General features: G+C 71.5%; 47 protein-coding genes (1 of these 47 running past the window's edge). 22 read left to right on the top strand and 25 right to left on the bottom strand.

Annotated features, from left to right (window positions below; translation table 11 throughout):
- From trxB to ACFWEJ_RS01170, 5 genes are all read right to left on the bottom strand, one after another.
- Positions 1-917, bottom strand: partial view of a thioredoxin-disulfide reductase gene (gene trxB / locus ACFWEJ_RS01190; protein WP_377227370.1) — the 5' portion only. It extends 79 nt beyond the left edge of the window; the window shows 917 of its 996 coding nt (coding positions 1-917); the start codon lies at positions 915-917; the stop codon falls past the left edge of the window.
- 239 nt (positions 918-1,156) lie between these two features.
- Positions 1,157-3,049, bottom strand: coding sequence for a hypothetical protein (locus ACFWEJ_RS01185; protein WP_377227369.1), 1,893 nt, complete (start codon positions 3,047-3,049; stop codon positions 1,157-1,159).
- Positions 3,050-3,218: 169 nt separating this feature from the next.
- A complete protein-coding gene (gene murJ, locus ACFWEJ_RS01180; protein WP_377227368.1) occupies positions 3,219-4,967 on the bottom strand; it encodes a murein biosynthesis integral membrane protein MurJ in 1,749 nt (582 codons plus the stop codon).
- Between the two features lie 85 nt (positions 4,968-5,052).
- A complete protein-coding gene (locus ACFWEJ_RS01175; RefSeq protein WP_377227367.1) occupies positions 5,053-7,299 on the bottom strand; it encodes a DUF6049 family protein in 2,247 nt (748 codons plus the stop codon).
- Positions 7,296-7,931, bottom strand: a complete 636-nt coding sequence (locus ACFWEJ_RS01170; protein ID WP_377227366.1) for an NUDIX hydrolase — start codon at positions 7,929-7,931, stop codon at positions 7,296-7,298. Before ACFWEJ_RS01170 ends, ACFWEJ_RS01175 begins: the two co-directional genes overlap by 4 nt.
- Positions 7,932-8,143: 212 nt before the next feature.
- Between ACFWEJ_RS01170 and ACFWEJ_RS01165 the strand changes: the two genes are divergently transcribed.
- A complete protein-coding gene (locus ACFWEJ_RS01165; RefSeq protein ID WP_377227365.1) occupies positions 8,144-9,583 on the top strand; it encodes a CCA tRNA nucleotidyltransferase in 1,440 nt (479 codons plus the stop codon).
- Here the strand turns inward: ACFWEJ_RS01165 and ACFWEJ_RS01160 are convergent.
- A complete protein-coding gene (locus tag ACFWEJ_RS01160; RefSeq protein ID WP_377227364.1) occupies positions 9,580-10,530 on the bottom strand; it encodes a ribose-phosphate diphosphokinase in 951 nt (316 codons plus the stop codon). The genes ACFWEJ_RS01165 and ACFWEJ_RS01160 overlap by 4 nt on opposite strands.
- A 59-nt stretch (positions 10,531-10,589) precedes the next feature.
- Between ACFWEJ_RS01160 and ACFWEJ_RS01155 the strand changes: the two genes are divergently transcribed.
- Positions 10,590-11,924 carry an SMI1/KNR4 family protein gene (locus tag ACFWEJ_RS01155; RefSeq protein ID WP_377227363.1) on the top strand — a complete coding sequence of 445 codons (1,335 nt, stop codon included), beginning with the start codon at positions 10,590-10,592 and terminating at the stop codon, positions 11,922-11,924.
- Between the two features lie 199 nt (positions 11,925-12,123).
- Here the strand turns inward: ACFWEJ_RS01155 and ACFWEJ_RS01150 are convergent, their stop codons facing one another.
- The 9 genes from ACFWEJ_RS01150 to ACFWEJ_RS01110 form a co-directional block, all read right to left on the bottom strand.
- On the bottom strand, positions 12,124-13,656 hold the full coding sequence (locus tag ACFWEJ_RS01150; RefSeq protein WP_377227362.1) for an MDR family MFS transporter: 1,533 nt from the start codon (positions 13,654-13,656) through the stop codon (positions 12,124-12,126).
- 151 nt (positions 13,657-13,807) lie between these two features.
- Positions 13,808-15,100, bottom strand: a complete 1,293-nt coding sequence (locus tag ACFWEJ_RS01145) for a M23 family metallopeptidase (protein WP_377227361.1) — start codon at positions 15,098-15,100, stop codon at positions 13,808-13,810.
- Positions 15,097-15,723 carry a hypothetical protein gene (locus ACFWEJ_RS01140; RefSeq protein WP_377227360.1) on the bottom strand — a complete coding sequence of 209 codons (627 nt, stop codon included), beginning with the start codon at positions 15,721-15,723 and terminating at the stop codon, positions 15,097-15,099. The genes ACFWEJ_RS01145 and ACFWEJ_RS01140 overlap by 4 nt, the downstream gene beginning before the upstream one ends.
- On the bottom strand, positions 15,723-17,720 hold the full coding sequence (locus tag ACFWEJ_RS01135) for a hypothetical protein (RefSeq protein ID WP_377227359.1): 1,998 nt from the start codon (positions 17,718-17,720) through the stop codon (positions 15,723-15,725). Before ACFWEJ_RS01135 ends, ACFWEJ_RS01140 begins: the two co-directional genes overlap by 1 nt.
- Positions 17,717-20,248: an ATP-binding protein gene (locus ACFWEJ_RS01130; RefSeq protein WP_377227358.1), complete on the bottom strand. Its 2,532-nt coding sequence runs from the start codon at positions 20,246-20,248 to the stop codon at positions 17,717-17,719. Before ACFWEJ_RS01130 ends, ACFWEJ_RS01135 begins: the two co-directional genes overlap by 4 nt.
- A 6-nt stretch (positions 20,249-20,254) precedes the next feature.
- Positions 20,255-21,025 (bottom strand): hypothetical protein, encoded by a 771-nt coding sequence (locus ACFWEJ_RS01125; protein WP_377227357.1) that lies wholly within the window; start codon positions 21,023-21,025, stop codon positions 20,255-20,257.
- 115 nt (positions 21,026-21,140) lie between these two features.
- Positions 21,141-21,425 carry a hypothetical protein gene (locus tag ACFWEJ_RS01120; protein ID WP_377227356.1) on the bottom strand — a complete coding sequence of 95 codons (285 nt, stop codon included), beginning with the start codon at positions 21,423-21,425 and terminating at the stop codon, positions 21,141-21,143.
- A 14-nt stretch (positions 21,426-21,439) separates the two neighbouring features.
- A complete protein-coding gene (locus ACFWEJ_RS01115) occupies positions 21,440-22,585 on the bottom strand; it encodes a hypothetical protein (protein ID WP_377227355.1) in 1,146 nt (381 codons plus the stop codon).
- On the bottom strand, positions 22,582-22,911 hold the full coding sequence (locus ACFWEJ_RS01110; RefSeq protein WP_377227354.1) for a hypothetical protein: 330 nt from the start codon (positions 22,909-22,911) through the stop codon (positions 22,582-22,584). The genes ACFWEJ_RS01115 and ACFWEJ_RS01110 overlap by 4 nt, the downstream gene beginning before the upstream one ends.
- A gap of 229 nt (positions 22,912-23,140) precedes the next feature.
- Here ACFWEJ_RS01110 and ACFWEJ_RS01105 point away from each other — a divergent pair, with 229 nt between their 5' ends.
- The 11 genes from ACFWEJ_RS01105 to ACFWEJ_RS01055 all read left to right on the top strand — a co-directional run bounded on the left by ACFWEJ_RS01105 (position 23,141) and on the right by ACFWEJ_RS01055 (position 35,829).
- Positions 23,141-23,998 carry a hypothetical protein gene (locus ACFWEJ_RS01105; RefSeq protein WP_377227353.1) on the top strand — a complete coding sequence of 286 codons (858 nt, stop codon included), beginning with the start codon at positions 23,141-23,143 and terminating at the stop codon, positions 23,996-23,998.
- A 448-nt stretch (positions 23,999-24,446) separates the two neighbouring features.
- Complete coding sequence (locus tag ACFWEJ_RS01100) at positions 24,447-25,148, top strand: SAF domain-containing protein (RefSeq protein ID WP_377227352.1); 702 nt, start codon at positions 24,447-24,449, stop codon at positions 25,146-25,148.
- 4 nt (positions 25,149-25,152) lie between these two features.
- Positions 25,153-26,070: a hypothetical protein gene (locus ACFWEJ_RS01095; protein ID WP_285100533.1), complete on the top strand. Its 918-nt coding sequence runs from the start codon at positions 25,153-25,155 to the stop codon at positions 26,068-26,070.
- Complete coding sequence (locus ACFWEJ_RS01090; protein ID WP_377227351.1) at positions 26,067-27,722, top strand: CpaF family protein; 1,656 nt, start codon at positions 26,067-26,069, stop codon at positions 27,720-27,722. The genes ACFWEJ_RS01095 and ACFWEJ_RS01090 overlap by 4 nt, the downstream gene beginning before the upstream one ends.
- The gene (locus ACFWEJ_RS01085; protein ID WP_377227350.1) at positions 27,719-28,597 is read left to right on the top strand and encodes a type II secretion system F family protein; all 879 of its coding nucleotides are present in this window, start codon (positions 27,719-27,721) and stop codon (positions 28,595-28,597) included. The genes ACFWEJ_RS01090 and ACFWEJ_RS01085 overlap by 4 nt, the downstream gene beginning before the upstream one ends.
- A 1-nt stretch (position 28,598) precedes the next feature.
- Positions 28,599-29,519 carry a hypothetical protein gene (locus ACFWEJ_RS01080; protein ID WP_377227349.1) on the top strand — a complete coding sequence of 307 codons (921 nt, stop codon included), beginning with the start codon at positions 28,599-28,601 and terminating at the stop codon, positions 29,517-29,519.
- An 86-nt stretch (positions 29,520-29,605) separates the two neighbouring features.
- Entirely contained in the window at positions 29,606-29,893 is a 288-nt protein-coding gene (locus tag ACFWEJ_RS01075; RefSeq protein WP_377227348.1) for a hypothetical protein, read from the top strand.
- 11 nt (positions 29,894-29,904) lie between these two features.
- Positions 29,905-30,282 carry a TadE family protein gene (locus ACFWEJ_RS01070; protein WP_377227347.1) on the top strand — a complete coding sequence of 126 codons (378 nt, stop codon included), beginning with the start codon at positions 29,905-29,907 and terminating at the stop codon, positions 30,280-30,282.
- Complete coding sequence (locus tag ACFWEJ_RS01065; RefSeq protein ID WP_377227346.1) at positions 30,282-30,719, top strand: TadE/TadG family type IV pilus assembly protein; 438 nt, start codon at positions 30,282-30,284, stop codon at positions 30,717-30,719. The genes ACFWEJ_RS01070 and ACFWEJ_RS01065 overlap by 1 nt, the downstream gene beginning before the upstream one ends.
- Before the next feature lie 68 nt (positions 30,720-30,787).
- The gene (locus ACFWEJ_RS01060; protein WP_377227345.1) at positions 30,788-31,198 is read left to right on the top strand and encodes a pilus assembly protein TadG-related protein; all 411 of its coding nucleotides are present in this window, start codon (positions 30,788-30,790) and stop codon (positions 31,196-31,198) included.
- On the top strand, positions 31,198-35,829 hold the full coding sequence (locus ACFWEJ_RS01055) for a LysM peptidoglycan-binding domain-containing protein (protein ID WP_377227344.1): 4,632 nt from the start codon (positions 31,198-31,200) through the stop codon (positions 35,827-35,829). Before ACFWEJ_RS01060 ends, ACFWEJ_RS01055 begins: the two co-directional genes overlap by 1 nt.
- 73 nt (positions 35,830-35,902) lie before the next feature.
- On the opposite strand, the gene ACFWEJ_RS01050 is transcribed toward ACFWEJ_RS01055, so the two are convergent.
- Complete coding sequence (locus tag ACFWEJ_RS01050; protein ID WP_377227343.1) at positions 35,903-36,109, bottom strand: hypothetical protein; 207 nt, start codon at positions 36,107-36,109, stop codon at positions 35,903-35,905.
- A gap of 286 nt (positions 36,110-36,395) precedes the next feature.
- Here ACFWEJ_RS01050 and ACFWEJ_RS01045 point away from each other — a divergent pair, with 286 nt between their 5' ends.
- A complete protein-coding gene (locus ACFWEJ_RS01045) occupies positions 36,396-36,986 on the top strand; it encodes a DUF6318 family protein (protein ID WP_377227342.1) in 591 nt (196 codons plus the stop codon).
- A 257-nt stretch (positions 36,987-37,243) separates the two neighbouring features.
- Positions 37,244-37,873 (top strand): PKD domain-containing protein, encoded by a 630-nt coding sequence (locus ACFWEJ_RS01040; protein ID WP_377227341.1) that lies wholly within the window; start codon positions 37,244-37,246, stop codon positions 37,871-37,873.
- 21 nt (positions 37,874-37,894) lie between these two features.
- Here ACFWEJ_RS01040 and ACFWEJ_RS01035 read toward each other — a convergent pair whose 3' ends face one another.
- Entirely contained in the window at positions 37,895-38,419 is a 525-nt protein-coding gene (locus ACFWEJ_RS01035; protein WP_377227340.1) for a PDDEXK nuclease domain-containing protein, read from the bottom strand.
- 287 nt (positions 38,420-38,706) lie between these two features.
- Between ACFWEJ_RS01035 and ACFWEJ_RS01030 the strand changes: the two genes are divergently transcribed.
- Both ACFWEJ_RS01030 and ACFWEJ_RS01025 read left to right on the top strand, forming a co-directional pair.
- Complete coding sequence (locus ACFWEJ_RS01030; RefSeq protein WP_377227339.1) at positions 38,707-39,372, top strand: hypothetical protein; 666 nt, start codon at positions 38,707-38,709, stop codon at positions 39,370-39,372.
- Between the two features lie 512 nt (positions 39,373-39,884).
- Entirely contained in the window at positions 39,885-40,355 is a 471-nt protein-coding gene (locus ACFWEJ_RS01025; RefSeq protein WP_377227338.1) for a hypothetical protein, read from the top strand.
- Between the two features lie 68 nt (positions 40,356-40,423).
- On the opposite strand, the gene ACFWEJ_RS01020 is transcribed toward ACFWEJ_RS01025, so the two are convergent.
- A complete protein-coding gene (locus ACFWEJ_RS01020) occupies positions 40,424-41,326 on the bottom strand; it encodes an HNH endonuclease (RefSeq protein ID WP_377227337.1) in 903 nt (300 codons plus the stop codon).
- A gap of 151 nt (positions 41,327-41,477) precedes the next feature.
- Here ACFWEJ_RS01020 and ACFWEJ_RS01015 point away from each other — a divergent pair, with 151 nt between their 5' ends.
- Complete coding sequence (locus tag ACFWEJ_RS01015) at positions 41,478-41,894, top strand: hypothetical protein (RefSeq protein WP_377227336.1); 417 nt, start codon at positions 41,478-41,480, stop codon at positions 41,892-41,894.
- A 17-nt stretch (positions 41,895-41,911) separates the two neighbouring features.
- Here ACFWEJ_RS01015 and ACFWEJ_RS01010 read toward each other — a convergent pair whose 3' ends face one another.
- Together ACFWEJ_RS01010 and ACFWEJ_RS01005 are read right to left on the bottom strand one after the other, a co-directional pair.
- Positions 41,912-42,634, bottom strand: coding sequence for a response regulator (locus ACFWEJ_RS01010; protein ID WP_377227335.1), 723 nt, complete (start codon positions 42,632-42,634; stop codon positions 41,912-41,914).
- A 50-nt stretch (positions 42,635-42,684) separates the two neighbouring features.
- Positions 42,685-45,957 carry an SNF2-related protein gene (locus ACFWEJ_RS01005; protein WP_377227334.1) on the bottom strand — a complete coding sequence of 1,091 codons (3,273 nt, stop codon included), beginning with the start codon at positions 45,955-45,957 and terminating at the stop codon, positions 42,685-42,687.
- A 95-nt stretch (positions 45,958-46,052) separates the two neighbouring features.
- On the opposite strand from ACFWEJ_RS01005, the gene ACFWEJ_RS01000 reads away from it, so the two are divergent.
- Entirely contained in the window at positions 46,053-46,862 is an 810-nt protein-coding gene (locus tag ACFWEJ_RS01000) for a hypothetical protein (RefSeq protein ID WP_377227333.1), read from the top strand.
- A gap of 8 nt (positions 46,863-46,870) precedes the next feature.
- Here the strand turns inward: ACFWEJ_RS01000 and ACFWEJ_RS00995 are convergent, their stop codons facing one another.
- On the bottom strand, positions 46,871-47,206 hold the full coding sequence (locus ACFWEJ_RS00995; protein WP_377227332.1) for a hypothetical protein: 336 nt from the start codon (positions 47,204-47,206) through the stop codon (positions 46,871-46,873).
- A 174-nt stretch (positions 47,207-47,380) separates the two neighbouring features.
- Positions 47,381-48,682: an MFS transporter gene (locus ACFWEJ_RS00990; RefSeq protein WP_377227331.1), complete on the bottom strand. Its 1,302-nt coding sequence runs from the start codon at positions 48,680-48,682 to the stop codon at positions 47,381-47,383.
- 126 nt (positions 48,683-48,808) lie between these two features.
- Between ACFWEJ_RS00990 and ACFWEJ_RS00985 the strand changes: the two genes are divergently transcribed.
- On the top strand, positions 48,809-51,295 hold the full coding sequence (locus tag ACFWEJ_RS00985) for an esterase-like activity of phytase family protein (RefSeq protein WP_377227330.1): 2,487 nt from the start codon (positions 48,809-48,811) through the stop codon (positions 51,293-51,295).
- A gap of 99 nt (positions 51,296-51,394) precedes the next feature.
- Here the strand turns inward: ACFWEJ_RS00985 and ACFWEJ_RS00980 are convergent, their stop codons facing one another.
- Together ACFWEJ_RS00980 and ACFWEJ_RS00975 are read right to left on the bottom strand one after the other, a co-directional pair.
- Positions 51,395-52,834, bottom strand: coding sequence for an alpha-amylase family protein (locus ACFWEJ_RS00980; protein ID WP_377227329.1), 1,440 nt, complete (start codon positions 52,832-52,834; stop codon positions 51,395-51,397).
- Between the two features lie 154 nt (positions 52,835-52,988).
- Positions 52,989-53,177, bottom strand: coding sequence for a PspC domain-containing protein (locus tag ACFWEJ_RS00975; RefSeq protein ID WP_285100509.1), 189 nt, complete (start codon positions 53,175-53,177; stop codon positions 52,989-52,991).
- Positions 53,178-53,348: 171 nt separating this feature from the next.
- Between ACFWEJ_RS00975 and ACFWEJ_RS00970 the strand changes: the two genes are divergently transcribed.
- Positions 53,349-54,854 (top strand): hypothetical protein, encoded by a 1,506-nt coding sequence (locus ACFWEJ_RS00970; RefSeq protein WP_377227328.1) that lies wholly within the window; start codon positions 53,349-53,351, stop codon positions 54,852-54,854.
- A gap of 12 nt (positions 54,855-54,866) precedes the next feature.
- On the opposite strand, the gene ACFWEJ_RS00965 is transcribed toward ACFWEJ_RS00970, so the two are convergent.
- Positions 54,867-55,064 (bottom strand): PspC domain-containing protein, encoded by a 198-nt coding sequence (locus tag ACFWEJ_RS00965; RefSeq protein WP_377227327.1) that lies wholly within the window; start codon positions 55,062-55,064, stop codon positions 54,867-54,869.
- Between the two features lie 204 nt (positions 55,065-55,268).
- Between ACFWEJ_RS00965 and ACFWEJ_RS00960 the strand changes: the two genes are divergently transcribed.
- Complete coding sequence (locus ACFWEJ_RS00960; RefSeq protein ID WP_377227326.1) at positions 55,269-57,632, top strand: hypothetical protein; 2,364 nt, start codon at positions 55,269-55,271, stop codon at positions 57,630-57,632.
- Positions 57,633-57,671 lie beyond the last annotated feature (39 nt).

Raw genomic sequence — 57,671 nt, 5'->3', positions numbered from 1 at the left:
CGGTAGGTGTGGTCGACGGCGTCGCCGCAGGCGAAGACGCCGGGAAGGTTGGTGCGGGTGCTCCGGCCCTCCACGAGGATGTAGCCGTTCTCGTCGAGGTCGACCTGGCCCTTGACCAGGTCGGTGCGGGGCTCGTGACCGATCGCGACGAACAGGCCGGTCGCGTCCAGGTCCCGGACCTCGCCGGTGACGGTGTCACGCAGGCTGAGGCCGGAGACCTTGCTGTCACCCGTGATGCCGGCGATCTCGCTGTTCCACGCGAACTCGATCTTCGGGTCCGCGGTGGCGCGCTCCGCCATGATCTTCGAGGCGCGCAGGTCGTCGCGGCGGTGCACCACGGTCACCTTCGAGGCGAACCGGGTCAGGAACGTCGCCTCCTCCATCGCGGAGTCACCGCCGCCGACGACGGCGATGTCCTGGTCGCGGAAGAAGAAGCCGTCACAGGTGGCGCACCACGAGACACCGCGGCCGGAGAGCCGCTTCTCGTCGGGCAGCCCCAGCTCGCGATACGCCGAGCCGGTCGACAGGATCACGGAGCGGGCGCGGTAGGTGTCGCCGCCGCCCGTCACGATCGTCTTGATGTCGCCGGTCAGCTCGACCTGCTCCGCGTCGTCCCAGATGACCTTGGCGCCGAACTTCTCCGCCTGCTCCCGCATGGCGTCCATCAGGTCAGGACCCTGGATGCCGGCGGGGAAGCCGGGGAAGTTCTCGACCTCGGTGGTGTTCATGAGGGCGCCGCCCGCGGTGACCGAACCCGCGATGACCACGGGCGCGAAGCCGGCACGAGCCGCGTAGATGGCCGCGGTGTATCCCGCGGGACCGGACCCGATGACTACGACGTCGAGCACGGGGGCGTCGGTGGTGCCGGCGGCCGGAGCGGTGGTCTGTTCGGTCAAGGTGTTCTCCTCGAGTTCCATGGGCACACGCAACAACACGCGAGCGGGTCCCAGTGTTCCAGCCCTGGTCCCCTGGGGCTCGGTCGTGGACGTGAATCTCGCCACACAACATCGACATCCGTCGATGCGTTCGGTATCCGAGCCGATCCTGTCACGAAAGAACACCGGCGGGAACGAACCATCTACATGATGTGGTTCGTACCCGCCGGTGTTCCGGACTGGTCGTGAGCGCCGGCGGCCGTGAGGGCCGGCAACGACGGTCAGCTCAGCACGACCTCGCTCAGCTCGAGCCGGAAGCCGTCCGAGACCTGCGGCAGCTCGGTGACCCAGATCGTGAACGAGTCGCTCACGACGGGTTCCGGCAGCTCGAAGGTGGTGGTCTCCGCGAACGTGCCCTCGGCGAGCACCTCGCCGCCCTCGCCGCCCTTGAGGATCTGCACCTTGCCGCCAGGGGTGTTGGTGAGCAGCTCGATCTTGGAGACGGACGCCGGCTCGCGGAGCCGCAGCTCCATGCCCAGGAAGTCCTTGAACCCGCCGAACGCCGCCCGCTGGTAGGTGGTCGTGAAGTAGAACGTGGCCGGGTCGGTGTCGAAGGCACGCTCGACCGCCTCGGGGTGGTCGAGCGTGTTGCCCTCCCAGTCGAGCTCGCCCAGGAGCGTCCCGGAGTCGATCACCGGACGGGCCTCGGTCTCGGTGGGTGCCGACGGCTCGGTGCTGCCTCCGTCCGCACCGGCGGACGCGGAGGCAGTCGCAGACGGGGGCGCGTCGGCGATCACGTCCGGGGTCGGCGAGAGGACCGCGTTGATGGCCCAGATGAGGCCCGCCACGACGGCCACACCGACGAGGCCGAGCACGATCGGCGTCGGGTTGACGCCGCCGCGCTTGGGCGCGGGCTGGGTGGCGAACCCGCCGTCCTGCTCGTAGTAGCCGCCGGCGTTGGGGTCGTAGCCGCCCGGAGCGTAGGACTGCGGGGGGTACTGCTGCGGCTGCTGCTGCGCGTACTGCGCCTGGTCGTAGCCGGGCTGGGCCTGTGCGGCCGGCTGGCCGTACTGGTCGACGGGCTGGCCGTACTGGTCGTAGCCCACCGGCGGGTAGCCGGCCGGCGCCGCCTCGGGCGGCGGGGGCGGCACGGGCGCGTGCTGCCCGTAGGTCTGCGGTTCGTAGGTGTAGTCGTTCTGGGGCTCGGGATAGCCGGCGGGCACGTTGCCGCCCGCCCCCATGGCCATTGTCTCGTCGGTACGTGCGATCCGGCCGGTGACGGGGCGCCGCGCGGGCGGAGCTCCTTCGCCTCCGAAGGCGTCGGCGATGGACTGCCGCCGCGGCTCCTCCGGCTCGGGCTGCACGAATCCAGGCAGCGATGCCACTACGGAAACCTCTCCCCACGGCTGGAGAGCCGCGGTCACGTCGTCGGGGTTCTTCGGCCCATCGGTGCCGCCGGACGTGTCGAACGTCCGGGCCACCAGGCCGTCGATCTCGGTGTCCACGTGCGGGACCAAGCTGGAAAGAGGCGCCACGGCGCCGGAGTCGTCGAGCTGCGCGGGCAGCGGGATCAGGGTGTCCTTCGCGATCCAGTCGGCCTCGAGGTCCTGGCCGGGCCAGCGCGCCGTCATCGCGTAGTAGAGGAGAGCGACGAGGCCCTGGGCGTCGAGCTCCGCCGGCTTGACGTTGAGCGTGTCGCCGGAGGCGAGCCCACCGTCCAGCCCGAGGCCCGTGACGCGGACCTGGTGACCGTCGACCCGCACGGCTTCCGGGCGGAGCGCGGCGTGGTGCACGCCGCGGGCGTGCGCGACGGCGAGGGCGCCGGCCGCCTCGCCGACGATCGCGCGGGCCTGCTGCTCGTCCACGAGGCCGCTCGAGATGATCTGGGTCAGCGTGGTGCCGGTGTACGGCTCGGTGACCACGTACTTGCGGCCGTCGGCGTCGGATCCGGCGTCGAGCACGCGGACCAGACGGGGGTCCGTCACGAGTGCCGCGCGCCGGGCGGAGTCCAGGGCGTCACCGGTATAAGGCCCGGTCACGAGGGTGACGCGGACCTCACGGTCCAGGATCAGGTCGTGCGCCTCCCAGGCGGTCGCCGCAGCAAGGTCGGTGGACGCCTGCTGGCGCAGCCGGTATCTCTCGACCAGCACGGTGCCAGGTTCGACAGTGCTCACGCGGACCTCCTCGCTCGGTCGGGGGACATTAGCAGGTACGTGACCACGACCGTCACGCACCGTCGCCATGCTACGCGGAACCGCTGCCCACTCGCCGAGGCATCGTCCGTATGTACGAAAGCGCAGCCCACGCGCGCGGGCTGCGCTTCCCGTACGACGGCGGGGCGGATCAGCGCCGCAGGCGCGCGAGGACCGGACCGAGCAGCCCGTTGAGCTCCTCGACGCGCAGCAGGCGCAGGAGCAGCACGTAGACGGCGAGCATCACCAGGCCGCAGAGCGCCGTCACCCAGAGGCCGCTGAGCATCGTGAACAACCAGCCGCTGCCGAAGGAGAGGACGTCGAACCCGCCGACCAGCTGGTAGACGCCCCACCCGGCGCCTCCGGCGACCACCGCGGCGAGCACCGCCTTGGCGTGCAGCACGAAGATGCGCCCGCCGTCGAGGCGCCCGCCGAGCTTCCGCTTGAGGCCACCGGTGCGCAGGAGCACCGTGATCCAGTTCGACAGGGCGTAGGCGCCACCGGCGGCGACGACCCAGAGCTCGATCGGCAGCCAGATCTGCGCCGCGACCAGGCCGGCCACGAGGGCGACCGTCGAGGGCACGGTGATCCAGAAGACGGAGCGGCCGTCCTCGTAGGCGTAGAAGACCCACTTCATGAGGGCCATGCCGCCGAGGGGCACCAGCCCGAACGACAGCGCGACCAGCACGGGCGCGATGACCGACGTACCCGTCTCGCCCGCGGTCGGGACGATGAACGCGGTGGCCGGCCCGGCGAGCACCACGAGCGCCGCGGTGGCGAACACGGTGAAGACGCCGATGGTGCGCAGCCCCAGGGACAGGTCGGACCGGACCCGGTCGGTGTCACCCGCCTGCGCGGCCTTGCTGATGCCCGTGAACAGTGCGGTCGCGATGGAGACTGTCACGAGCGAGTGGGGCAGCAGGTAGATCAGGAGCGCCTGGGTGTAGGCACCGTTGCTGGCGACCAGGTCCGCGGAGACGCCCGCCGCGCCGGCCTCGGCCGCGGCCCCGGCGGCGGACGCGACCCGGGTCAGGTACAGCACGCCGGCCTGCTCCAGGACCACGGCCGCGAACGTCCACATGGCGACGGCCCCGGCCGAGCGGAGGCCGATGCCCCGCAGGCCCAGGCGGAGGTTCCAGCGGAAGCCGGACCGCAGCAGGGGCACGAGCAGGACGAGCGCCTGCGCCACGATGCCGAGCGTGGCCGTGCCGGCCAGCAGGATCGTGCGCGGGGTGTCCCACTCGGAGAGGTCGTTGATGCCGGTGTCCGGCGCGCCGCCGAACACGACCAGGAACACGGCGAACCCGATGACGGAGACCACGTTGTTGGCCACCGGGGCCCACATGAAGGGGCCGAACTGCTCGCGGGCGTTCAGCACCTGGCCGAGCAGCGTGTACAGGCCGTAGAAGAAGAGCTGGGGGATGCACCAGTAGGCGAAGACGGTGCCCAGGGCCAGCTGCTCGGCCGACCAGCCGTCGGTGTACAGCATCACGACCCACGCGGCGGCGCCGGTGAGGATCGCGGTGATGGCCAGGATGCCGACGGCCGCGATCGTGAGCAGCTTGTCGACGCGCTCCTGTGCGTTGTGCGCGCGGAAAGCCTTGACGATCTGCGGCACCAGGACGGCGTTCAGCATGCCGCCCGCCAGGATCGCGAACAGGACGTTGGGCAGCTTGTTCGCGACGTCGAACGCGTTCGCGACCGAGCCCACGGAGCCGATCGCGGCCACCAGCATCATGTTGCGGACCAGGCCACCGAGACGGGACGCGGCAGTGCCGGCCGCCATCACGATCGAGTTGCGTCCCAGGCTGCTGGTCGACGACGGCGGCGTCGCGGGCGAGCTCGGCCCGCCCGCGGCCTCGGCGCTGGGATCCGACGCGGGGTCGGTCGGTGCGGTCACGGCGTTCTCCTGGGTCAAGCGACTACTCCCGTGGTCTGGGCCCCTGCCCGGCGCTGTTCGACAGACGTGTGCGGCGGCCGAAACACTACTCTGCCCGGGCGGCCACGGAGTCCGCTTTCGCCGCTGCGGCCGGCTCCGGCGCCTCGGCGGCCACACCGGTCGCCTCCTCGACGTCCTTGCTGGTGGCACGGTACGGGGAACGGCCGCGACGCACGGTGCGCCAGATCCCGGACAGGAACAGCAGCGCGACGAGGCCGGCGGCGATCCAGGTGCCGAGCTCTTCCCAGCCCGCGCGGACGCGGACCTGGAACGACGAGTCGTCGCTGATCTTGGCGCCGGTCGGCGTGAGCACCTGGGCGGTCACGGCGACGTCGCCCGAGCCGATGGCCCGCACCGGCACCTGCACGTCGATCTCCTGGCCCGCGGGGATGACCTCGGTGCTGCGTGCGTCGACGGTCAGGCGCGGGTGGTCGGGGCGCAGCACCACCGTGACCGTCGCGTCCACGCCGAGCGTGTTGCGCACGCGCACCGGGATGTTGCCCTTGTCCGTGATGAAGTTGACGTCCTGGCGCGGCACCACGGACACGGACTGCTGCGTGAGCGCGTTCGACGCCTCCAGCGTCTGCTTGACGAGCGCCTCCCGGAGCCCGGTGTCGGCGCGGTGCGCGACGGCGAGCGGGGCGATCAGGCGGGTCACGCCCGGACGCCAGATCTGGGAGGAGTGGTCGACCGCGACCGACGAGAACGTGACGACGGCGTCGCGCGCCCGCTCCAGGGCTGCGACGTTCGTCGCGCCGAGCTCGGCCTTGGCCACGGTGCGCTTCGATAGGGCGGTGCGGGAGACGTCCGGGGCGTCCTGCGCGAACAGCGTGTCGACGGTCGTGACGTCGACCCAGCCCGCCTCGTCGAGCTCGTTCAGGATCTTGCTCGCGCCCTCGGCGTCGGGCGTCCAGGTCCGCGGCGCGACGATGGTCAGCGACGGCGGGTCGACCGGCGTCTGGGTGACGACGGCGGCGGTCTCGGCGAGGAGGCGCTGCGCGCCCTCGGCCGGGGTGGACGCGGTGGTGGCGGCATTCGTCGAGGCGGAGCTCTCCGTGGACGTCACGTCGTCCGCGGCCGACAGGTCGGTGGCGGCGAGGAAGGTCCGCGTGAGGTCGGTGTCGGCCACCACCGCGCGTGCCGTGCCGGACGGCGTGCGGACGTCCGCCCGGCCGGTCACGGTGCCGGCGCCCTCGTAGGCGAGCCCGCCGCTGCCGACCACGAGGTGCCCGCGCTTCGCAGCGACCCCGAGGCCGACGGTCGCGACGTCGGGCACGACGCCGTCCGCGGGCCAGGCGATGTTCTTCTGCCACGACTCCGGAACCTCCCAGTTCCCCTTGCGGGGCGCCTGGAGGAAGCTGCGCGCGCCCGTGGTGCGCACGTTCGCGTGGGCGAGCGCCGCGAGGTCGGGGTCGTGGCTGGGGAGGGCGTACGTGGCGGTGCTCGCGGCGGCCGCCGTCATGCGCTCGGACCACTCGATGAGCGCCGGGTCGTCCGACGCCGCGGCCACGCCGATGGTGTCGGGGTCGATCGCCAACGACAGCTTGGTGTTCTCCGCGACCTCCAGCACGCCGTCGAGCCGCTGGCCGGAGGCGGCCTGCTGGGCCAGCTCCAGCTCCGCGGTCGTCGGGTCGGCCGGGTCGACGGCGGGGCTCGTGACCGCGGCCAGGACGCTGACCTGCATGGGCTCGCGCTCCAGGCCGTCGGCGTCGTACACGAGGAACGTACGCGCGATGCCGAGACGACCCGTGGCGTCGCCGGCGGCGACGGCGAGCCTGCGCGCGCCGAAGCCCTTGAAGGTCTCGGCGCCCGGGTCGTAGGTGAACGAGACGTTCTTGGACCCGCCCGGCGCGAGGTCGCCGATCGTCTTCGAGATGGGCTTGCCCCGGACCTGGTCGAGCAGGTCTGCCGTGACCCACTCCTCGATCTCGGTGCGCGTGGTGATCGCCACGTAGTCGATGGTGAGCTGGGCCACCGCGTCGGACACCGCGGCGTCGCTCGTGTTGGTGACCTTCGCGCGGATGGTCACCTCGTCCCCCGGGTGCGAGACGGGGTGCGAGATGTCGGTGACCGCGACGTCGAGCGAGCCGGCGGCGGCGGAAGTCGTGGCGAGCGGCTGGGTGACGGCGGCGTCCGCGGTGGTGCGGGCCGTCGCCGGACCGGTGGCCCAGGCCGCGGGCAGCGCGGACCCGACGAGCAGCGCGCCCGCCAGGAGCACGGCGCCGAGCGCGCCGGTACGGCGGGCCGCCCGGTTGCGGGCGGGACTGCGGGAGAAGTCGGCGTGCTGCGTCATGGCAGGTCTGGGCGCTCCGTGGGGAAGGCGTCGGCGCGCAGTGCGTCCCGGAGGTTCCTCGACGAGACGAGGAGATCCAGGGCGGCCGCGGCCAGTCGCTGCTCGTTCGGGTACGACAAACGCTCGGCGAGCTCGTCGACCCTGACCCAGAGAGCGTCCTCGGCTTCGCCGTCCGGATCGTTCTCCACGGTCAGGTGACCGCCTTCCGCGCGCAAGAGGTAATGGTGCACCACCTTGTGCACCCGCCGGTCCTCACCGGTGAACCAGTAGTCGATCACGCCGAGCTCGGCCTGGATCGAGCCGCGGATCCCGGTCTCCTCGCGGATCTCGCGGATCGCGGCCTCCTGCGGCGTCTCGCGGCCCTCGAGGTGCCCCTTGGGGAGGCACCACTCCAGGCGGCCCGTGCGGTTGCGGCGCAGCAGCACCGCCGCGCTGAACTCCTCGGGCCGGTCGGACTCGGCGCGCAGGACGAGCCCGCCGGCCGACGTCTCGTCCACGATCGGCAGATGTACCGGGGCGGTCGTCGCGGCGGCACGCCGGGCAGGATTCACCCGCAGCGGCGCCCCGCCGGGCGGCGTGGGCACCTCCGGGCGACCGTCTGGACGGTCGCTCGCCGGAACAGGGGTGGACATGCCCCAACACTACCGACTGACCACCGTTGATCTGGTCAGGCGCGGTGCGCGGGCGGTTTCGGGCACCGGGTCGCCCCGGCACGTCCGCACCTTGTCCGCATGAGGACGCGGCAGGTCCGCACGCGGGCTTCGCCCGGGTCTTGCGTGGGCCTCGCGGATGCCCGTGCGCCTCGGTGAGTAAGGCCGCGCCGGGTCTGGGAGAATCTTGGGCTGTGTCTACCCCTGAACAGGATCTGTTGCGTCGTGCGCTCGGCGTGCTGACCGAGATGGCGCCCGCCGCGCTCGAGCTGGGCGAGCAGTTCCGTGCCGCCGGGCACGAGCTGTCGCTCGTGGGCGGTCCGGTCCGCGACGCCTTCCTCGGCAGGACGAGCAACGACCTCGACTTCGCGACGTCGGCCTCGCCCGACCAGACGCAGCGGATCCTCGCCCGGTGGGGCGACGCGCACTGGGACATCGGCAAGGAGTTCGGCACGATCGGCGCGCGCCGGGGCGACGTCGTGGTCGAGGTGACGACGTACCGCACCGACAAGTACGACCCGGCGTCCCGCAAGCCGCTCGTGGAGTTCGGCGACAACCTCGACGGCGACCTGTCCCGGCGCGACTTCACCGTGAACGCGATGGCCGTCCGCGTGCCCGACCTGACCTTCGTCGACCCGTACAACGGGCTGGGCGACCTCGCCGCCGGGGTGCTCCGTACCCCGATCGCGCCCGAGCGCTCGTTCGACGACGACCCGCTGCGCATGATGCGCGCCGCGCGGTTCGCGGCCCAGCTCTCGTTTCACGTGGAACCAGGGACGCTCGCCGCGCTGGTCGCGATGGCCGAGCGGATCGAGATCGTCTCGGCCGAGCGGGTCCAGGCGGAGATCACCAAGCTGATCCTCAGCGACAACCCGCGCGCTGGCCTCGAGGTGCTGGTCGACACCGGCCTCGCCGAGCAGGTGCTGCCCGAGCTGCCGGCCCTCCAGCTCGAGATCGACGAGCACCACCGGCACAAGGACGTCTACCAGCACTCGCTCACCGTGCTCGACCAGGCGATCGCGCAGGAGACCGGGGCCGACGGCGCGGTGCCCGCGCCGGACCTGGTGCTCCGCCTCGCCGCCCTGCTGCACGACATCGGCAAGCCGGCCACGCGCCGCTTCGAGTCCGGCGGCGGCGTGAGCTTCCACCACCACGAGGTGGTCGGCGCCAAGCTCACCACCAAGCGGCTCCGCGCGCTCAAGTACGAGAAGCAGGTGGTGAAGGACGTGTCGCGGCTCGTCGAGCTGCACCTGCGGTTCCACGGGTACGGCGACGGCGCGTGGACCGACTCCGCCGTCCGGCGGTACGTGACCGACGCCGGCCCGCTCCTCGAGCGGCTGCACCGCCTCACCCGTGCCGACTCGACCACGCGCAACCAGCGCAAGGCCAAGCGCCTGTCCGACGCGTACACCGACCTGGAGAACCGCATCGCGGTGCTGCGCGAGCAGGAGGAGATCGACGCGATCCGGCCGGACCTCGACGGGACCCAGATCATGGAGATCCTCGGCATCTCGCCGTCGCGCGCCGTCGGCGAGGCCTACAAGTACCTGTTGGGCCTGCGCATGGAGCGCGGGCCGCTGGGCGAGGACGTCGCGGCCGAGGAGCTCAAGAAGTGGTGGGCCGAGCGGGCCTAGACGTGGGTCGGGTCGAAGAGGGCGCTGACCGACTCGCCGCTGTGGATCCGGCGGACCGCCTCGGCGAAGGCCGGGGCGACGCTGATCACGGACAGCTTGTCGTGCGCCAGCAGCCCGGTCGACGGCACCGTGTTGGTGGTGACGATCTCGACGACGTCGGGGTCGGCCGCGATGCGGTGTGCGGCGTCGTTGGCGAAGATGCCGTGCGTGCACGCGATCCGGACGCTGCGCGCGCCGTGCTCACGGAGCAGATCGAGGATCGCCAGGATCGTGGACCCGTTGGCGATCTCGTCGTCGAGCACGATGATGTCGCGGCCGGTGACGTCGCCGATCAGGGACGTGATCTCGACCCGGTCGCCGTCGAACCGCTCCTTCGCGGCCGCCGCGACCGGGACCCCGAGCATCTTCGCGAACGCCGACGCGCTCTTCGCGTTGCCCAGGTCAGGGGAGACCACCGTCGCCTTGGACAGGTCGCTCGGCAGGAAGTGCGCCGCGAGCTCGCGGAGCGCGTTGAGCTGGTCGGTCGGCACGCGGAAGAACGCGTGCACCTGCGGTGCGTGCAGCGTCATCGTGAGGATGCGGTTCACGCCCGCCGTCTCCAGCAGGTCCGCGACGAGGCGGCCGCCGACCGAGATGCGCGGCGCGTCCTTCTTGTCCGAGCGCGCATACGCGAAGTGCGGCATGACGGCGGTGATTCGGGCGGCCGACGCGCCCTTGGCGGCGTCGATCATCAGCAGGAGCTCCATCAGGCTCTCCTGAGCGGGACGCACAACGGGCTGCACGAGATAGACGTCGCGCTCGCGGCAGTTCTCCAGGAGCTGGACCTGTAGGCAGTCGTTCGCGAAGCGCTGGATGTTGATCGGGCTCAGCGGGACGTCGAGATCGGCACACATCTCCCGAGCGAAACGCTGACCACCGGTACCGGCAAAGACCCTCACCTCGGCCATGGCTGGAGTCTACGGAACGTCGAGCCGACACGCCCAGCAGGAGCAGGCATCATGTGGTCGTGAGCCTCACCGAGTGGCAGACCTGGGAACCGTTCGTCGACGCGTTGCGCAGGACGGCACCGCCCGGGACGGACGTCAGCGAGTTCGCCGGCACGGTCGGTCGCGGCGCGTGGGACGGTTCCTACCTGGACGACGGCGACGCCGACGCCCGTCGTGCGCACTACCGCGAGGCCGCGCGGGAGGCCGCCCGGACCGGCGGGCGCGGGCCCAAGGCCGAGCTCGACGACGCTCTCCGCGCGATCGCCGGCCTGCTGCCCGACACCGAGCAGGTCGTCCGCGTCGTCGCCGGCGCCCGGCCCGGCAACGATGCGGTCGAGCTCGTCACGCTCCCGCCCGCGGTCGTTCCGGGGCCGGTCACGCCGGTGCTCGAGGTGGTTCTGGAGTCCGGTGCGCTCCCCGCGCAGTACGAGGCGACGATCGCGCCGCCGCCGGACGGCGCACCGGCGGCATCGGCCGATCCCGCCGCCGTGGCCCGGCTGGTCGCGGAACGGATGCCCGACGCCGTCGGGGCGCCGCCCGCGGAGGTCGACGCCGCCGAGGCCGCGCTTCCCGCCGGCTCGCGGCTGCCCGACGAGGTGCGGGCGCTCTACGGTGCAGCGGCGTCGGGCAACCTGGAGCTCGCGGAGGAGGAGGGCCGGTTCGCGGGGTTCGAGATCGTGCCGCTGCGCGGGAGCTTTCTCCGCGAGGCGTTCCTGCCCGCGGCCCGCTTCGACACCTGGAGCGCGGACGCCGACACGTTCGCGCCGACGGACCCGGCGGGCCGGGTGCAGGCGGCGATCGGGTCGCCGCTCTGGTTCCCCGTGGGGACCGACGGCGCCGGGAACGTCTACGCCGCCGACCTCGCGCCCGGACCGAACGGGCACGTGGGCCAGATCGTGCTGCTCGACCACGAGCAGCATGCCGGGGCGGCCTACCGGGCGGAGAGTCTCGCGGCCCTGCTCGTGGGTCAGGTGTCCGGGAACGGCGGCGCCGTCCCGGACGGCTCCGGCCGGACGGCGGACGGGCCGGACGGCGGCGAGGCAGGCCCCGGCTCGTCGTCGGACACGGAGTTCCTGAGCCTCGAACCGGACGCCTGGGCCGAGCGGCTCGACGCCGGAACCGTGCCGACCGGCCTCAAGGCCGCCGGGTTCGTGCCTGACCGCGCGAACCCGCCAGCACTGTCCGAGGCGATCGCGGTGGCGAACCGGCTGCTGGAGCTGCGGGGTCAGGCTCTGATCGAGGTCACGCGACTGACGCGCCCGGAGGGGGCCGACCGTCCGGAGCGTCCGAAGTCCCCGAAGGAAGCGGAACGCCCTCGGCGCAAGGGTCTGCTCGGCCACCTCTTCGATCGCTGACCGGATTCGCTCCGTCGGGAGGCAACCCTGGTCGAAGGGTGCCGGGAGAGATGAACCTCGGCCGACGGGTGCCGATCGGGTGCGGTCCTCGGCGGCTCGGATCCGCCGATGCCCGACACGACGAGGGCGGGAACCCGGATGGGTTCCCGCCCTCGTCATGCTTCCGACCGGCCGATCGGTTCAGTACCTTCCGTACGGGTCAGTGCCCGCCGTGGAACTCGCCGTCGGTCTCGGGCCGCTTGATCAGCGCGGCCAGCGCGATGGTCAGCGCCATCACGCCGGCGCCGATCCCGAACGCCAGGCTCGCACCGGACGTCAGCGCGTCGGCGGCGGACTCCCCGGCGGCGGTCAGCGTGTCGGAGCGGAGCGTCATGATCGCGATGAACAGCGCGATGCCCGCGGCACCCGCGACCTGCTGCACCGTGTTGATCGTGGCCGAGCCGTGCGAGTACTGGTGCGGCTTGAGCACCCCGAGCGCCGCGCTGAACAGCGGCGTGAACACCGCGGCCAGGCCCAGGCTCAGCAGGATGTGCGCGGCGAGCACGTAGAACGGCGAGATGCCGGGGTGCAGGAACGCGAGCATGCCGATGCCGAGGGTCACGAGCACCGTGCCGGGCACGAGGATCGGACGCGGCCCGACCCGGTCGTACCACCGGCCGACGACCGGCCCCAGGAGGCCCATCGCGAGCGCGCCGGGCAGCACGATCAGCCCGGACTGGAGCGGCGTCAGGCCCATGGCCTCCTGCAGCACCAGCGGCAGGACGATCAGGGTGCCGAGCATCGCGAGCATCGCGACCGCCATGATGCCGATCGCCACCCGGAAGTTGGGCTCGAGGAACGTCCGCAGGTCCAGCAGCGCCGAGTCGGTCCGCTGTCGCACGATCTGCCGCCACACGAACAGGCCGAGGAACACCAGACCCGTACCCAGCGGGATCCACGGGTTCAGCGTGCCGCTGCTCGCGTGCGCGCCCTCACCCAGCCCGGACAGGCCCCACACCAGACCGCCGAACGCGACGAGCGTGAGCAGGAGGGACAGGGGGTCGAGCGTGTGGTGCTCCTTCTCGTTGACGTCGCGGATCCAGAGCACGCCGGCGACCAGTGCCAGCACCGAGATCGGCAGGACGACGCCGAACACGCCGCGCCAGCCGAGCGGCTCCAGGATCGCGCCGGACAGCGTGGGGCCGAGCGCGGGAGCTGCCGCGATGACCAGACCGACGTTACCCATGACCCGGCCGCGCATGTGCGGGGGCACGATGGTCATGATCGTGGTCATCAGCAGCGGCATCATGATTGCCGTGCCGGTCGCCTGCACCACGCGGCCCGTCACCAGGACCCCGAACCCCGGCGCGATCATCGCCAGGGCGGTGCCCGCGGTGAACAGGGACATCGCCAGCAGGTACGCGCCGCGCGTGCCGAGCCGGTTGATGAGGAACCCGGTCGCCGGGATGACGACCGCCATCGTCAGCAGGAAGGCCGTGGTGAGCCACTGGCCGACCGTCGGGGTCACGCCCAGCTCGTCCATGATCGGCGGCAGCGCCACCGACATGGTGGTCTCGTTGAGGATCACGGTGAAGGCGCTCGCCATCAGCAGCGCGATGGCACGGAAGTGGCCGGGGGCGAGCTTGTCGGCGCGCGCCGGTGCGGGCGCGGGTGCGTCGACGCTGCCCGACGGCGGTCGGGTGGCCGGACGGTCGTCCAGCGGATCAGCGGTGTCAAGAATTTCGGTCGTCATGGGGTATGCCCTCTCGGTACGGAACGCGGGCCGAGATCGAGGGCGACATTGCACACGACCTACGTCTAACGACGCCGGATCATCGTGCGGTATTCCCGATGACGATCGCGACCTGTTTTTGTCGACGTCTGCGGTGAGCAGAAATCATCGGTCAGTTCGCCGAGGCGTCCGTGCCGTCCGACTGGTCCGACCCGTCCGGGGAGACGGGCTCGGTGACCGGCGTCGCGACGCCGAGCGTCACGCCCTGGCCCGCCATGAAGGGTTCCGGGTCCACGGCCTGGCCGTTCATCCGCACCTCGTAGTGCAGGTGGCAGCCCGACGACGTGCCGGCGCCCGCCGGGTCGATGCGCGAGTCGCCGCCCATCGACGCGATCTGCTGGCCCGCCTGCACCGTCTGGCCCACACGCACCAGGTTGGTGCCGGTGAGCAGGTGCCCATAGGTCGAGTCGAGGCCCATGCCGTGCTCGATGCGGATCGTGTTGCCGGTGCCCCAGCCGGTCGCGCCGGAGATCACCACGCGCCCGGCCGCGGCCGCGTAGACCTGGGTGCCGCAGGACGCCGCGATGTCCTGGCCCATGTGGTAGGTCGACGCCCCGGCGATACCGGTGTTGCGGGGCCCGAACCCGGACGCCTTGGACCCGACCGCAGGGTTGGCCCAGCCGCCCGCGCTGACGGCGGCCTGCCCGATGGAGCCGGACATGCAGGGCGCGGCGGCCGCGGAGCCCTGGATGGACTGCGACAGCGCGTCGAGGTCCGCCGCGTCGGCGCCGCTGACCAGCTGGATCACCTGGAGCGCCTGGTCCCAGTACTGCTGGTAGTGGTACGGGTCGGCGTTGCGCTGCGCCTTGTGGGCGGCGATCGTCGGCTCCAGGGTCTCCCAGCCGGTGACGGCGAGCAGCCGGTCGTAGAACCGGCCCGACGACTGCACGGGGTCGAGGCGCTCCTCGACCGTGCCGTACCACTTCTGCTCCTGGAACATGCCGATCGAGGAGGTCAGCGAGCCGTCGGGGTTGCGCACGCCGAACCGGTCGTCGCCGTAGTTCAGGTTGCGCATGCCGGACTCGCCGAGCGCCGTCATCACCGCGACGGCCTGCGCGCGGGCCGGGACACCGCGCTCCTGGCCCACCTGGAGGATCACCGCGGCGTTCTGCAGCTGCTCGCCCGTGAAGCCGCCGGCCGCCGGCAGCTGGCCGCCCGCGGGCACCACCGACGCCGACATGCTGCAGCCGTTCTGCGACTGGTTCTCGCTCACGGCGCCGCCCACCAGCACGACCATCGCGACCACCGCCGCGGGCACCGCCAGGACGGCCGCGACCAGGACGGCCAGCACGAGCACCGCGCGCCGGGTCCCGTCGTCCTTCTTCCTGCCGTTGCCGGACCGCGAGGCCCGGGCCGCCTGCGACACGACCCGCGTCGCGAGTCCGACGGTGTCCCGCCCGCTCACGACCCCTCCGGCGGCCTGATCTGCTCGGCAAGCCAGGGCGCCCCGCCGTCGGCCCGGGTCAGGAGCACCGTGTACGCGCCGACGTCGGTGGGCACCGCGACCTCCGCGAGCAGGGTGGACGTCTCGTCGGTGACCTCCGGGTCACCGGTCACGTCGGTGACCGGCACGAGGCGCGGGTCGACGTCCTGGTAGACGGGCTGCGCCTGCGGCGTCAGCAGCGGCTTCAGGCCGTCCCACCAGGCGTCCTCGGCCTGGTCGGTGGCGGCGAACGCGCTGACGGTCGCGACGGCGGCGTCCCGCGCGGCCTGCCGGACGGTGTCGTCCCAGGTCGCCTCGACGGGCTCGGCGGGCGCGGCCTCGTCGAACTCCGGCTCGGCCGTCACCTCGACCGCGGGATCCCCGGCCGCCGGGTCGCCGTCGACCGCCTCGGTGGCGGCCGTGTCGTCGGCGTCGTCGGACGTGCCCACGGGGTTGTCGAAGTCGTCCTGGCTCCCGGGAGCGACGGCGCCCGGGTTCACCTCCGCCGTCGGGTCGGCCGCGGGACCGCCCTCGCGAGGCCAGCCGATCCAGGTCCCGATCGCGAGGGCGACCACCGTGAGCACCACGATCACCGTGCGTTTCATCAACGGCCCAGCTCTCGCATCTGACGCCGTCCCGGGTTGTGCACGATGGCGGAGGGCTGCGGCCCGACGCCCGGCGCCGCACCGCCCTGGCGCGCGGCGTTGAGGGACTGGGCGAGCCGCGCCGCGCTCTGCGACCGCTCGCCCCGCCGGCCGAGGCCGCGCACCGCCCCCAGGACCTGCTTGGCCTGTCCCGCCTTGCGGACGACGGTGAGCGCCTTGGAGGCCCCGGCCGCCGCGGCGGACGTGCCGCCGCTCGCGACCATCGCGCCCGCCTGCAGCGCGATCGACGTCCCCGCACGGCCCGCGCTGCCCAGCCGGTCGCTGAGCCGTTCGCCGGCGGTCGGCGGCAGGTGGGGAGACGGCTCGTTCCCCGCCTTCTCGCCGACGTTCGTCGCGTCGGGCACCTGGTCGCCAGCCCCGCGTACGCCGTCGGGCGAACCGTCCTGGACGGTCCGGGCAGCGGTGCTCCAGGCGTTGCCGCCGCCGTTCCCGCTCCCCGGGCCGCCGTCCGGTCCGCCGTCGAAGCCGGAACCGTCGACCGGGATGGGCATGGTGCGGTTGTCGTCGCCGGCTGCGCGCCCCGCGACCGCTCCCGCGGCGGCTCCTGCCGCGGCACCGCCGACCGTGCCGCCGCCGGGGGTGCCGTCCATGGCGGACGGACCCGCGGCCGGGGCGTCGCCGCCGTCGACCTCCACCGCGTTGCTGTTCGGCTGCACGGGGGCCGGGCCGAGGCCGACGCCCGCCCAGGACTTGGCCTTGTTGTACCGGTCGCGCCACTTCGCGGTGCCGTCCCACGGCATCGCGGCCGGCTCGCCGATCTGGGAGGGCACGCCGGCGGCCGCGAGCTTGTCGGCCAGCGCCCGCAGGCCCTGCCGCACGCTCGCGCCCATGAGCACGTAGAACACGGCGCCCGCGACGACCAGGGTGTTGAAGAGGTACAGGCGCACGAGGAACGGCAGCCCGCTCGTCGCGTCGTAGAAGCCGAGCAGCATCTTCATCCAGGCGACGAGGAACATCGTGGCCATCGCGACGAGGATGCAGCCGAAGCCCACGCTCGCGAACGTGCGGAAGAGCTGCGCCCGCGTGCCGCTGGAGATCACGCCGACCGGTAGCTGCCAGAGCAGCTTGATGGCCGACCAGCCCAGCAGCAGCACCGCGAAGATGGTGCCGCCCACGATCACCACGGACAGCAGCAGGAACACGAACCCGGTGGTGAGCAGGCTGAGCGTCGAGACGACCGTGCCGGCGTCGACCGTGGACGCGGCCTCCTTGTAGGCGGCGTCGCACCCGCCGATCTCGTCGACGGCGGTCTCCCGGCCCACGTTCTCGGTGTAGACGTCCTCGCATCCGGTGCCGTCGATGACCGACCCGTAGTTGATGATCTGGTGCGGTGCGCGCAGCAGCGTGTCCACGAGCTGGCCCTTGAGGCCGTCCCGGATCACGGTGGAGTCCCGCTCGAACGACGCACCCTCCGTGGCGAAGCCCGTGGCGATGTCCATGCCGGCGTCGCGGGACTGCATGATGACGCCCTGCTCACCGCCGATGGTCGCCATGGGGTTCGCGAGGAACCCGGTGGCCAGGGCGGCGATGACGCAGCCGATGAGCAGCTCCATGAAACCGCCCGCGTACCGGCCCTTGAGCAGCCAGAACCCCACGACGAACGCCAGGATGATGAGCATCAGGTTGAGCAGGCCGATCTGCGCGACCATGCCCTGCACGATGATGCTCAGCCCGGCCAGCGGCGCCAGGATGTAGCCGAGCCAGTCCATGCCGAGCACCCAGTCGAGCACCCAGATCTGCACCGCGACCATGTCGCGGTACCAGACCCAGAACATGCCGGCGAGGGTCGAGAAGATCTCGGAGTCGACGTTCAGCGGGTTCCACGGCGAGCCCGTGTCCCACTGGAGCATGAACCGGTCGACGGCCACGCCGTGCGTGTCCTCCAGGTTCAGCCCACCCTGCGGGTCGGCGAACGGGAGGGGCGCCAGCCCGATCATGCCCCGATCACCGCACCGGTCGAGCTCGTCGGCGTGGTCTTGACCGTCTGGGCGCGCTTCTCCACGAGCGGCGCCATGACCTTCGCCCGGCCGTACCGGGCCTGGAAGTCGCGGATGAGGCACTCGCCGCGGCGCTCCTCGACCACGCCGACGGCGGCGTCCGTCACCGGGGCGGTGCCCTCGGTGACCAGCTTGACCAGGCCCTCGTCCACGGGGGCGTCGGTCGGCAGGCCGTGCAGCCAGCGCAAGCCTCTGCGGGCGAGGTTGGAGTCACGGTGGCGCAGCAGCACACGGAAGGGGATCAGACCGCGGACCACCTCGTTCCCGAAGTCCTCCTCGGCGTCGTGGCTGCCGAGCAGCAGCGCGGCCTTGTGCTTACGGCCGTCGCGGATGAACGTGCCGATCTCCTCGGCCGCCTCGGGCGACGACATGGTCTTGGACGCCTCGTCGGCGGCGAAGATGTCGAGCCGTGAGCGGTCCGCGAAGCAGCGGTAGCGGGCGAGGGCCGCGATGAGTGCGAACGTGGCGCGGCCGAACACCTTCTCCGCCTTGAGCTCGGCGAACAGGTGGCCGTGCTCCATGTCGGCGCGGGAGGGCAGCTGCATCTTGTGCGTGTGCAGCACGATCGCGGGCGAGCTCAGGTCGAGCGGCGGCAGCGTGTCGTCGAAGAGGGCGCGGCCGAAGTCGAGCTCGGAGAAGATACGCATCTCGTCGGCCAGCATCCGGGCACCCGGGAACTCGCAGTCCTCCTCGAGGTGCCGGGCGAGCGAGCCGAGCGACGTGATCTTGTTGCGCCACATGTACTCGGTCTGCAGCACCTTGGACAGCAGCACGTTCTGCTCGGACTTGGTCTGCACCGACAGCAGCACGGTGAGGAAGGCGCGGGCGACCCGCGGAGCCTGCGCGGGCGGCAGGATCCGCAGCGGGTCCATCGACACCGTCGCGTCCTCGGAGATCTCCACGACCTGCGAGCCGGGGATCTCCGAGACGGCGATACCCCACTCGCCCATCTCGGTGTGGTCCACCGCCATGAGCGTGGCGCCCATGTCCACGTTGTCCATGGCCACGGTCTTCATGCTCACCGACTTGCCCGAGCCCAGCTCGCCCACGAAGCCCATGGCGAGCGCGACGTCCAGCTTGTCGGTGGCGCCCGCCAGGTTGACGAACACCGGGTTGGGCCGGGCCGCGCCGTTCGAGATCTCCAGGGCGAACAGCGCGCCGGAGGTGTCGCCGAGCTCGGTCGTCGCGAAGGGCACGGCGGCGGAGAAGGCCCGCGCCGTCGTGATCTGCGAGTACTCCCGCACCGCGCGTGGCGTGGGCATGCCCGGGAGGGTGGCCTCGAAGAGGGTCGGCTGGATCGTGGGGTCCGTCCGCAGCGAGAACTGCATGGCGGCGAAGTACTTGGTCAGGTCGCGGGCGTCGTCCAGGGCCTGCTCCGGGGTGTGGCCCGAGACCGTGAACATCGTGGTGGCGTCGACCTCGACCTCGAGCTCGTCGGCGTCCATGACCGCCTGGTACTCGCCCAGCGCGCGCGCCGTCGTGTCCAGGGACGACCCGGCCCGCTCCTCCTCGGAGCGCTGGTCGAACTGGTCGTTGAGCGTCCGCACCGCGCGCCGGTTGCGGTTGGTCACCTCGTCGCGCGAGCGCACGGTCATGCGGATGGCCCAGTCGCAGGGCACGCCCGACTCGTCGACGCGACCGATCCACTCGCACCCCGGGTAGACGATCCCGCCCGACGGCGTGTCGCTCACCACGAGCGTCGTCTGGTACGACGCGAGCTCGGGGTTGGTCGGGTCGAGCACCTTCACGTACGGCCGCTTCAGGATCTGCAGCGGCCCGAGCTTCTTCTCCGAGTCCGTCTGCCCGGCCGGGTCCACGAGCGCGGACGGCAGGACCGAGGGACCCGACAGGTGCATCTCGGCGTCCAGCGACCCGTCGACCGGGACCGCCGTGTCGAGCCCGAGGCCGCGCTGCATCGCGTGGCCGAACATCCAGGCCATCTCGGCCACCGACGCCGGCTGGGGGTCGAACGCCGAGGGCATCTCCTTGCGCAGCGCCTCCGCCTGGGCGGCCCGCTCGCCGATCGCGTGCCGGCCCGGCACGGACCGCGGCATCATCAGCGTGTCCTGGAGCGTGGTCCAGCTCGCGTGCAGCGGCTCCATGAACGCCTTGGCGCCCGGGTTCGCGAGCGGCGCGGCGATCCAGTGGACGCGGCGCCCGATCGGGATCTGCTCCAGGAAGTCGAGGGTGGCCTCGCACTCGGCGGCCCAGGCCTCGCGCTCCGACAGGTCGACGCCCTCGATCATCGAGAGCACCACCGACGCCGGGTCGGTGGCCGCGGTCAGGCCGAGGTGCAGGGACTCGCCGCGCAGCGCGCGGTACAGCGCGGTGTGGTGCCGCCGCGCGGCGTGCTTCTTGTCGTCCGGCTGGAAGGCGTAGGGAACGGGTGACACGCGCCAGACCGCCCACACGGTCCCGGTGCGGGTCCACATGAGGCCGTCCGTCAGGGCCGAGATGTGGCTCAGCATGGGGGCTCAGTCCTCTCGCGGGGTGGTCGGTGCGGGGCGGTCGGTGTTCTTCGGTTTCCCGGCCAGCAGCTGGCCGACGCCGGTGAGGTCGGCGTTCCTGCGGTCCGCCGCCGCGGTCGCGGCTGCTGCCGCCCAGTCAGCGGGCGAGCGTCTGCCGGGTGGTGCGGCGGGTTGCGGGTCCGGTTGCCGTCCTGGTTGGCGGCCGGTCTGCGGGCCAGGCCCCGGGTCGAGCCGGCGGCCCTCGAACGTCGCGTCCGCGGGACCGCGGCTGGTCAGCTCCGGCAGCAGCTCGGTCGGTACCGGCTGCACGACGACGGGTCGCGTCGTCCCGACCGGCACGGCGGGTGCGACGGGGCGCGGCGTCGGCTCGGCGAGCCGCTCGCTCCGGACCGCGGCGCCCGGCACCACGACCATGACGCGGTGCGTCAGCAGGCGCGGCTTGGGCAGGGACACCTGCCCGCCCACGAGCCGGCCCGGGCTCGACGTCAGGTTCATCGCGTCCATGACGAACGCGACCGGGTTGCGCCCGGAGCTCGGCAGCTTGCCGGTGGCCCAGACCACCCCGACGACCACACCGACGGCGACCACGATGTTCATGAAACCGCCGAGCTGCGCCCACAGGGGGGCGGTCTTCCACAGGGCGAACGCCACCACGGCGCCCGCTCCCACCTGGGTGATGGTGTACGGACCACCCCAGATGCGCCCGCCGCTGGGCAGCTTCCCCACGAGCATGGGGATGCGTCGGGCCTTCGTGTAGAACTTCGCGGTCTCGGTCACCGGACACCCTCCTCACCACACGCCGGGCGCACGAATGCGCCCGTCCGACCAACCCTGTGCCTTGCCCCCAGCGCCATGCCCATGTTCCTGACCTGCTGCCCTGCTCCCGCGACCGTCAGAGGACGGTCTGCGTGTTCACGATCGCCGGAGCGGAGTCGAACTCGTCCTTGGCGAGCTCGGAGGTGACGTTGATGCCACCGTTCACGAGCCACAGGACGATCCCGCCCACGATCGCGGACATCAGGATGGCCGCGATCGACATCTTGGTCTTCACCGCGGTGATGACGACCATGAGGATGACGACCACGAAGGTCACGGACTCGATCGCGCTCTTGACCTCCTCGGACTTCACGGTGATGAGGTCGAGGAAGCCGTCGGCCATAACGATCTCGCTGATCATGGTTCTCTCCTTCGTTACTCCCCGGCGCTGCCGGGGTCGGTCGTGCCGGTTGGCGTCGTGTCGATACGGACAGCCGGCTCAACGCCGGCAACCTCCCAGCGGCCGTCCCGCGCGACGAGCGTGAGGACGTACTGGGCGGTCGTCTTGTTGCCGTCGAGCCGCGTGAGCTCGACGGTGGTCAGGGCGTGCGTCCCGTCGCCGTCGGCCGGGTTCTCCGTGACCTCGTGGGAGCCCTTGATGCCCGTCACGGCCACGGCCGTGTACGGGGCCGGGGTCACGGCCGAGACGGAGGTGCCGGGGCGCAGGTAGCGCGTGATCTCGCCGTCGCCCGCGACCATGGCCGCGAGGAACCCGGCCACGGACTGGCCCGCCGGCGACGTCGGGGAGATGGTCTCGGAGTAGCCGAGGTCCGGAGCCTCTGCGACGGCCGCCGGTCCGGGGACGGGCGACGGCAGCGCGAGGGCCGTGACCGCGAGGTCCGGTCCGGAGTACCTCGTGTCCGTGCGCTGCACGAGCACCGGCACCTGGAAGTAGCGACGCACCCACACGAGCGGGACCTCGGCCTGCTCGCCCTCCTTCGCCTGGCCGTCCGCGGGCGGAGGCGTCGAACCCGGGGCGGGCTCGGCGACGTCGACGCCGACCGTCACGGACCAGACGTCGTTCTCCGCCTCCTCGACCTGTGCCACCGACGAGTCGCGGATGGTCTGGCCCTCCTGGGGGAGAGTTCCGACCGGGGCGTTCGTCAGGGAGGCGATGAGCTGCTTGTCGTTGCTGTCGGCCCGCAGCCAGGTCTCCACGAGCTCGACCGCGCGCTCGGTCGCGGCGGCGGACTGCGCGGTGCTCGCCGCGCCGGCGACCGCGGTGACGGGGGCCGGCGCGGGCCGCAGCGCGGTCCACACCAGGGCCGCGGGACCGGCGAGCAGCGCCAGCGCGAGCAGCGCCCCCCAGGCCTTGGTGGCCAGGGCGGGGCCGTTGGACCACTCCACGACGGCGGGCGGCGGGTCGTCGTCCGCACCTCCGCCGCCCGACGACGGCGTCGCGGGCCGGTCGGGACCGCCCGCCCAGGGGGAGGCGGTGCCGGTGGCGCCGTCGGCGGGGCCGGGCAGCTCGGCCGGCTTGGCGGCCTTCTTGCCCCGACGGCGCACGAGGAGCGAGCTCATCGCGTGTGCACCTCGTTCTGCAGGTCCGCCCGGATGCGCGCGCGGGCCTCGCGTGCGCTGCGCACACGGGGGCTGTCGAGCGCCTCGGTCAGCCGGATCGTCGTGTCGTTCTCACCGAGGGGGTCCTCGGCGAGCGATGCGATGAGGTCGCGCACCACGGGCGCCACCTCACCGCGTGCGGCGTGCACCTCGGCGGTGTCCCGGAGCAGCGACCACGTGTGGTCGAAGGCCGTCGGACCGGGGTCCGCGGCCTGCAGGTCCGTACTGCTCAGGTCGGTGCTGCCGAGTCCGGCGCCGGGCGCCTGGTCGAGCTCGTCCTTGCTCATCTCGCCTCTCCCGTTGATCCGTCAGTTGCGTCTGCTCAGCACAAATGGCTGGTGATGTGTTCGTGTGACATCGGTCGAGCAGGGGTTTTGGCCGAGTGTGACGCAGGTCACAGGGGCCCGGAGGGTGCGGGCAACAGTGGCGGGCAACACCCTCCCGATGGACTCGGGGCAGACGGAGGGGGGAACCGCCATGCCTGCACGCACACCGGCGCCGGCATCAGGAACGCTGATGCGAGAGCTTGACCACGACTGGGCAGACCTGGTCCGTACGCGATCGTTCGCCACCGAGATCGACCGCTTCGTCGCACGCTTCCCCCGGCTCGCGGGACTGCGGCGGGGCGAGCCCGTGCGGCTCGCGCCCGACGAGGCGGACGAGGTGCTGTACGCGCTCATCGTCGAGCACGCGAGCGGCAGCTTCGCCGCAGGGCGCGCGGTGCTGCAGTGCATGCTGCCCGCGGTCCGCACCATCGTGCGCCGGTCGCGCCGGCACTACCCGGACGTGCAGGACCTCGAGCAGGAGGCCGCCGCCGCGATGTGGGACGCGATCACCCACTACGACCTCGAGCGCAGCAGCCGGGTCGCGATGCGGCTGCAGGGGCACACCCTGACGCGCGTCGTCGGCGACCGGGCCCCGCACGCCCGGGGCGGCCGGGCGAGCCGCGGTCCCCAGGTGGCGGAGATCCCCACCGACACGGACATGCTGACCGTCCTCGAGCGGCCGACCCTGCCCGAGCCCGGCCCCGACGCGGTCTACTCGCTCGCGAGCCTGTCCCTGGGCCCGACGGGCGAGGTCCTCGACGTCATCGCGTGGGGGCTGGACAAGGACGTCCTCACGCGGGACGAGTCAGCACTTCTGGCGCGGCTCTACGCGCCGGACCCCGATCTCCCGGAGTACGCCGAGCTCGGCTCGGGTCGCGGGAACTATCAGCGGCGGGTGGCCCACGAGCTGGGCATCTCGCACGCAGCCTTGCGCCAGCGGGCGAGTCGCGCAGTGCGACGGCTGGCGGAAGCCGTTCAGTCCGGTGGTCTGTCTGGGGGACAACCGGGCGAACGGGATGGTGAGGGACGACGACGGCCGACGGGCTGAGCACTGGGGGGTGCGTGATGCCCTGAAGTCGTCCGAAGTTCGCCTCATCGCGAGAGGGTCCCACCGCCAGCGGGGCCCTCTCGTTCTGTCCCCGACACCGGCAGAGACTCGCTATCTCATGCCTGACCTGCAGAGTCAATGCCACAACTGTGGTTCTGACGTGCCATCGAAGGATTGTCTGAGGGTCACTCAATATTCAAGCCATCTCCACACTTTTGAAGTCTCCTTGACCTAGCGAGCACCCGGAACGCTGATTAGCGTTCAACCTGCCGGGTCCGCCCGTCTGGATGAGGATTACCTGCGGTGACACGCGTGTGACACCGCAGGAGCCCTCGACAGCACGGGCGGGAGCACGGTGGAGACAGGCGCAGGCATGGGATCCTCGACGGGTTCCGCTCCGGGAAGACCCCTGGCGGACTTTGTCGATGGGCTCGGAGGAGACGGCACGGTGAGCAGTGGAACGAAGGTCGCGAACCAGGAACAGCAGGCCCGGTCCGCGACAAGACCCCAGCGACCCGCACCCCCCGGGCCGCTCAAACCCACGCGCGCCCGACGCCGGCCCGCCCTCATCGCCCTAGGTCTCGCGCTCGTGGCACTGAGCGTGCTGGCGAGTCTCTATGTGACCACCTCGCAGGGTGCGACGCACCAGGCCTTGGCCGTCAACAAAGAGATCACGCGCGGCACGAAGGTCACCGCGGCCGATATCACCGTTGTCGACCTGCCCAACGGGCCGACCCTGCTCGAGTCGATCCCGGCCGAACAGCTCGAGCAGGTGGCCGACGTCAAGTTCGCCGCGGCCGACCTCAAGAAGGGGCAGCTGCTGACGCCCGACAGCGTCGTGACAGACCTCGCGCCCCCGTCGGGCCAGTCCATCGTGGGCATCGCGCTGACGCCCAGCCAGATGCCGACCAGCCAGCTGCACGCCGGCGACTCCGTGCGCGTCGTCGAGACGCCCGCGACCGGCGGCGAGCCGCCGGTGGAGGCGCCGTTCGCCATCGCCGCCACGGTGATCGGGGTCTCGGGCGACGCCGCGCTCGGCGACCAGACGGTCGTCGACGTGCAGGTGGCCTCGGGCAACGCGGCGGCTCTCGCGGCCCGCGCCGCGACGGGCCGGGTCGCCATCGTCATCGACGCCGTCGGGGCCGGGTGATCCGGTGGCTCTCATCGCCCTGGCCAACGCGAAGGGTTCGCCGGGCACGACGACGGCGGCCCTCGTGCTGGCGCTCCAGTGGCCCCGCCCGGTGCTGCTCGTCGAGGCCGACCTCGCCGGGTCGTCGATCCTGGCCGGCTACTTCCGCGGCCAGCTCCCGCACGACCGTGGCCTGCAACCCCTCGCGATCGCGCACTCCCACGGAGATCTCGAGGCAGCGTTCTGGGAGCAGACGATTCCCCTCGTTCGAAACGATCCGGACAAGAAGCTGCTCCCCGGCATCGTCAGCCCGCACACCGCACCCGCCGTCGCGAACCTCTGGGGGCCGCTGGCCAACCAGCTCGTGGCGCTGGAGCGCGGGGGCATCGACGTGCTGGTCGACCTCGGCCGGCTCGGCACCGGCGGTGCCGTGCGCGAGGACCGCGAGCCGATCGTCCGGCTCGCGGACCAGGTGCTGATCACCACCGGGTCGCGCCTGCCCGATATCGCGGTGACGCGCGAGCTCGTCAAGTCCCGCACGTCCGTCGTCGACGCCGCGGCGCGCGACCTCACCAACCTCACGGCCCTGACCATCGGTCCCGGCCGGCCCTACGACGCGAACGAGATCGCGCGGACGCTCGGCCTGGGCACCGTCGGCTCGCTCGCCTGGGACCCGGTGAACGCCGAGGTGCTGTCGGTGGGCTCGCCCGCCGGACGGCGGTACTCGACGTCCCCGCTCGTCCGCTCCGCCGCCCCGGTCATCTCCCGCCTCCAGGACCGCACGGAGAAGCGGCGCGCCCGGTTCTCCACCGGGCCGCGCGAGGTAGGCCGAGGGACCGGACCGCGGCGTCCGCCCGAGCAGTCCGGCACGAGCGCCCGCTCCGCGTCATGGAGCGTGCAGGGTGCCGGACCGTGGCAGGGCGACGGAAGGGGTGACGCGTGAGCACACCCGAGTTCCCCGACCTCTCCTCCCTGCCGATCTTCCACGACGCGGACGACCGGGCCCCGGCCCTTCCGCGTCGTGCCCCTGCCACCGATGCGGAGACCATGCCGGGCCGACGCCCTGCCGCCGTGCAGAACACCTGGACCCCGCCGGCCGCGGAGCCGGGCAACGGCGGGACCCGCACCGTCGACCCCGGGGGCGCCGGGCCCGCACGACCCGCGGGAGGCACGCCGCCGTCGTCGGGCGGCGGGACCTCGCCCTGGGTCGGGGCGCTGGCCCGGGCCGAACGGGAGTACCACGGCCAGCCCGGCAACCCGCGGCTGCGGGACTCCGAGTTCTGGCGCCAGGTCAACAGCCTGCGCGGCGAGGTGTCCTCGCGGCTGACGACGGCGCTCGCGGCGCGCGAGCTGGACGAGGAGCAGCGCGAGGCCCTGGGCCAGGAGCTGATCCAGCAGGTGGTGCGCGACCACAACGACGCCCTGCTGTCGGGCGGCCAGCGCAACTGGACCACCGAGTACCAGGTCGAGGTGACGCGCGCGCTGTTCGACGCGCTGTTCCGCCTGGGCCGGCTCCAGCCGCTCATCGACACGCCCGACGTGGAGAACATCGAGATCACGGGCACCGCGCCCGTGCTGCTGCTGATGGGCGACGGGCGCCGCATGTACGCGGAGCCCATCGCGGACTCCGACGCGGAGCTCATCGACTTCCTGCAGTTCCTCGCGGCGCGCGACCCGGCGAACGAGCGGTCGTTCACCCGGGCCAACCCGTTCCTCAACCTGGACCTGCCCGGGCGCGTGCGGCTGGCCGCCGTCGGCTGGGTGGTCCCGTGGCCGCGCGTCACCATCCGCCTGCAGCGCCTGCAGTCGGTCGACCTGGACCTGCTGCGCGAGAACCACACCATCGACGCCGTGCTGGTCGAGTTCCTCACGGCGGCGGTGCGCGCGCGCAAGTCGATCGTCGTGTCCGGCCAGGGCCAGGGCAGCGGCAAGACCACGCTGCTGCGCGCGCTCTGCGCCGGGCTGGACCCGTGGGAGTCGATCGCGACGATCGAGACCGACTACGAGCTCTACCTGCACCTCGAGCCCGACAAGCACAAGCGCGTGGTCGCGCTGCGCACGCGCGAGGGCTCGGGCGAGATGAACACGTCAGGCCGCCGCGTGGGCGAGATCAACACGAACGTCAACGTGTACGAGTCCCTGCGGCACAACATCTCCCGCGTCATCGTCGGCGAGGTGCGCGGGCCCGAGATCGTGTCCATGTTCCAGGCCATGCAGATGGGTAACGGCTCGCTGTCCACGGTGCACGCCGACGGCGCGCGCGACGTCGTCGAACGCCTGGTCGGTATGGCCGTACAGGACTCGACGCTGTCGGAGACGTACGCGTACCGGCAGGTCGCGCAGTCGATCGACCTCATCGTCTTCCTCCGGGTCGACTCCGAGGGCGACGGGCGACGGGTCCGCTACGTCTCCGAGGTGATCGAGGTGACGCGCGGCGAGGCCGGCAACCCGGTGGCGATCACGGACGTGTTCGAACCGGGGCCGGGGGGTCGCGCGGTGCCCAAGGTGACGCCGTCGTTCCTCGCCGACCTGGAGGCCGAGGGCTTCGACGCGAGCCTGCTGAACTACCGCGACGGGCTCTGGGAGACCGCATGACCACCCTGATCGCGGTGCTGACCGGCCTCGGCCTGGGGCTCGGGGTGTGGTTCGTCGTCGTCGGCGTGCAGCGGTACGAGCCGACGCCGAGACCGAAGCGCACCACCCCGCCGTTCCATGGGCTGCTCCGCCTGCTGGGCCTGACCAAGGGCGGGCCGCTCTACCCGCAGCGCAAGATCCTGGGCATCGGCGCGGCCGTGGGCCTGGTGGTCGGGATCGTCACCGGTTGGTGGTCGCTCGTGCTCATCGTGCCCGTGCTGATCGTGGGCCTGCCGTCGCTGTTCCGCACCACCACCCAGTCCAACGAGGTGGAGAAGCTGACCGACCTGACCGCCTGGGTGCGCTCGCTCATCGGCGTGCTGTCGGGCGGCGCCGTCGGGCTGGAGCAGGGGATCGCCGCGACGCTCCACAGCGCCGCGCCGTCCGTGCGGCCCTCGCTCGCGCGCCTGGTGGCGCGCCTGGAGGCGCGCCAGCCCATCAAGCCCGCCCTGTACCGCTGGGCGGAGGAGATGGACGACTACTCGGCCGACATGATCGCGTCGGCCATGATCCTGGAGTCGGACAACCGGACCGGCGCCGTGGCGCCCGCGCTCCGGCAGCTCGCCGAGTCCCTGTCGGCGCAGGCCAAGGCGCGGCGCGAGATCGAGACCGAGCGCGCGACCGGCCGGGCGACGGTGCGCTGGGTGACCATCGTGACCCTCGTGGTGCTGGTCGCGACGGCGATGTCCGGGTACCTGAGCGGGTACGACTCGCCGCTGGGTCAGGTCGTGGCCGTGGTGCTGTTCTGCGCGTACGTGGTCTGCCTGCTGTGGATGCGCAAGATCAGCCTTGGCCAGCCGATCCCGCGGTTCCTGCCGCACGAGCGGGAGGTCTGACATGTGGCCCTGGGCAATCGGCAGCGGCCTGGTCGCGGGACTCGGCCTGTTCCTCGTGGTGCGGGAGCTCCTCCCGTCGACCCCGCGGCTCCAGTCCGCGCTCGACCGGATGAGCGGCGACGACAAGGTCGAGCCCATCACGGTGTCCGACGGCACCGAGCTCACCGCGACCCAGCGGTACACGCAGGTGTTCGGGGCGTGGGCGCAGCGCAGGCTGCCGCTCTCCCTGCTGGGGCGCGGCGGCCCGACCCGGGCCGACCTGGACCTGATCGGCAAGACCGCCACCGACCACTACGGCGAGAAGGCGCTCGGCACGGTGATCGTGCTGGTGGCGGTGCCCTTCCTCGGGCTGTGCGTCGGGCTGCTCAACCTCGGCATGCCGGTCTCGGTGCCGTTCGGGGCTGCGGTCGTGCTCGCGCTCGGCGCCTGGTTCCTGCCCGATCTCGACGCTCGGTCGAAGGCCAGGCGGGCCCGGCAGGAGTTCGCGCGGGCCGTCTCGACCTACCTCGAGCTGCTCGCGATCGAGCGGGTCTCCGGGGCCGGCGCCACCCAGGCGACGTTCGCCGCGGCGCAGGTCGCGGAGTCGTGGCCGTTCCGGCGGATCTCCGCGGCGCTCGAACGCAGCCGCTGGGAGGGGCAGGCGCCGTGGGTGGCGCTGCGCGAGCTGGGCGAGGAGGTCGAGGTGGACGCGCTGGGCGAGGTCGCCTCGATCGTGGAGCTCGCGGGTACCCAGGGCTCGGCGATCCACGACCAGCTGCAGTCCAAGGCGGCCGCGATGCGGGACGCGCAGCTCGACGTCGAACAGCAGCTCGCGCACGACGCGACGGTCCGGATGACCGTCCCTGGGACACTTACCGTATTTGTGTACTTTTTGATGCTCATCTTTCCAATCGGGGTCACTATGTTTCAGACTGCACCCTGAGCCGGCTCGCCCCCCGGCGGCGTCGCGGTGTCACACGAGCCGCTTCTTACCCATTTGTTGAAGTCGACATCACCCCAGGAGTCACCATGAACCAGCACCTGAGCCAGGGCCGGACGGCGGCGTCGCGAGTCGCCGCGCGGGCGTCGCTGCGCGCGGCCGCTGCGCGCGGTCGCGTCGACGCCCTCAACGCCCGCTTCGCCGAGCGCTCGGCCGAGCTCCGTCGTCGGCTGTCCGCCGGTCGTGCGGGCGAGCCCGACGACGCCGGCCTGGAGTCCATCGAGGTGGTCGTGCTGTCCGTCGTGGGTCTCGGCATCGCGATCGCGCTCGGTGCGGCGATCAAGGGCCTCGTCGACGAGTACATGTCTCAGCTCTAGGGATGTAGCGGATGAACGAGCGCGGTGCCGCCTCCCTGCAGACCGTCCTGACCTACCCGATCGTGCTGATGCTCATCTTCGGGATGGTGCAGGGGGTGCTCTACTTCCACGCGCAGAACACGGCGCAGTCCGTGGCCAACGGTGCGGTGCAGGCCGCGCGCGTGGAGGGCGGCAGCGTCGACTCGGGGTACGCGGAGGCCGCCTCGCGGCTCGCGCGCGGGGGCGATGCGTTCGCCTCGGTCCGGGTCTCCGTGACGCGTGGCGAGGAGATGGCCACCGCGACGGTGACCGGGCTGGCGCCGTCGATCGTGCCGGGTTTCCGCGGGCTGCGGGTGGAGCAGTCGGCGACGGGGCCCGTGGAGCGCTTCACGTCGGCGGTGAACGGCTGATGAGCGGGTCCGGCGGGGGCTCGGACGAGCGCGGCAACGTGGCGATCAACACCGCCGTGATCTTTCCCGTGCTGCTGCTGATCGGGCTGCTCCTCATCATGGCGGGCCGGATCGTGCTGGCCGAGGGCGTGGTGCAGTCGGCCGCGAACGAGGCCGCGCGGGCGGCGTCGATCAGCCGGACGGCGGCCGTGGCCGGGGTGCAGGCGACGTCGACGGCGACGTCGACGCTGGTGAACTCCGGGGTGAGGTGCTCGTCGACGTCGGTCCGGCCGGCGACGGACGCGTTCGACCTGCCGCTGGGGACGGTCGGCACCATCACGGTGCGGGTGGAGTGCGTGGTGCCGCTGCGCGACCTCGGGCTGCCGGGCGCGCCCGGTTCGCGGACGATCAGTGCGACCGGGACGTCGGTGCTCGACGCCTATCGGGGGCGGTCATGACCAGGGGGGCTGGGCGTATGTGGGTACGGCGTGGGCGGACGGCGGCGACGCCGGCGGGAGCGCGACGGGTGCGGGAGCGGGGCGAGATCAACATCCTCGCGGCCGGCATGGTGCCGGCGCTCATCATCGCGATCGGTCTCGTGGTCGACGGCGGCGGGCGACTGCACGCCGAGGACGAGGCCGAGTACGCCGCGGACCAGGCGGCTCGGGCCGCCGCACAGCAGATCCGGATCGACCGTGCGCAGATGGGACTGCCCCCTGAGGTGGATCCCGCGCGCGCGACACAGGCTGCCGCCGACACGCTCGGCGCGCTGGGAGTGCAGGGCGGGCTGACCGGCGTGAACGGCGCCACCGTCACCGTGGGCACTCAGGTCACCTACAAGACGACGTTCCTGACGTTGATCGGAATCAGCTCGCTCCGTGTCACGGCCGATGCCGAGGCGCGGGCGGTCCGCGGCATAGGACAGGAGGAATCCTGATGAGCACCTCGACAGTCCAGGGTCGTGCGGTGACCGGTGAGCCCGGCGGACCGCGGCGGGGTACCGGCGCGCGTGTGCTGAGAGGGCTGGGCGCGGCGTTGCTCCTGTGCGCGCTCGTCGTCGGGATCCCGGTGGGCCTGTGGGTGCTCGGCGGGCCGATCTGGACCGGACCCGTCAGCGTGGGCCAGATCATCTCGATCCTGAGCAGCCCCGACGTGACCGGTTCGGTGCTGATCGGGCTGATCAAGATCGTCGGCTGGCTCGCGTGGCTGACCTTCGCGATCGCGGTGGTGGTCGAGGTGGTCGCGGCCCTGCGCGGACGCCGGTCACCGCACGTGCGCGGGCTCGGCGCGCAGCAGCGCGCGGCGGCGGTGCTCGTGGGTGCGGTGATCACGATGCTGGTCGCGGCGCCGTCCGTGTCGCCCGCCATGGCGGCGACGACGCCGGTGGAGGTCGCCGAGACCGGGACCGTCGTGACGGCGCCGGTCTCGTCGGAGGCGGTCCTGCCGGCCGACGTCTCCACGAGAGCGACGGAGAAGAAGACAGGCGCGGACGAGGCACCGGCGCCCACCTACACCGTGCAGCCCGGCGACTCGCTGTGGCGGATCGCGGAGCAGACCCTGGGCGACGGTGCGCGGTTCAAGCAGATCGCCGACCTGAACTACGGCGTGCCGCAGGCCGACGGCAACGCGCTCGACGCCGGCAACTGGATCGAGCCGGGCTGGGTGCTGCGGCTGCCCGCGGAGGCCGCCGGGGGCGCCGACGTCGTCCTCACCGGCACGGACGGCGACGATCCCGTCGGGATCGGTCCCTCGAAGGCGGGCGCGGACGACGGGGACGCCGTCGACGTGACCAACTCCGGGAAGGCCGCGGCCGAGGTGGTCGTGGAGCCGGGCGACACCCTGTGGGGGATCGCCGAGGAGGAGCTCGGCGACGGCACGAAGTACCCGGAGGTCTTCGAGGCGTCACGTGCCACGGACCAGCCGGGCGGGGAGCGGCTCACCGACCCCGACCTCATCTACCCGGGCTGGACCGTGACCGTCCCGGGCGCCGGGGAGGCCGCGCCGGACGAGGGCACGCGGGGCGACGACGCCGCGCAGCCGACGCCGGACGACACCGACGAGTCGGCGTCCGAGGGAGAGCCCGCGGACGCGGGTGCGGAGCAGCCGGCCGGGTCGGACGCCGGGTCGGACGCCGCGGACGATGCCGCTGGTTCGGATGCCGCGGCGCCGGGCGAGACGGGGTCCGCGCCGGAGGCCGACGAACCGGGCGACGAGGGCCAGGCCGACGGCGGCGTGTCAGCAGCGGTCGGCGCCACGAGGATCGGCCAGCGTGCCGACGCGAAGGAGCCCGCGCCCGAGCCGGCCACACCGTCCACCGAGGTGACGCCCGAGGGCACGGTCGAGGTCGAGCCCGAGGACATCGAGGAGCCGGGCGGCGCGGGCAACGACGTCGTGCAGGACGAGCAGACGCCGTCGGACGAGCGACCTGCCGGCGAGCAGCCGGCCGGGGAGGCCCCGGCCGCCGACGAGCCGAACCGTGCCGGGCAGAACGCCGCCCCGAGGTCGCCGGCCGACGGTGCGGCCGGCGAGCGGCGGGACGACGCAGGCCGCGATGGTGCCGGCCAGCCCGACCCCGCCGATGTCGCGACCGGTACGGCCGGTATCGGCGGCCGGGACTCCGCCAAGGACGACGCCGGTAAGGGCGACGCCGGCAAGGGCGACGCCGCCACCGAGGGCGACAAGCCCGAACCGAAGCCCGAGCAGACCGCCGAGGGCAACCTCGTCCCGCAGGCCCCGCCCGCACCGCAGGAGACCGAGGGGCCCCAGTACGACGAGGTCACGCCCGAGGACCTGGAGAACGATCCGAACCTCGAGCCGGACCAGTCGGCGCCACGGGGCCGTTCGCTCGACGAGTCGATCCCCGGCAGCGGGCTGATCGCCGACGAGCTCCTTCCGCAGGACCAGGGCGACGAGCCGGCCACCGACGGCTCGGCCGCCGACGAGCCGGCCGCGCAGGAGACGTCGTCCGGGGAGGGTACGACCTGGGGCAGCGACCCGGCAGCCGAGGACCAGCCGGCGACGGGCAACGCGCTGGAGGGCGTGATCGAGGAGCCCGCCCCGGAGGACGAGGTGGAGCCGACCGCGGTCGGGGGCGCGCGTATCGACTCGCCCCAGGGTGCGGACGACGTGCTGCCCGAGGACATCGCGAGCGACGAGCCCGTCGCGGGGGAGTCCGTTCCCGAGGTCGCCGTCGAGTCGTCGCCGCCCGTGGAGGCGGCGGCACCGGTGGAGGCCGGTGCTCCTGCGGAGCCAGACGCCGAGTCCGGCGGCGCCGTGACGGCCGGGACGACGGTGGCGGGCGCAACCACCGCTGCCGCGAGCGACCTGTCGCTCCTGGACTCGGCGGCCGACGTCGCATCCGACCTCGTGGACGACCTCGACGAGTCGGTGGGTGTGCGCACGGCTACCGGCGTCGGCGGCCTGCTCGCCGCAGGGCTGCTCGCCCTGGTCGCCGTGAAACGGCGGCGGGTGCGCAAGGGTCGTGAACCCGGCGAGACCGTCGTCGTACCCGGGCCGGAGACGCCCGCAGGGGCGCTGGAACGCGACCTGCACGGCGTCGAGGACCCCTTCGGACGTGACCAGGTGGACCGCGCGCTGCGCAGCCTCGCCGCGTGGCATCGCGAGCGTGGCCTGCCGCTGCCGGGGGTGCGCATCGCGCGGCTGAGGAGCGGCGAGTTCGTCGAGCTCTACCTCGACCGCGCCTCCGACCTGCCCGAACCCTGGGCCAGCACGACCGACCGGTTCATCTGGCAGCTCGCGGCGGGCGACGCGGAGGCGGCCGCGCAGGTCGGTTCTGCAGGAGCCACCGCGACCGAGGAGGGCGAGGCGCCCTACCCGGCCCTCGTCACCGTCGGCCACGACGACGAGGACGCGCACCTCATGCTCGACCTCGAGAACCTCGCGTGCCTAGACATCCGCGGCACGGACGCCGCCGCGCAGGCCACTCTCGCGGCGCTCGCGGTCGAGCTGGCCACGAGCCTGTGGGCGGACGACCTGCAGGTCACCGTGGTCGGTACGCTCGGCGACCTGCCGGGCGTGGTGGACACGGGACGGGTGCGGCACGTCGCGGGCCTCACGGAGATCGTGCGCGAGCTCGAGGCGCGCGCCGCCGACGTCGACCGTACGCTGGCGCAGGTCGGAGCGACCTCCGTGGCCGAAGCGCGCGGCCGTGGGCTGGCGACCGATGCCTGGACGCCGGAGATCCTGCTCGTCGGCGAACGGCTCGGCCTGACCGATCGCGCCAGGCTGGAGAGTCTCGTCGAGCGCGTACCGAGCGTCGGGATCGCGGCCGTGACGTCCAGCGCGGAGGTGGGGGACTGGGTGCTCGACCTGACCGGTGACCTGACCAACGGCGACACCACCCGCGGCATCCTCATGCCGGCCTACATCGCGGTGCGCCCGCAACAGCTCGACGCCGAGACCTATGCACAGGCCCTGGCCCTGCTGGCCGAGCCCGAGACCGCGCCCGGCCCCGAGTGGAGCCGCTCGATCGACCGCACCGAACCGACGCTCGAGGAGATCCCTGTGGAAGCTGTCCGCGCTGGTGCCGCGGATTCGGACGTGGCGGTCGGCGAGGCGACGACGCTCGCGCCGTCGGCCTACGGCACGGGGACGGCGGCCGGACCGGCGGCCCCGGCGACCCACGGCAGACTGCCCGAGAGCTTCTCGCCGTGGGCGCGCGCCGCGGTCAGCGTGGCGACCCCGCCGCTGGGGACGCCGGTCGTCGGGACGGGTGGGCCGGCCGAGACCTCGGGGCCGGCCGAACCGGCCCCGGAGCCGCTCGTGGTCGAGCCGCCGATCGTGCGGGTGCTGGGGAACGTCGAGCTTGCCGGGACGACGGGTGTGGAGCTGCCGTCCACGCACCAGCGGCAGGCGACCGAGCTGATCGCGTTCCTGGCGTTCAACCCGGGCTCGCGCGGTTCGGACATCTCGAAGGCGCTGTGGCCCTCGCGCGAGCCGAACCTGGCGACCCGGCGTTCCGCCGTGTCGCGCGCGCGTCGCTGGCTGGGCACCGACCCGAGCGGCTTCGAGTACCTGCCGCGCTACTGGTCCGCGGACGACGGCGGTCAGGCCGACGTCGAGTCCGCCGGTTACCGCCTGCGCGGGGTCGCCACGGACTGGCACAAGTTCTGCGACCTGGTCGGCCCGGACCTCACGCAGACGCCGACGTCGGACCTGCTCGCCGCGCTGGACATGGTGCGGGGCAAGCCGTTCGAGGGCGTGCCGCTGCGCAAGTACGTGTGGGCCGAGCAGCTGATGCACACGATCTCGTCGGGTGTGGTGGACGTGTCCCACGAGGTGGCCCGTCGCGCGCTCCTGGAGGGCGACGTGGCGACTGCGCGGCACGCGTCCCAGGTGGGGCGGCTCGCCGACCCGGTGGACGAGCGCTCGTGGCGCAACGGGATCCGCGCGGAGATCGCCTCCGGCCGACGGGACGCGGTGGGCCGGCTCGTGGACCGGCTGCGCGATCACCTGGAGCAGCTCGCCATGGAGCCGGAGCCGGACACGGAGGAGCTGCTGGCGCAGGTGGACGAGCAGGAGCGGCGGCGGGAGCGCACCGGGGGCTGACGTCGGGCCAGCGTTGCCGCAGGGGCGGAGACACGGACAGCAGACAACGTCTGCTGTCCGTGTCTCGTTGCGCTCAGTCGAATCCGCCCGGGCCGGGGATCGGCGCGAGGTCGATCGCGAAGCTCTCGGCGTCCTCACCGGTGAGCCTGGCGAGCAGGGTGCGGAGGGCGGCCTCGGCGTCGTCCAGGAAGACCGCCTGGCTGACGGCGCCGGGGACGCCGACCGCGCGCAGCGTCCAACGCTGGTCGTCGCGGTACGCGACCACGGTGTACCTGTTCATTCCGGGCTCGTCGGCCGCGGCGCGGTGATGTCGACGCGATGAGATGTCATGGTGGCAAGCCTGTAGAGGAACATGGCGATCCGCTACTTGAAACTCATATTGGCCACCTATTAGCGGTGATATCAATATAAATGTCGGGTACGGGGCGCCCTTCCTGTGGGCCGCGATGTGCACTGTCCCCAAGGTTTTCCACAAGGCCCACTTTCCGGATCCCGGGGCCCCGGCTAGCGTCATTCCCGGCCGTTGCGGATACGCAACGGCGTGGCCGAGGGGGCGGGGTGCGGGGATGAGCGGCATGGTGATGCGCGCGGCCGGGCTGATAGTGACGGCCGGACTGGCGCTGACGGGGTGCACGGGCTCGCCGCCGGATCCTGACGTTTCTTCGGCCCCTTCTGGCGTTTCAACGCCTGCGGCCAGCGCGAGCCCTTCCCCGTCGTTGCCGGCCAAGCCGGAGCGTCCCGAAGCGATGAAGCGCAAGGACGCGGAGGGGGCTGCGGCTGCGGCGAAGTACTTCATCGAGCTCTACCCGTACGTGATGGCCACGGGGGACACGGAGGAGTTCGAGGCGATGTCGCACCGGGCGTGCGGGTTCTGTGCTGAGCTGGCCGGCCAGGCTCGAGCAATCCAAGACGAGGGTGAGACGTTTCGAGGTGGAGTGACGACGGTGCAGATCATCACGGAGTACAAGCGCGATGAGGTTACAGGGATCTACCCGTTTGATTCCAGAATCGTCCAGGAGGCGCAGTTGATTACTGCCGCGGACGGAGGTGTCGTTTTGGACGCCGATCGGGAGGTGCTCGAGCGACGCATCGAAGTTGGCCGAAGCGATGGCGACTGGGTAATGGTTGCCGTCGCACCGATTCCGGGACTCGACTGATGAGCTTTGTAGCGACGCTTGGACTTATGGCGGCCCTAGCCCTTGCGCCGTCCCCTGGCGACGAACGGGTAACGCTGGGGGGCGCGACAGCGGACGAATCCGTCCACGTGGCTGCTGAACTGCTTGTGCCCGGACCGGATCATGCACCCGCTGTTGGATCGGTTGCGGGTGGTGGTTCCGACCAGTCCGCGCCCCCGGTACGTCAATGGCGCATCACTCCCGCACTGTGCTTCCTGCGTGACCTCGGGGGCGCCACCGTGCTCGCCGAGTCGTGCGACGAGGGCCACCGGCTCGCCTATGAGGGCATCGAGTGCGAGGACGACGAACAAGCAGTCGGCGCCCTGTTCGAGCAGCGTCAGATGTCGGGCGAGTGGTCAGACGCCGCACTGGTCGAGGACGAGTCCTGCCTGGCCGAGCGGCGTCGTCAGGTCGACATCCCCGCCGCTGCGGCACGAGCGTTCCAGGAGATGCAGATCGCGCCGTCGGAGGTGAACGTGCAGCCGCCGGACGGTTGGACGCTCGTCAACGCCGACACCATCGCCTTCACCGATCGGGAACCCCGAACCGTCAGCACCGAACTGTTCGGCATCCCTGTGGATATCCGTGCAGTCCCGAGCAGCTACTCCTGGGACTTCGGCGACGGCACGGCTCCGCTGAGCACCACCGACCCGGGTGCCCCGTACCCCGCCCACACCATCGCGCACGCCTACGCGAAGCAGGGCACGGCGACCATCTCGCTCACGACCACCTGGAGCGGTCAGTTCCGCCTGGCCGGTGAGCCCACCTGGCGCGACGTGCCGGGGGAGGCGACCACGGCGTCGTCGTCGGGCAGCCTGGAGATCCTGGAGGCGAGGGCGCGTCTGGTGGAGGACCTCTACGGCGGCTGACGCCGACCGCGCTCTCGACGCTCACGACATCGCGTGCTTGGCGGTCGTGGTGTCGAGGCAGCGGTCGACGAGCGCGGTGAGCTCGAGCGGGAGCGGCAGATCCGCCTGTTCTACGTCGGGCAGTTCGTCGTACAGGGTGACGGCGACCGGGCCTGCCAGCTGGTCAGCCGGCGCGTCGGTGCAGAGCAGGATCCCGACCGTGGGGCGGTGCGTCTCGGGGATGCGGACGAGGTCGTCCACCAGCGACACCGTGTATCGGGTGCGGCCGATCAGGACAGGATTGAAGCGGCCGACGTGCACCTGGATCGCTATGTAACGCAGCTGGGTCACATGGAATAGCAGCAGGTCCACGGTGTAGTCGCGCTCGTCCTCCATCAGCTCCATGTGCCGGTCCACCACGCACATGTGGCGGTCCGGCAGGGCGAGGAGATCCTCCAGATGGTCGACGACGATGCCGGTGAAGGTGCGGCGGATCGACTCGGTGATCTCGTCGATGACGTCCTCGAACCCCTCGGGGCCGGACTCGGTGCGCCGGAACATGTTCATCGCTCACCGGTCCGGTGGACGGGCTCGGCTCGGGCAGTCAGAAGGTTCATGGCTCAAGCCTGTAGAGGCATTGCAACATTCGCCACCCGAGTTGCGTATACGCAACGAATCGACATGGGGGTGACCTCCTCCGAGGCCAGGACATGGCAAGTTGGTGGCTCGTTGTTGCCCAGTGTTGGCGAGATGTTGTGAATTATCACGGAGGCGCCTTGCCGGGAAGACGGATGTAGCGCACCCTTGTTCCGGCCGTGTTCACTGAGTTGTGCCCGAAGTTGAGGGAGTCGCCGATGGTCTCGTCCGCCATCACGCCCAAGCGCACCATCGCCGTCCTCATCGGGGTCGCAGTCATAGCGGTGGCGGCATTCGCGGTCGTGCGGTCGGGTGTGTTCGAGCCGGAGACGGTCCAGGGTGCGATCCCCGGACCGGGATCATCGTCCCCTTCGGCGCCGGCTTCCGCGAGTCCTTCCGCGACGCCGGCTCCAGAGCCGTCCGCGTCACCCACGACGCCGGAGCAGATCAAGGCCAAGAACATCGCAGACGCGAAGGCGCGGCTGACGGAGTACTACGAGACGACAGCCCAGGTAGCGAACAACAGTTACAAGGACTGGGACAAGCAACTCAGGCCATTTTGGGGGCACCCAGCACTGCGAGCATCGCTCCGGGCCGCGTATACAGAATCGGCAGCATCGGGCGACTACACAACGGGTGCAGCATCGATCGGCTCGATGAATGTGACTGAGTACAAGACGTCGGACGTAGGCAACGAAGAGGTGCATCTCGACGCTTGTATCGACTTCGGCGATGTACGAAATTTCTCGCAGGATGGCGACGAAATCCCTCGAGCTGCCGGGGCTCCTACCAGGTACCAGTTCAATTATGTGATGCGGCACCAGGGACATGACAGTTACTGGACGGTCAATGAGCAGGACCCACACCCGGAGCAGGCATGCTGATCTCGCAGACGCGGATTGTTGGAAGAGTCCTGGCCGCGTCAATCGCGATACTGACGGCCGGGCTAGCCATGCTTGTGCCTGTAGTGACTGCAACGGCGGACGAATGCGTACCTACGACGCTTCCGGACGGTGTCGTAATTCCGTGTGAAGAAGGTGGTGGCGACACTGGCGGGGGTGATGGCGGGGGTGATGGCGGTGGCGGTGGTGGCCCACAAGTGTGCCGCGATCTCGGCGAGGTAGTGCCATGTAGCAATGAGTACGGTGCATGGAACGGCGATTGCTATGTGCGGAATGCAAGTCCCCAGCCCCCTGCTGGCGACCCGGCGTGGGAAGGTCACGAACCTGGAGACGGATTCGTTCTTGAGTGCACCCCGTCGTGGTGCGTGGATGTGGCTGGTGACCTTGAAGGATGCGAGGGCCATGCCTATAACTGGTCTGCCGACCCAGCCGAACCCGTTGGCCCCAGTGCTGAGGAGCTCGCCCAGCGCGCCGTAGCCGCCATGAATCTCTCCATGGGTCAGATCGGTTCCACCCCGCCGGCGTCCGCCAGCAACCCAGATGCGGTCGGGACCATCGGCCTGCCCATTTGGTTGTGGATCGCGAATCGCGCCGAGAACACGATCGGCCCGATCACGCGTTCCGCAGGTGGTGGTGGCCTGACCGTCACGGCCACGGGCACTCTCGATCGTGTCGAGTGGACCCTGACGTCGGCGAACGGCACCACGATTGGCGCCATCTCCTGTGACGGGGCCAACGCTCCAGGCACGCCGTACGACGGTCGCAACAGCGCGGAGCCCTCGCCCACCTGCGGATTCGGTGCCGACCTCAACAGCAGCCCGGGCACCCTCACACTCACGGGTACGGCCTACTGGGGCGTCGAATGGCAGAGCAGTGGTGGGCAGGGCGGCGAGATCCCCTTCACGGCGCAGCCGGCCACCACACAGGTCCGGATCGGCGAGCTCCAGGCGCTCCTCCGGAACTAAACACGCGCGCGTCAGGACGCTCACTTCGGGCGCTGAGCGCCTGCCCTGAAAGCCACTAATTCAGCCGGTCAAGCTGAAGGTTCGGCACCGACCCCGAACTGCTCGTATCGCCATGCCAGGAATTCGGCGCTCGGACGGTCGGCACGGCGCTGCGGAAGTTGGATGGTCCGGCCGTGCATCTCCTGCAACCCGTGCCTCAGCATCGGTCCATCGACCTTTTCCAGGAGGTCGCGGGAGATGCGCACCTCGTAGTCCGGCGTCACACCGAGCATGTTCTGGTCGTACGCAGCGTGGTGGATCTTGCACAGCGCGAGGCCGTTGTTCACCGTGGGGACTCCACGCTCATGTGAATCCGGGATGATGTGCGCTGCGTCGAGCAGCGATCCGTACTTCAACTCGCAGATCGCGCACTGCGTGCCGTACGCGATGATGACGCGCGTGCGAAAGGCCGGCTGATGCAGTCGCTCCTTCGCGAGTCGCAGTGCGTAGATTCGCTCAGGCTCCGGCATGTGTCGTACGTCGTGCACAAAGTTGAAGGACTCGTCGAGAGCGATGATGAAGGTGCGCTCCTCCGGATAATCCTCGACGACGTAGACCGGGGCCACAGGCGTGTAAATGTTGGGCACCTCCTTCCGGAACAGGATCAGCGGAGCGCCCGTGGCCATCGCGTTGCGGAGCTTTCGATTGTCGCCCGACCAGGGGTCTCCCTCGCGGTAGGCATAGTGGAGGAGACCATCTTCGGACTCGGTGTCGTCGTAGGGCCCGTCGGTGGCACTGACGATGGACAGAGTGGACTCGAATGACGCGGGATTTCGGATTCCTCGCGAGTAGTCGATGATCGGGAGCTTCTGGCCGTCGATGTGGAAGTCGAGCAGTTCGGCGCGATTGAGAAAGCCGCCGTTCGCCTCGGCGCGCTCCTGAACCCAGGAGATGATGCGTGGGCGCAATGCCTTCTCGAACGCAGATTCCATGTGCACACCTCACCAGATCTCATCGGCTGGGGGAAGCCATGAGCATGCTGGGGCGCAGCTGCACCACACCGCGGTGACCAGCACGAACTGTCAAGCGTCGGATCCCCCGTGTGGGATGCCCGGTCGCAGCGTGGAGTCCAGGATGGACCCCATGGCATCCACCTCCTCCGTCCTCCGCGGTATCGGCCAGGTCGCTCTTGGCGCCGCACTGCTCACGGCCGGCATCAGCCACCTGACCACGGCCCGCAAGGAGTTTCAGGCCCAGGTACCCAGCTGGTTCCCGGCCGATCCCGACACCGTCGTGGTCGGGTCCGGCATTGTCGAGATCGGCCTCGGCACCGCCCTGGTGGCCACCTGGAAGCAGCCTGTCCGACGTCGGTTGGGGGCGCTGGTCGCCGCGTTCTTCGTCGCGGTCTTCCCCGGGAATGTCGCGCAGTACGCGGGGCGTCGAGACGGGTTCGGGCTGAACACGGATCGCAAGCGCGCCCTGCGGCTCCTCGGTCAGCCGCTCCTCGTCGCATGGGCGCTCGCGTCGACGCGGAACCGTGCCACCAAGACCGGGAGCTGACACCGAGCGGCCGGGCGTCAGACGCCCTGGAGCATTCCCAGCTTGCTCGCGAAGTCGACCAGCTCGAACGTCGAGCCCGTCACCAGGGTCGCGCCCGCAGCTCGCGCCACGTCGGAGACGGGTTCGACGTTCCCGTAGAGAACGAACGGCAGGTGAGCGTCCGCCGCGCGAACCTCGGCGAGAAAGCGGAGTCCGGCGTCGGGCACGTCGACGCCGGACTCGTGTCGGCCCATGTCCGAGATCACCAGCCCGTACCGGCGACTCCCGAGAAGGCGCATCGCCTCGGCCGTCGAGCGCGCGGTGTCGACCTCGGCGCCCTCGCGCCGCCACGACTCCGTGACCATCGCGTTGTTCTCGGGGTGGTCGTCGACCCAGAGGATCGGGAGGCTCGCGGGGACCGTGACCCGTCGCTCCTGTTCCTGCGACATCCAGGCGGTCTCGTCGGGATGCGGGGTCGCACCCTGGGACTGCCCGGTGGCCCGGGTCTCGGTGTTCGGCACGACGCCGTCGAGCTGCCGCTTCAGCAGCGCCACCTCGCGTTGCAGATCGGTGATCATGTCGGACTGCTGGTCCGTCGCCTGCTTGAGGTTGAGCCGCTGCCCGCCGATCTCGAGTGTGACGTCGTCGGAGTTGCGCAGCTTCGACAGGAGCTGTCGGCCGAACACCAGCAGCACGACGATGACGAGCAAGGGCCACAGGAGGCTGGCGACAGCCCCGATCAGGTCGGCAACGGGAGTCACGGGGGCAAACGTACCGGTCAGAGCCGTGGAGCGGGACAGGGCACCAGGGCTCAGCCCTCGAGCAGCCCCCGGATGTCCTCCGCTCCCAGCGCCCCCGCGAACGCGCCCGCGTCGTCGCTCAGCACCGCGTCGAACAGCCGGGCCTTGCGCTCCTTGAGCGCCATCACCTTGTCCTCGATCGTGTTCTCGGACACCAGCCGGAACACCATCACGTTCTGCGTCTGCCCGATGCGGTGCGTCCGGTCGATCGCCTGCGCCTCCGTCGCCGGGTTCCACCACGGGTCGAGAAGGTAGACGTAGTCGGCCTCCGTCAGGTTGAGCCCGAACCCGCCGGCCTTGAGGCTGATCAGGAACACCGGCGCCGAACCGTCCTTGAACCGGCCGATCACCTCCGGCCTCCGCCGCGTGGACCCGTCCAGGTACTCGTACGGGATCTCCAGATCCTGGCACACCTCGGCCGCCTTGGTCAGGAACGACGTGAACTGGGAGAACACCAGCGCGCGGTGACCCTCCGCCGCGACCTCCGCCAGCTGCTCCGCGAGCAGGTCCAGCTTGGCCGACCCAACACCCTCGTACTCCGGGTCCACCAGCGAGGCGTCCAGCGCCAGGCGCCGCAGGGTGGTCAGCGCGCGGAACACCGCCACCCGGTTCTCGTCGAAGCTGTCCAGCAGACCCAGCAGGCGGGACCGTTCGCGCTGCAGGTGGGTGTCGTAGATCCGGCGGTGCCGGGGGTCGAGCGTGACGCGGAGCACCTGCTCCTGCCGTTCGGGCAGCTCGGGCGCCACCTGGCCCTTGGTCCGGCGCAGCATGAGCGGCTTGATCCGACGGCGGAGCCGGTTCAGCAGCGGCCCCGAGTCGCCCTCGCCCGCGACCGGCTTGACGTAGTCCTCCCGGAACTTCATTGCCGACCCGTACAGCCCCGGCGCGACGATCGCGAGCATCGCCCACAGCTCCATGAGGTTGTTCTCCATGGGGGTGCCGGTGATGGCCAGCTTGAACGGCGTCCGCAGGCGGCGTGCGGACTCGTTGGCGCGCGTCTGGTGGTTCTTCGCGAACTGCGCCTCGTCGAGGATGAGGCCGCTCCATTCGACCTCTGCGAACGCGTCGAAGTCCAGCCGGAAGATCGCGTACGACGTCACGACGATGTCGGCCCCCGCGGCGACGTCCGCCACCGAGGTGCCTGCCTTCCGCGCGGTCGTCGGGAGTGTCACCACCTTGAGGTCCGGGGTGAAGCGCGCGGCCTCGGCGGCCCAGTTGCTCACCACCGAGGCCGGCGCGATCACGAGGAACGGGGGCCGGGCGCCCTCCTGGCGGGCCTGGGCGACAAACGCGAGGGTCTGGATGGTCTTGCCCAGCCCCATGTCGTCGGCGAGGATCCCGCCCAGCCCGTGCCGCCACAGGAAGGTGAGCCACTCGAAACCGTGCTGCTGGTACGGCCGCAGCTCGGCCTTGAGGCCGACGGGCGGCGGCAGCGGCTCCGGCCCGTCGACGCCGTCGGCGGTCAGCGCGACCAGGTCGCTCACCGAGCGCCGCCACCGGTCGGACTGCTCGACGACGTCGGCGACGTCCTCCAGCTCGGCCCACAGGCCGGCGTTGAACCGGCTGATCCGCAGCTTGCCCGGCTGGTCGGAGAGTCGTTGCGCCTCCTCGATCAGGGCCCGGAGCTGCGCGAACACCGGCAGGTCGGTACGCAGCCAGGTGCCGTCGGTCAGCATGAACCGCTTCTGGTTGCGGGCCAGCGCGTCGAACAGCGACCCGAACGGGATCTCGCGCCCGTTGACCGTGACGGTGACACCCAGCTCGAACCAGTCCATGTCGCCGCTGTCGGTGGCGCGCATGCTGACGACGGGTGCGGCCTCCAGGCCGTGGTACTCGGGCAGCTCGTCGCTCTCCACCCGAACGTCCGGCAGGGCGCGGAGCGCGGGCAGCGCCGTGGTGGCGAAGTCCATCGCCTGCAGCCCACGGAACACCTCGGGTGCCACCCGGAAGTGGCCGAAGCCGGGCACCTCGCGCACCGCGGCGACGGCCCGGCCGAGGGTCGCGGCCTCCGCCGCGAGATCGCGCAGGTCGGAACCCGGTTCCAGCGCCGTGGTCAGCGGGTACTCCTTGTCCGACGGTGGATACGCCCACCGCCACGTCACCCGGACCTCCGCCGCCGAGACCGCCTCGACGGACACGACGAGCTCCGGACGGGGGAGCTCCGGCAGCTCGACGCCGGCGTCCGCCCGGACCCGCACCTCACGGCGCAGGAGCGGCAGGTAGTCCGCGAGGAACTCGTCGACCGCGTCGGCCGGGATCGCGACGTCGGCCAGGTGGACCGCGGCGCGCTCCTGGTCGGTGAGCAGCGCCGCCGTCGGACCGAGGGTGATGGTGCGGCCCGAGGAGGACTCCTCCACCGCGAACAGGCCGTGATGGCCGAGCGGCCCGACCGACGCCGTGCCCGTGACCACGCCGTCGAAGGCGACGGTCCGCTCGAGGCGCGCGCCGCCGTCGGGCAGCGAGAGGTCCAGCGCCACGGATGCCTCGTGGGCCAGGCGCACCGACTCGCGCCTCGACTTGCCGACGAGCTCGATCCCGAGCTCGGCGGCGTCTGCGAGATGGTGCCAGAACGGGCGGGGCAGCACGTCGTCCAGGCTGATCCAGTCGCCCGTGCTGAGGTACCCGTAGCCGCGCGGGCTCGTCGCGCGCAGGGCGTCGAGCGTGGTGAACCACTCCCGGACGGCGGGGTCGACGCCGCGGAGGAAACCGTTGCGGATGTAGCTCCACGAGGCGTTGCCGCCGACCCAGGCTCCGCGGTCGTTGCGCTGCACCGGCCGCATCGACAGGGACAGGGTGTGTGCGGCGGCGGAGCCGTCGATCCGCAGCTGCAACGCCAGCGTCGTCTCGGTGTCGGTCGGCGGACCGGCCGGCGGGGTCGCCGGCGCCGTGGGCACGAGCTGCTGGACGACCGCCTTCCACTCCGGCACCTGCGGGGCCCGGTTCAGCGACGAGGCGGGCCGGACCATCGAGGCCAGACCGTCCGTCCCGGACTCGAGGAGCGTCGCCGCCACGTGCTTGCAGGCGGACCGGACCGGGCAGGTGCAGTCCGAGCCGACGACGACCGGCGGGCCGGGCGGGTTCGCCTTGAACTCGATGGAGCACGAGTACGTGCTGCGGCCGCTGCCGCGCACCCAAGAGATGAGCAGCAGGTCGTCCGGCAGCCATTCCCACGAGATGACCCGGCCCTGCTGCTGGTAGTCCTCGCCACGCTGGAACGCGCCGCTGCCCACCAGCAGCCTGATGGCTGCGGGGAGAACGCGGGGAGCGGGGATCGGCGTGGGCACCCGTCCATGGTTCCACGGCGGGCGGACCGTCAGGCCGAGTTATCCACAGCGTGCCGCACATCACGAGTGTCGGTGGTCTCTGCGATGGTGTCCCCATGAACCAGTTGCCCGACGCCGGCCGACGGCCTGCCGCGCTCAGCATCCTCGCCCTCGCCGCGGGGGCATGGACGGCCGTGCCGCTGCGTCTGGTGATCCCCGGCACCGAGCTCGACCTCGGATTCACCGTGAACAACGCGGTCTTCGTCGTGGAGAACGCGGCGACGGCCGGAACGGTCCTGCTGGCGCTGGGATCGGCGGCGCTCCGCGCCCGGCGGCTCCTGATCGGCGCCGTCGTCGTGGTCGGCGTCCACCTGCTGCTCCAGGTCGGCACGGCGGTCGTGCAGCTCGTGCTCGGCGCCCGCCCCGACCTGCTCCTGGGCACCCTGGCGGAGATCTTCGTGCTGCTCGTCGTCGGAACGGGGGTGCTGCTCGCCCTGTTCGTGTCCGACCCGCGGTCGGCTCGCCGTGCCGGCGTGGTCGTCGTCCTGGTGGGGGCCGTCATCCACACCCTGTGGACGAGTGTGCTGCTCCCGGTCGTCTCGATGCTGTCCTTCGGCGGTCTGCTGCCGGGGATGATCGGATCCCTGCTCCTGAGCACCGCGATCGGCCTGCTCGTCGTCGCGGCCGCCGTGCTGTGCGGCTGGGCGGCGCCGACGACGCGGCGCATCGGTGCGCTGCTGGCGGCGGTGGTCGCCGTGCTCGGCCTCCTGGCCGCTGCCGGCTCCTTCGAGATGCTCGGCGTCGGCTATGCCGTGGTGCAGATCCTGCAGGGGATGCTGACACTGGCCGCCGTACCGTGCGCCGTCGTCGCGGCCCGGCGCCTGGCGGTGGCCGTTACCCCTGATCCGGCCACCGTCAAGGCATAGAACGTGTACTACTTCGCGGAGCTGGCTCGAATCTCTTCCAGCGCCACGACCTCGAGGATCTGCTTGACGATGATCGGGCCGACCGACTCCCACGAGAGCATCTCGGCGATCACCATGTACGACAGGTCGTCCCCGGTGAAGCAGCCGCCGCGGTGCAGTGCGTTGAGCAGCCGGTGCTTGGGCCAGGTCAGGTCGTCGAGCCGCTCGACCCGCCGCACTGCGGGGTAGAGCCGGCCGACGGGGAGCGGCTTGAGCCGCGTCACCGCGGCGTCGGCCAGGCGTGTGACGCCGACATCGGTCTTGTTGTCGACCTTGCCGACGTACCAGGCGTCGTCTTCGGCCATGACCTCACGAAACCAAGGGAAAACCTCTCCCCAGGTTGGCGTCGGTGTGACGGCGGGTGCGTCGGACATGAACTAGAACCTCCAGTCCCTGTAGGTAACTAGTCTCAATCCTTGCACCGTTCGACCGGCAAAACAGGCATGTTCGCCCCAAAAGACCGGACCTCATCCATAAATTCACCCGCTTACCGGTTGCCGCACCAGCGCCGCCGTGCGAGTGCCACGCATCCCGAACAGGAGCGCCGCCGCGACGTACCCCACCGAGAGGGCGACGAAGAGGCCGGGCGACCAGCCGGCGTCCGGCACCAGGAAGGCCGCGAGGGCCGCCGCTCCCACGAACGCGGCGTTGTAGAGCACGTCGTAGAAGGCGAACGCGCGGCCGCGGTAGGCGTCCTCGGAGTCGCGCTGCACGATGGTGTCGACGGCGATCTTGGCGCCCTGCGCCGCGAGGCCCAGCAGCCCGGCCGCCGTGACCACCGTGGCGAAGCCCGGTTCGGGCACCAGGATGAGCTGCGAGAGGCCCGCTACCAGGAGCATCACGGCGATCCAGGACTGCGGGGCCATGCGCCGGGCCAGCACGGCGGTGAGCAGGATCGCGAGCCCGCCACCGATGCCGGTCGCGGCGATCACGGTCGCGAAGGTCGCGAGACCGGCGGTCGGGTCGTCGGGGTCGGCCAGCAGGTTGCGGGACATCAGGATCGACGCGATGAACACCACCCCGTACAGGAAGCGGTGCAGCGCCATGACGAGCAGCGCCTGGCCGGGGGTGCGGCGGGCGGCGAGGTAGCGGGCGCCGTCCACCAGACCGCGGACGACCAGCGCCAGCTCGTTGCGGATCGAGCCGGCGGCGGGTTCCTCCGGACCCAGCAGCGTGCGCGACATGCGCAGCCCCAGCAGCGAGGCGCACCCCATGACGACGCACGCGCAGGCCAGCGCGGTGGCGTCGTGCACCCGGCCGGACGGCATCGCGAGACTCAGCACGAAGCTCAGGCCGCCTCCGAGGAAGGCCGCGCCCGCGCCGAGCGTCGGGGTGAGGGCGTTGGCCGTGAGCAGCAGATCGCCCTGGACCACGCGCGGCAGGCCCGCAGAGAGGCCGGCGAGCAGGAACCGGTTGACGCTCAGGGCGGCGAGGCCCAGCACGTAGATCGCCGGCGTGACGCCCTGGGTGAGCATGAGCACCGCCATCGTGCCGGTGATCAGCACACGCACCGCGTTGCCGAACACCAGGACCTGACGCCGCTGCCACCGGTCCAGGAACACCCCGGCGAACGGGCCCACGATCGTGAACGGCGCCAGCATCACCGCGAACGCGCCCGCGATCGCGGAGGCCGAACCCTGCGACTCCGGGCTGAAGAACAGGAGGTTCGCGAGCCCCACCTGGAACATGCCGTCGCCGGCCTGGGACACGAGGCGCACCGCGAACAGCTTGCGGAACCCGGGAAGGCGCAGCAGCGCACGTAGCTCGGCAAGGACGGTCACGCCGTCGAGCCTATCCGCGCGGGTCGGGTACCACCCGGCTCGCGCGACCGGAAGTTCACCTGCGGGACATCCCGGGGCCAGCCCGCGGTCCTCCCACCGACACCGGATCGCGCGACGGTGCCGAGCGTGTCTCCTCACCGCCGCCATGCGGCCTTCATCGCTTCCGGCGCGGTTCTCGCGCTCGGCCTGAGCACGTTCCCGGCCTTCGCCGCCGGCCAGCACGTCCCGACCGGATCGACCGGATCGACCGGATCGACCGGATCGACCGGATCGACCGGATCGACCGGATCGTTCGGCGGGACCAGCGCACGCGAGACGTTCCACCGCCTCGCCACCTACCCCGTCTTCGAGAACGTCCCCGCGGGCACGGACCCGGCCGACGCGACGGTCGCCGAGATCTCCGCGGTCAGCGAGGACGGCCGGACCCTCGTCCACACCGACGCCGCCGCGCGCCGCATCGGCTTCGTCGACATCAGCGACCCCGCGAAGCCGCGGGGGCTGGGCACCCTGTCGCTCGCCGAGCTCGGCTCGGAGCACGACGAGCCGACCTCCGTCGCGATCGTCGGCGACCACGTGCTCGTCGTCGTCGACAGCTCGACGTCGTTCACCGCGCCGTCCGGCCGCCTCGACGTCGTCGACCTCGCGACGCGCACCCTGGTGCGCTCGATCGACCTGGGCGGCCAGCCCGACTCGATCGCCGTCACGCACGACGGCGCTCACGCCGTCATCGCGATGGAGAACCAGCGCGACGAGGACGCGCTGCCCGACACGGGCGAGGGCGAGGAGGGCGACCTCCCGCAGGCTCCCGCCGGGTTCCTGCAGTTCGTCGACCTGCCGGGCACCGACCCCGCGGCCTGGCAGGTCCGGCCGGTCGCGCTCGACGAGGCGGCGCTCGCGGCCGCGGGCCTGGACACCCCGCAGGACCCGGAGCCCGAGTACGTCTCGATCAACCCGTCCGACACCAGGGTCGCGGTGACGCTGCAGGAGAACAACGGCGTCGCCGTGCTGGACGTCGAGTCCGGCGAGCTCGAGAACGTGTTCTCCGCGGGATCCGTCGCGCTGGAGGGCGTGGACGCCGAGGACGACGGGGCGATCGACCAGACCGGCTCCGTCGAGGCGGCCCCACGCGAGCCCGACGCGATCGGCTGGATCGACGACGAGCACGTCGCCACCGCGAACGAGGGCGACTGGAAGGGCGGCACGCGCGGCTGGACGGTCTTCGAGGCCGCGACCGGCGACGTCGTCTGGGACGCGGGGTCCTCGGTGGAGGAGCTCGCCGTCCGCGTCGGCCTGCACAACGAGGACCGCGCCGGCAAGAAGGGCGTGGAGATGGAGGGCCTCGCGGTCGCGACGCTCGACGGCGTCCGCTACGCGTTCGTCGGCTCGGAGCGGTCCAACTTCGTGGCCGTGTACGACGTGTCGCGCCCGGCGAAGCCGCGGTTCGTGCAGGTGCTGGCCACGACGAACGGCCCGGAGGGGATCCTGCCGGTCCCGTCGCGGAACCTGCTCGTCGTCTCCTCCGAGGAGGACGCGGCCGAGGACGGCGTCCGGGCCTCGGTCTCGCTGTTCGGCAAGGGCCAGCGGTACGCCCACGTTGCCGGCACAGCTCTGCTCGATGCCGCGGCTCTGCGGGGCTCGCAAGCTCACTCCTCAGCCGCGGACTTCCCGTCGATCGTGTCCGCCGACGCGAAGACCCCCGCGGGCACGAGGAAGCCGATCGGCTGGACCGCCCTCGGCGCGCTCTCGGCCGACCCGGCCGAGCGCGACCGCCTGTGGACCGTGACCGACGCCGCGAAGTCGCCGACGTCGATCCTCTCCGTCTCGACCGCGGGCTCGCGCGGTTCGAAGAACGGCCCCGCCGTGATCGACCGCGAGATCGTCGTCACGGAGAACGGCGAGCCGGTGGGCCTGGACGCCGAGGGCATCTGGGCACGACCGTCGGTCCGCGGTAAGGCGGGCGGGTTCTGGCTCGGCGTCGAGGGCGCGACCGGTCCGGAGAACGCGCTGGTGCGCGTCTCGGCGTCGGGCCGCGTGCAGGAGCGCGTCAGCCTGCCCGCCGACGTCGCCGCCGGCCTCGGCAAGTGGGGCATCGAGGGCGTGACCGGCACCGTGGACCGCGACGGCGAGCACCTGTTCGTCGCGCTCCAGCGGGGCCTGACCACCGACGACGGTGTGGGCGGCTACGCCCGCATCGGCCGCTACGACGTCGGGACGGGGGAGTGGACCTGGTTCGGCTACGAGCTGTCCGAGCCGTCCGCCGACGGCGACTGGGTGGGCCTGTCCGAGATCACCGTCGTGGACCGCGACACCCTCGCCGTGATCGAGCGCGACAAGCTCAACGGACCCGCGGCGAAGCTCAAGGCCGTGTACACGGTGGACCTGCCGAAGCGTGACCCGCGGCCGGGGACGGTGCCGGTGCTGCGCAAGAAGCTCGCGATCGACGTCCTGCCCGCGCTCCGGGCCACCAACGGCTGGACGCAGGAGAAGCTCGAGGGCCTCACGATCGGCGGGGACCGCCGCGTGTACGCGATCACCGACAACGACGGCGTGCAGGACGCGACCGGCGAGACGGTGTTCCTCGACCTGGGCAGCGCCCGCAAGATCTTCCGCTGAGCCCCGATCGCTGAGTGCTGGGTATTCGTCCTTCTGGCACAGCAAAAAGGGCGAATACCCAGCACTCAGCGATCGTCGTTGTGTGCGTGGGTGTGAGGGTCAGCCGCGTGCGCCCACGTGGATCGCCAGGGCGCCGTACGCCGGGACCGACGCGGTGAACCAGCCGTTGCCGTCCACCGTCCGCTTTACCGAGCAGTTCGATGCGGCGACGACGTCGCAGTACGTGCCGGCGGGGAGCGACGTCTGGAACGAGCGCTGCACGGCCGACGCGGTGTTGTTCAGCACCACGTAGCCCTTGGTGCCGCGGCCGTAGGAGACGAGGTTGCTGCCGTCGTCCCACCAGTTGGTGACCTCCGTGCCGGACACCTCGTTGTGGAAGCCGACCATGCCGCGGATCTCCGTCCAGCGCTGCGTGCAGGTCCACCGCCCGGAACCACAGGTCGCGTCGGGGACCGTGGTGTCGGTGGCGCCGGGCGCCCCGGCGTCGTTGTTCGAGAACTCGTAGCCCGAGTAGACCGACGGCGAGCCGTACGGCCACGACAGCAGGAACGTGTTGGCCAGGACGTACTTGGCGCCCCACTTGTAGTTCATCGACTCGCCGTTGCGCTCCGTGTCGTGGTTGTCCACGAACACGCCCGCGCGGTCGTACGGCAGCTTGCCGTCGCCGATGAACCGCAGGTTCTTGATCTGCCCGTCGAAGTCCGACTTGAGCTGGCGGGCGTAGTTGAACTCGTGCGAGTCGCCGCTGCCCAGGTACTCGGACGGCTGGATCGGCTCGCCGGCGCCGCCGATCACCTCGTGCACCCAGAACACGTTCGGGTTGCCCATCCGGGCCTTGATCGCCGCGAGGTCGGACGCCGGGATGTGCTTCGCGGCGTCGATCCGGAACCCGTCGACGCCGAGCGACACCAGGTCGTCGAAGTACGCGGCCAGCCGGCCGCGCACGTAGTCGGAGCCGGTGCGCAGGTCCTGGAGCGAGACCAGACGGCAGTTCTGCACCTGGTAGCGGTCGGAGTAGTCCGAGATGTTGCTGCGGCAGTCGTTGAAGTCGGCCGCGCTGTACGTCCCGGCAAAGTTGTCGTCCGAGAACTGCGTGCCCGCCACACCGGTGCCGGACTGGCCGGCGCCCGCCATGTGGTTCACGACGGCGTCCGCGATCACGCCCACCCCGGCGGCGTCGCACGCGGCGACCATGCTCGCGAACTCGGCGCGGGTGCCCAGCTTGGACTCGATCCTGTAGCTCACGGGCTGGTACGACGTCCACCACTGCGAGCCCCGGATGTGCTCCATCGGCGGGGAGACCTGCACGTAGCCGAACCCGGCGGGCCCGACGACGTCCCTGCACTCCGCGGCGACGGAGTCCCAGGTCCACTGGAACATGTTCAGGATGACGTCCCCGTCCCCGTGCTCCGGGGTCGCTGCCCGGGCGGGCTCGGCGGCGGGTGTGGCGGCGCTCGCGACCAGGCCCAGTGTGAGTGCGGTGGCGAACGTCGTCAGGGTGGCTAGCAGGCGGCGGGGCACGTTCGGATGACGCGTCATGGCGGCTCCTTGCGGCGTCGTCCCGGCTGAGGCGCATGCGGCGTTGCACGGCCGTTTCCGGATCTTGCTGCAAGCCTTGCAGAAACGTGCGACGACACGCCAGAGGCCCGGGTGAAAAACCCGGGCCTGGCGTGTCGGGGAGACGGGAGCGGGGTCAGTCCTCGTTCGGCATGAGGATCCAGAACGCGATGTACGCGAGGAACTGGGGCCCCGGGATGAAGATCGAGGCGACGGCGAGAACCCGGACGAGCGTCGGGTCCCAGCCGAAACGGCGGGCGATGCCGGCGCAGACACCGGCGATCATGCGCCCCTGGCGCGGACGGGAAAGTGTCTGTGTGGTCATGTCTTCGACGGTACGTGGGGCCTGGGCCGCCGGGTATCCGGTGATCCCCCGGACCGTCCCTGAACCGGCCCTGGGAATCGTCGGGGTGCAGTTCCGCCGGGCCTGAGGGTGGCGGAACGCGTCACGCGTACCCTGGCTCCCGGTCGTGGCGGTCCACCGGGGAGGTCAGCGTTGGGGTACGTCCAACGGACGCCGGCGTGGGCCGGCCCCCTGGGTGCGAGGGACCGGACGACCTACTGGGGCGTGGTCCCGCTGCGGCCGGACGGGCCAGATCGCAGTCTCCCGCCGCACCCGGACGACGTCCCGCCCGCCGGTACCTTCGGGGACTGGTACGACGCCGCGTGCGGGTACCTCTGGCGTGCGGAGCAGGTAGACCTGTCGCTGGTCCGCCTGTGCGCCGGCGGCCTCCTGGTGCTCCTCCAGCTCGTCGGCCTGCTGCCCCTCGTGCAGCTCGCCGCCTCGGCGCTGCCGGGGCTTTCGGTGGCGGCTCCCGCCCCGTGGGCGGCGCTCGCGGGCGCGATCCTGCTCGCCGCCGCCTGGACCGGCTGGGCCGTGTACCGGCGCCGGTGGAACCGGGCCTGGGTGCTGCGCAAGGCCTGGTCGTGGGCGATCGACGACCCCCGGGTGCTGGCCCTGCCCGCGCCTCCGCTCGCCCCGGGCGAGGAGCGTGACGTCGACACGGACCCGGAGATGGCTCATCCGTACCGGGCGCGGTCGCACGTCTGGATCGAGGACCGTCCGTTCGCCACGCTGATGGTCGGCGGCGCGTTCACCGACCGGGTGCGCAGGAGAGAGGTTGCCCGCCTGTACCTGCTGGTGGTGGTCCCTTTCGTGACGACGGTCGGCGTCGCGATCGCCGGGGGACAGCTCTGGTGGGAGGCGGGTCCCGGGCAGTACGTCGTGCTGATCGTCGCCTGGCTGCTCGCGGTGCTGCCCCCTGTGGTCGGGGCGTTCGTCCGCTTCTTCCGGCGGATCTCCCTCTCCTCGGCCCTTGCCCGGGCGGAGACGGAGGAGCGCCACCGCTGGATGGGCTGGCAGCAGCTCCACGGGGTGGTGGGTTCGGACGCGCCGGCTCGGGAGGACGGTCTCGGTGGGTCGACGAGGCCGTGGGACGCGCGCCGTCGTCCGCCCGTGAGCCCGCGTGCCCTGCGCGCGGACGAGAAAGGGGCGCGGACGGTCGTCGTCTTCGGTGCCGCGCTCGGCTTCGGGATCTTCGGCCTGGTGGCGGTGCTCGCAGCGCTGACCGACCCCGACAAGGCGCTCACGTTCGCGGGCGGCCTCGCGCTCGTCGCGCTGGTCTGCGGGGGCCTGGTGCTGTGGCACCGGTCGGGGCGGCAGCCCGTCGGACGGGCGGGCGGCGGCTTCGCGGTCCGGGTCGAGGTCCCGGACCTCTCTCCCGTACTGATGACCACCGCTGTGCCGCCGGGGGACGCGACCCTGACCTTCTCGGACGGCCGTGCCCACCTGTTCCCCCTGGTGGGTGACGTCCTGGAGGTGGAGGTGCCCGTGAAGGCGCTGATCAGCGGTGTCGGTGTGCAGATGCGCGACGGGAAGCAGTGGTTCGTGCTGCCCGACGACAGCCAGGTGGCCGTCACGTGCTCCGACTACGTCGGCCTGCGGGACGCGGCGGCCGACGCCGGGATCGCCGTGGTGCTGCCCGGCCCGCAGCCGCTCTGACCCCGCCCGGCGTCAGGCCGCCTGGCGCTCGTTCGGGATGACGGCCCAGCAGATGAGGTAGGCGAGGAACTGCGGGCCCGGGATGAGGACCGACGCGACGGCGACGACCCGCACCACGGTGGGGTTCCAGTCGAATCGGCGGGCGATGCCGGCGCAGACGCCGCCGATCATGCGGCCCTGGCGGGGACGGTAGATGGTCTGTGTGCTCATGTTCTCGACGGTACGTGCGCCGCGGGGACGGCGGCATCCGGGCTGCCCCGGAGATTGCCCCTGATCGAGGGTCGGGCGTCCCTGAGAACGGGCACGGGTGATTTTCCTCGAAACGGTCCGGTCGGGCCTGTGGCGACGCCTAGTCTTGGGCCGCTCGATCGACGACCGGAGGCCGTGGTGGTTGTTGCTGTTCCTGTCTTTCCCATGGGGCTCCGGGGCGCGGCGCTACGTGCCGCTGCGGTGCTCGCCGGTGGTGCGCTCGTCGCGTCCTCGGTACTGGTTCCTGCTGTCCCCGCCGCCGCGTCGGCGGTGGACCTGCCGGCGCTCTCCGGTCTCACGGTGGGCGGACAAGCCTGCGGGGCGGACCCGGTAACCGTCGTCCGCGACCGCCAGGGCTCCGACGAGCTGCCGTTCACCGCCGAGCTCGACGTCGAGCCCTATGCGGGGGTCAGCCGTGTGATGGTGGTCGCCCTCGACGCACTCGACGACGTCGTCGCCACCCGCACGTACGAGACCTACGACAAGGTCGTGGACGGGTCACTCGGTGCGGACGTCCTCACCGACAACGCCGTCAACACGCTGCGGGTCAGCGTGCTGGCCGACGACGGGACGAGCGGCCCGGCGGCCGAGTGCACGTTCCTGCTGCGCCGTGGTCCCATCGCCCAGCTGTCGATCGTCCCGGTGCTCGGTGCCGAGACCGTCTACACCTCCTGGTCCAGCCGGGGAGGTGTCGGCGTGGCCGGTGCCTTCGCGGTCGCCGCTCCCCGGTCCCCGGACACCGTCGCGTTCGCGTACGGATACGCCGCGAACGACACCGCGGAGCCTGCGGTCTGGACCACCGTGCCCGCGACCGAGCACGCCGTGATCCCGTTCGTCCCGACAACCACGGGACAGCAGGTGGTCAAGGTGGCCGAGGTCGACGAAACAGGGCTCATCGGCATCGCGACCAGCCTGACGGTCTACGTCGCGCGGCCGGAACGGGCCGAGACGGTCCCTCCTGCCGTCACTGCCCGGAAGCTCACGGACACGCAGCCGGACGACGACCTGGTGACGGTCCGGCTCACCCTGACGGACGACCTCGTGGCGGTGGCGGGGCAGGCAGTGCTGTACGACGGTGCCACTGAGCTCGGTCGGACGACGTTCGACACACGCGTCAAGGACGTGGTGTTGCGGCAGAGCCAGATCGGCCCTGGCCATCGCGATCTCCGTGTCGAGTACGAGCAGTTCGCCGGCGCTCCGACCGTGACGACCACGCTGCGGGTCTGCGTCGCGTCGTGCCCGTTCACCGGTGGGTCTGCGACGGTCCGGGCGACCTGGTCGAGCAGCAACGGCGATCCCAGCTACAACAGCTCCTACGAGGCAGTTGCCGAGGGCTTCAGCCCGGCATCGGCGTCCTACACGTATCAGTGGCTCCGGAACGGTGCAGCCATCAAGGGCGCGACGAGCAAGCAGTATCTGAGCTCGCCGGCCGACATCGGACACAGCATCTCCGTCCGCATCACGGCACAGGGGCCCACCATGAGCCCGCGTTCGGTCACCTCGGCACCGTTCACGGTCAAGCCACGCGACACGATGCACGTCAACTACGACCTCAGCCCCGTCGGCTCCTCGTTGTCGAGCAGCTACTGCTACTGCGCCGCCGAGGACGGCCAGAGCACTGGCCGGGCGGGCATGGGAAGGTCGGCGCAGGCTCTGGTCGCCTTCCCGTCGTCGGAGTCGTACACGACAGGTCTCGTGCCGCCGACCAGTGCCGAGAGCGAGATGCCGGCGGTCTTCTGGTTCGAGACGGAGGGCTACGTCCAGGGTCGGGGATGGGTCGGTCCGAAGTCCAAGAACGGTATCTACTACGTCGGCAGCGTCGGGGAGCAGCGCCGTCTCGAGGCCTTCCGGATCACGCCCGGCGGACCGCACGCTCCGTTCTACGACGTCTGGTACCGCGCGTACGTGCCGAAGTTCGGATGGCTCGGCTGGGCCAAGAACGGCGAGGCGGCGGGTACCACCGGACTTGGCTACGGCATCGAGGACGTTCAGATCCGGGTGCTGCCCAAGGGCAAGGCACCGACGGCGTCCGGCACCGGGAACGCGCCCTTCTACGACAAGGCGACCCAGAACCAGGTCACCGTCCAGCCCTACCTGCGGCCGGCGGGCTGGAAGACGACTGTTCACGGCGGCTCGACCGCCGGTCTCACCAGCACCTCGCAGCGCCTGAACGCCGTGCGCGTCGACGTGAACGGCCAGCGGTACTCGGGCGGTGTCCAGGTGTCGGCGAAGGTCGAGGGCGACGGCTGGCGGTCCTGGGTGGGCGACACCAAGGTCGCGGGCACCTATCACCGCACCGACCGCACGTCCGCGTACCGGATGCGGCTCACCGGCGAGATGGCCAAGCAGTACGACATCTACTACCGCGTCCACGTGGCCGGCACCGGCTGGCTCGGCTGGGCGAAGAACGGTGCGGGCGCCGGCACCGAGTCGTACAAGTACCGCAACACCGCCGTGCAGGTGGTGCTCGTCAAGAAGGGTGAGCGCCCGCTGATGAGCGGCTACGGCCGGGCGGCCTACAGGCGCTGAGTGCTGGACGACGGAGGGGCGGGGTGCGGACAGCCGCAC

It is taken from the genome of Promicromonospora sp. NPDC060204, from assembly GCF_042728455.1.
GTDB lineage: Bacteria > Actinomycetota > Actinomycetes > Actinomycetales > Cellulomonadaceae > Promicromonospora.
Note: the sequence above shows the minus strand (reverse complement) of the source record. Positions and strands in the feature narration are given on the sequence as shown.

What these genes read in the sequence shown, in the direction of transcription:
- ACFWEJ_RS01045 (WP_377227342.1), top strand. Translation starts at nt 36,396, where the DNA reads ATGAGCGGCATGGTGATGCGCGCGGCCGGGCTGATAGTGACGGCCGGA.
- ACFWEJ_RS01110 (WP_377227354.1), bottom strand. Translation starts at nt 22,911, where the DNA reads ATGAGCAAGGACGAGCTCGACCAGGCGCCCGGCGCCGGACTCGGCAGC.
- ACFWEJ_RS01115 (WP_377227355.1), bottom strand. Translation starts at nt 22,585, where the DNA reads ATGAGCTCGCTCCTCGTGCGCCGTCGGGGCAAGAAGGCCGCCAAGCCG.
- ACFWEJ_RS00995 (WP_377227332.1), bottom strand. Translation starts at nt 47,206, where the DNA reads ATGGCCGAAGACGACGCCTGGTACGTCGGCAAGGTCGACAACAAGACC.
- ACFWEJ_RS01085 (WP_377227350.1), top strand. Translation starts at nt 27,719, where the DNA reads ATGACCACCCTGATCGCGGTGCTGACCGGCCTCGGCCTGGGGCTCGGG.
- ACFWEJ_RS01135 (WP_377227359.1), bottom strand. Translation starts at nt 17,720, where the DNA reads ATGATCGGGCTGGCGCCCCTCCCGTTCGCCGACCCGCAGGGTGGGCTG.
- ACFWEJ_RS01030 (WP_377227339.1), top strand. Translation starts at nt 38,707, where the DNA reads ATGGTCTCGTCCGCCATCACGCCCAAGCGCACCATCGCCGTCCTCATC.
- ACFWEJ_RS00965 (WP_377227327.1), bottom strand. Translation starts at nt 55,064, where the DNA reads ATGAGCACACAGACCATCTACCGTCCCCGCCAGGGCCGCATGATCGGC.
- ACFWEJ_RS01105 (WP_377227353.1), top strand. Translation starts at nt 23,141, where the DNA reads ATGCGAGAGCTTGACCACGACTGGGCAGACCTGGTCCGTACGCGATCG.
- ACFWEJ_RS01000 (WP_377227333.1), top strand. Translation starts at nt 46,053, where the DNA reads ATGAACCAGTTGCCCGACGCCGGCCGACGGCCTGCCGCGCTCAGCATC.
- ACFWEJ_RS01055 (WP_377227344.1), top strand. Translation starts at nt 31,198, where the DNA reads ATGAGCACCTCGACAGTCCAGGGTCGTGCGGTGACCGGTGAGCCCGGC.
- ACFWEJ_RS01070 (WP_377227347.1), top strand. Translation starts at nt 29,905, where the DNA reads ATGAACGAGCGCGGTGCCGCCTCCCTGCAGACCGTCCTGACCTACCCG.
- ACFWEJ_RS01035 (WP_377227340.1), bottom strand. Translation starts at nt 38,419, where the DNA reads ATGAACATGTTCCGGCGCACCGAGTCCGGCCCCGAGGGGTTCGAGGAC.
- ACFWEJ_RS00980 (WP_377227329.1), bottom strand. Translation starts at nt 52,834, where the DNA reads ATGACGCGTCATCCGAACGTGCCCCGCCGCCTGCTAGCCACCCTGACG.
- ACFWEJ_RS01050 (WP_377227343.1), bottom strand. Translation starts at nt 36,109, where the DNA reads ATGAACAGGTACACCGTGGTCGCGTACCGCGACGACCAGCGTTGGACG.
- ACFWEJ_RS01080 (WP_377227349.1), top strand. Translation starts at nt 28,599, where the DNA reads ATGTGGCCCTGGGCAATCGGCAGCGGCCTGGTCGCGGGACTCGGCCTG.
- ACFWEJ_RS01065 (WP_377227346.1), top strand. Translation starts at nt 30,282, where the DNA reads ATGAGCGGGTCCGGCGGGGGCTCGGACGAGCGCGGCAACGTGGCGATC.
- ACFWEJ_RS00960 (WP_377227326.1), top strand. Translation starts at nt 55,269, where the DNA reads ATGGGGCTCCGGGGCGCGGCGCTACGTGCCGCTGCGGTGCTCGCCGGT.
- ACFWEJ_RS01160 (WP_377227364.1), bottom strand. Translation starts at nt 10,530, where the DNA reads ATGGCCGAGGTGAGGGTCTTTGCCGGTACCGGTGGTCAGCGTTTCGCT.
- ACFWEJ_RS01175 (WP_377227367.1), bottom strand. Translation starts at nt 7,299, where the DNA reads ATGACGCAGCACGCCGACTTCTCCCGCAGTCCCGCCCGCAACCGGGCG.
- ACFWEJ_RS01020 (WP_377227337.1), bottom strand. Translation starts at nt 41,326, where the DNA reads ATGGAATCTGCGTTCGAGAAGGCATTGCGCCCACGCATCATCTCCTGG.
- ACFWEJ_RS01140 (WP_377227360.1), bottom strand. Translation starts at nt 15,723, where the DNA reads ATGAAACGCACGGTGATCGTGGTGCTCACGGTGGTCGCCCTCGCGATC.
- ACFWEJ_RS01015 (WP_377227336.1), top strand. Translation starts at nt 41,478, where the DNA reads ATGGCATCCACCTCCTCCGTCCTCCGCGGTATCGGCCAGGTCGCTCTT.
- ACFWEJ_RS01025 (WP_377227338.1), top strand. Translation starts at nt 39,885, where the DNA reads ATGGGTCAGATCGGTTCCACCCCGCCGGCGTCCGCCAGCAACCCAGAT.
- ACFWEJ_RS01170 (WP_377227366.1), bottom strand. Translation starts at nt 7,931, where the DNA reads ATGTCCACCCCTGTTCCGGCGAGCGACCGTCCAGACGGTCGCCCGGAG.
- ACFWEJ_RS00975 (WP_285100509.1), bottom strand. Translation starts at nt 53,177, where the DNA reads ATGACCACACAGACACTTTCCCGTCCGCGCCAGGGGCGCATGATCGCC.
- ACFWEJ_RS01150 (WP_377227362.1), bottom strand. Translation starts at nt 13,656, where the DNA reads ATGACGACCGAAATTCTTGACACCGCTGATCCGCTGGACGACCGTCCG.
- ACFWEJ_RS01130 (WP_377227358.1), bottom strand. Translation starts at nt 20,248, where the DNA reads ATGCTGAGCCACATCTCGGCCCTGACGGACGGCCTCATGTGGACCCGC.
- ACFWEJ_RS01120 (WP_377227356.1), bottom strand. Translation starts at nt 21,425, where the DNA reads ATGATCAGCGAGATCGTTATGGCCGACGGCTTCCTCGACCTCATCACC.
- ACFWEJ_RS01075 (WP_377227348.1), top strand. Translation starts at nt 29,606, where the DNA reads ATGAACCAGCACCTGAGCCAGGGCCGGACGGCGGCGTCGCGAGTCGCC.